Source organism: Microbacterium sp. 4-7 (genome assembly GCF_014332665.1).
Classification (GTDB): Bacteria; Actinomycetota; Actinomycetes; order Actinomycetales; family Microbacteriaceae; genus Microbacterium.
Map to the genome: position 1 here is coordinate 625,009 of NZ_MCRH01000001.1, position 54,608 is coordinate 679,616.

General features: G+C 68.1%; 60 protein-coding genes (2 of these 60 only partly in view). 26 read left to right on the forward strand and 34 right to left on the reverse strand.

Annotated elements, in window-relative coordinates; genetic code table 11:
• Positions 1 to 266 carry the 3' portion of a collagen binding domain-containing protein gene (locus BEP68_RS02935; RefSeq protein WP_187249168.1) on the forward strand. The gene continues 1,684 nt to the left of window position 1, outside the view, so 266 of the gene's 1,950 nt are visible here — the last part of the coding sequence; the start codon falls outside the window, past its left edge; its stop codon occupies positions 264 to 266.
• Between the two features lie 34 nt (positions 267 to 300).
• Here the strand turns inward: BEP68_RS02935 and BEP68_RS02940 are convergent, their stop codons facing one another.
• A complete protein-coding gene (locus BEP68_RS02940; RefSeq protein WP_187249169.1) occupies positions 301 to 2,061 on the reverse strand; it encodes an alkaline phosphatase family protein in 1,761 nt (586 codons plus the stop codon).
• Between the two features lie 80 nt (positions 2,062 to 2,141).
• Here BEP68_RS02940 and BEP68_RS02945 point away from each other — a divergent pair, with 80 nt between their 5' ends.
• The 6 genes from BEP68_RS02945 to BEP68_RS02970 all read left to right on the forward strand — a co-directional run bounded on the left by BEP68_RS02945 (position 2,142) and on the right by BEP68_RS02970 (position 8,446).
• Positions 2,142 to 2,435 carry a hypothetical protein gene (locus tag BEP68_RS02945; protein WP_053098222.1) on the forward strand — a complete coding sequence of 98 codons (294 nt, stop codon included), beginning with the start codon at positions 2,142 to 2,144 and terminating at the stop codon, positions 2,433 to 2,435.
• 61 nt (positions 2,436 to 2,496) lie between these two features.
• Complete coding sequence (locus BEP68_RS02950) at positions 2,497 to 3,924, forward strand: CCA tRNA nucleotidyltransferase (RefSeq protein ID WP_072592148.1); 1,428 nt, start codon at positions 2,497 to 2,499, stop codon at positions 3,922 to 3,924.
• A gap of 216 nt (positions 3,925 to 4,140) precedes the next feature.
• Positions 4,141 to 5,466: a transcriptional regulator gene (locus BEP68_RS02955; RefSeq protein WP_053098220.1), complete on the forward strand. Its 1,326-nt coding sequence runs from the start codon at positions 4,141 to 4,143 to the stop codon at positions 5,464 to 5,466.
• Positions 5,467 to 5,603: 137 nt separating this feature from the next.
• Positions 5,604 to 7,154 (forward strand): aldehyde dehydrogenase family protein, encoded by a 1,551-nt coding sequence (locus BEP68_RS02960; protein WP_053098219.1) that lies wholly within the window; start codon positions 5,604 to 5,606, stop codon positions 7,152 to 7,154.
• Positions 7,155 to 7,222: 68 nt separating this feature from the next.
• The gene (locus BEP68_RS02965; protein WP_187249170.1) at positions 7,223 to 7,624 is read left to right on the forward strand and encodes a DUF779 domain-containing protein; all 402 of its coding nucleotides are present in this window, start codon (positions 7,223 to 7,225) and stop codon (positions 7,622 to 7,624) included.
• A 324-nt stretch (positions 7,625 to 7,948) separates the two neighbouring features.
• On the forward strand, positions 7,949 to 8,446 hold the full coding sequence (locus BEP68_RS02970) for an HIT family protein (RefSeq protein WP_187249171.1): 498 nt from the start codon (positions 7,949 to 7,951) through the stop codon (positions 8,444 to 8,446).
• A 118-nt stretch (positions 8,447 to 8,564) separates the two neighbouring features.
• Here BEP68_RS02970 and BEP68_RS02975 read toward each other — a convergent pair whose 3' ends face one another.
• From BEP68_RS02975 to BEP68_RS03010, 8 genes are all read right to left on the reverse strand, one after another.
• Entirely contained in the window at positions 8,565 to 9,320 is a 756-nt protein-coding gene (locus BEP68_RS02975; protein WP_187249172.1) for an ABC transporter ATP-binding protein, read from the reverse strand.
• Positions 9,317 to 10,114, reverse strand: a complete 798-nt coding sequence (locus BEP68_RS02980; RefSeq protein WP_187249173.1) for an ABC transporter ATP-binding protein — start codon at positions 10,112 to 10,114, stop codon at positions 9,317 to 9,319. The genes BEP68_RS02975 and BEP68_RS02980 overlap by 4 nt, the downstream gene beginning before the upstream one ends.
• Complete coding sequence (locus BEP68_RS02985; RefSeq protein WP_053098214.1) at positions 10,111 to 10,971, reverse strand: ABC transporter permease; 861 nt, start codon at positions 10,969 to 10,971, stop codon at positions 10,111 to 10,113. The genes BEP68_RS02980 and BEP68_RS02985 overlap by 4 nt, the downstream gene beginning before the upstream one ends.
• Complete coding sequence (locus tag BEP68_RS02990; protein WP_187249174.1) at positions 10,968 to 11,930, reverse strand: ABC transporter permease; 963 nt, start codon at positions 11,928 to 11,930, stop codon at positions 10,968 to 10,970. Before BEP68_RS02990 ends, BEP68_RS02985 begins: the two co-directional genes overlap by 4 nt.
• Positions 11,931 to 11,983: 53 nt before the next feature.
• Positions 11,984 to 13,477, reverse strand: coding sequence for an ABC transporter substrate-binding protein (locus BEP68_RS02995; RefSeq protein ID WP_187249175.1), 1,494 nt, complete (start codon positions 13,475 to 13,477; stop codon positions 11,984 to 11,986).
• 28 nt (positions 13,478 to 13,505) lie between these two features.
• Positions 13,506 to 14,201 (reverse strand): DUF1684 domain-containing protein, encoded by a 696-nt coding sequence (locus tag BEP68_RS03000; protein ID WP_187249176.1) that lies wholly within the window; start codon positions 14,199 to 14,201, stop codon positions 13,506 to 13,508.
• A gap of 372 nt (positions 14,202 to 14,573) precedes the next feature.
• Positions 14,574 to 15,689, reverse strand: a complete 1,116-nt coding sequence (locus BEP68_RS03005) for a hypothetical protein (RefSeq protein WP_187249177.1) — start codon at positions 15,687 to 15,689, stop codon at positions 14,574 to 14,576.
• On the reverse strand, positions 15,686 to 16,648 hold the full coding sequence (locus tag BEP68_RS03010) for a hypothetical protein (RefSeq protein ID WP_261987669.1): 963 nt from the start codon (positions 16,646 to 16,648) through the stop codon (positions 15,686 to 15,688). Before BEP68_RS03010 ends, BEP68_RS03005 begins: the two co-directional genes overlap by 4 nt.
• Before the next feature lie 216 nt (positions 16,649 to 16,864).
• Here BEP68_RS03010 and BEP68_RS03015 point away from each other — a divergent pair, with 216 nt between their 5' ends.
• On the forward strand, positions 16,865 to 17,224 hold the full coding sequence (locus tag BEP68_RS03015; RefSeq protein WP_230101268.1) for a hypothetical protein: 360 nt from the start codon (positions 16,865 to 16,867) through the stop codon (positions 17,222 to 17,224).
• Between the two features lie 19 nt (positions 17,225 to 17,243).
• Here BEP68_RS03015 and BEP68_RS03020 read toward each other — a convergent pair whose 3' ends face one another.
• Positions 17,244 to 17,831 carry an Lrp/AsnC family transcriptional regulator gene (locus tag BEP68_RS03020; RefSeq protein WP_230101269.1) on the reverse strand — a complete coding sequence of 196 codons (588 nt, stop codon included), beginning with the start codon at positions 17,829 to 17,831 and terminating at the stop codon, positions 17,244 to 17,246.
• Between the two features lie 149 nt (positions 17,832 to 17,980).
• On the opposite strand from BEP68_RS03020, the gene BEP68_RS03025 reads away from it, so the two are divergent.
• From BEP68_RS03025 to BEP68_RS03045, 5 genes are read left to right on the forward strand one after another with little or no spacing between them, the layout of a single operon-like run.
• On the forward strand, positions 17,981 to 19,567 hold the full coding sequence (locus BEP68_RS03025; RefSeq protein WP_187249179.1) for an ABC transporter substrate-binding protein: 1,587 nt from the start codon (positions 17,981 to 17,983) through the stop codon (positions 19,565 to 19,567).
• 13 nt (positions 19,568 to 19,580) lie between these two features.
• Positions 19,581 to 20,642, forward strand: coding sequence for an ABC transporter permease (locus BEP68_RS03030; protein WP_053098208.1), 1,062 nt, complete (start codon positions 19,581 to 19,583; stop codon positions 20,640 to 20,642).
• Positions 20,639 to 21,550, forward strand: a complete 912-nt coding sequence (locus tag BEP68_RS03035; RefSeq protein ID WP_053098207.1) for an ABC transporter permease — start codon at positions 20,639 to 20,641, stop codon at positions 21,548 to 21,550. The genes BEP68_RS03030 and BEP68_RS03035 overlap by 4 nt, the downstream gene beginning before the upstream one ends.
• Complete coding sequence (locus BEP68_RS03040) at positions 21,547 to 22,422, forward strand: ABC transporter ATP-binding protein (RefSeq protein WP_083569412.1); 876 nt, start codon at positions 21,547 to 21,549, stop codon at positions 22,420 to 22,422. The genes BEP68_RS03035 and BEP68_RS03040 overlap by 4 nt, the downstream gene beginning before the upstream one ends.
• Positions 22,415 to 23,254 (forward strand): ABC transporter ATP-binding protein, encoded by an 840-nt coding sequence (locus BEP68_RS03045; RefSeq protein WP_187249180.1) that lies wholly within the window; start codon positions 22,415 to 22,417, stop codon positions 23,252 to 23,254. Before BEP68_RS03040 ends, BEP68_RS03045 begins: the two co-directional genes overlap by 8 nt.
• A gap of 201 nt (positions 23,255 to 23,455) precedes the next feature.
• Here the strand turns inward: BEP68_RS03045 and BEP68_RS03050 are convergent, their stop codons facing one another.
• Positions 23,456 to 24,169: a hypothetical protein gene (locus BEP68_RS03050; RefSeq protein WP_230101270.1), complete on the reverse strand. Its 714-nt coding sequence runs from the start codon at positions 24,167 to 24,169 to the stop codon at positions 23,456 to 23,458.
• A 226-nt stretch (positions 24,170 to 24,395) separates the two neighbouring features.
• On the opposite strand from BEP68_RS03050, the gene rpsF reads away from it, so the two are divergent.
• Genes rpsF through rplI form a run of 4 tightly spaced genes read left to right on the forward strand, consistent with a single transcriptional unit; the run spans position 24,396 to position 26,048 of the window.
• A complete protein-coding gene (gene rpsF, locus BEP68_RS03055) occupies positions 24,396 to 24,764 on the forward strand; it encodes a 30S ribosomal protein S6 (RefSeq protein ID WP_029264265.1) in 369 nt (122 codons plus the stop codon).
• Between the two features lie 5 nt (positions 24,765 to 24,769).
• Positions 24,770 to 25,279 (forward strand): single-stranded DNA-binding protein, encoded by a 510-nt coding sequence (locus BEP68_RS03060; RefSeq protein ID WP_053098204.1) that lies wholly within the window; start codon positions 24,770 to 24,772, stop codon positions 25,277 to 25,279.
• A 50-nt stretch (positions 25,280 to 25,329) separates the two neighbouring features.
• Entirely contained in the window at positions 25,330 to 25,584 is a 255-nt protein-coding gene (rpsR, locus tag BEP68_RS03065; protein WP_042541518.1) for a 30S ribosomal protein S18, read from the forward strand.
• Between the two features lie 11 nt (positions 25,585 to 25,595).
• A complete protein-coding gene (gene rplI / locus BEP68_RS03070; RefSeq protein WP_053098203.1) occupies positions 25,596 to 26,048 on the forward strand; it encodes a 50S ribosomal protein L9 in 453 nt (150 codons plus the stop codon).
• A gap of 256 nt (positions 26,049 to 26,304) precedes the next feature.
• Here the strand turns inward: rplI and BEP68_RS03075 are convergent, their stop codons facing one another.
• Entirely contained in the window at positions 26,305 to 27,756 is a 1,452-nt protein-coding gene (locus tag BEP68_RS03075; protein WP_187249181.1) for a chaplin family protein, read from the reverse strand.
• Between the two features lie 109 nt (positions 27,757 to 27,865).
• On the reverse strand, positions 27,866 to 28,951 hold the full coding sequence (locus BEP68_RS03080; protein ID WP_187249182.1) for a hypothetical protein: 1,086 nt from the start codon (positions 28,949 to 28,951) through the stop codon (positions 27,866 to 27,868).
• Positions 28,952 to 29,506: 555 nt separating this feature from the next.
• On the opposite strand from BEP68_RS03080, the gene dnaB reads away from it, so the two are divergent.
• Positions 29,507 to 30,880 carry a replicative DNA helicase gene (gene dnaB / locus BEP68_RS03085; protein ID WP_053098201.1) on the forward strand — a complete coding sequence of 458 codons (1,374 nt, stop codon included), beginning with the start codon at positions 29,507 to 29,509 and terminating at the stop codon, positions 30,878 to 30,880.
• Positions 30,881 to 31,073: 193 nt separating this feature from the next.
• Here the strand turns inward: dnaB and BEP68_RS03090 are convergent, their stop codons facing one another.
• Both BEP68_RS03090 and BEP68_RS03095 read right to left on the reverse strand, forming a co-directional pair.
• Positions 31,074 to 31,829 carry an SDR family oxidoreductase gene (locus tag BEP68_RS03090; protein WP_053098200.1) on the reverse strand — a complete coding sequence of 252 codons (756 nt, stop codon included), beginning with the start codon at positions 31,827 to 31,829 and terminating at the stop codon, positions 31,074 to 31,076.
• Between the two features lie 86 nt (positions 31,830 to 31,915).
• Positions 31,916 to 32,677, reverse strand: coding sequence for an SDR family oxidoreductase (locus BEP68_RS03095; RefSeq protein WP_187249183.1), 762 nt, complete (start codon positions 32,675 to 32,677; stop codon positions 31,916 to 31,918).
• A gap of 191 nt (positions 32,678 to 32,868) precedes the next feature.
• On the opposite strand from BEP68_RS03095, the gene BEP68_RS03100 reads away from it, so the two are divergent.
• Both BEP68_RS03100 and BEP68_RS03105 read left to right on the forward strand, forming a co-directional pair.
• On the forward strand, positions 32,869 to 33,777 hold the full coding sequence (locus BEP68_RS03100) for an RNA polymerase sigma-70 factor (protein WP_315985263.1): 909 nt from the start codon (positions 32,869 to 32,871) through the stop codon (positions 33,775 to 33,777).
• A 62-nt stretch (positions 33,778 to 33,839) separates the two neighbouring features.
• Positions 33,840 to 34,184, forward strand: a complete 345-nt coding sequence (locus BEP68_RS03105; protein ID WP_187249185.1) for a hypothetical protein — start codon at positions 33,840 to 33,842, stop codon at positions 34,182 to 34,184.
• On the opposite strand, the gene BEP68_RS03110 is transcribed toward BEP68_RS03105, so the two are convergent.
• Both BEP68_RS03110 and BEP68_RS03115 read right to left on the reverse strand, forming a co-directional pair.
• Complete coding sequence (locus BEP68_RS03110) at positions 34,181 to 34,966, reverse strand: DNA/RNA non-specific endonuclease (protein WP_187249186.1); 786 nt, start codon at positions 34,964 to 34,966, stop codon at positions 34,181 to 34,183. The two genes, BEP68_RS03105 and BEP68_RS03110, sit on opposite strands and share 4 nt — an antisense overlap.
• Positions 34,967 to 35,068: 102 nt before the next feature.
• Positions 35,069 to 35,965: an SDR family oxidoreductase gene (locus BEP68_RS03115; RefSeq protein ID WP_053098197.1), complete on the reverse strand. Its 897-nt coding sequence runs from the start codon at positions 35,963 to 35,965 to the stop codon at positions 35,069 to 35,071.
• A 153-nt stretch (positions 35,966 to 36,118) separates the two neighbouring features.
• Between BEP68_RS03115 and BEP68_RS03120 the strand changes: the two genes are divergently transcribed.
• Positions 36,119 to 36,676 carry a dihydrofolate reductase family protein gene (locus BEP68_RS03120; protein ID WP_187249187.1) on the forward strand — a complete coding sequence of 186 codons (558 nt, stop codon included), beginning with the start codon at positions 36,119 to 36,121 and terminating at the stop codon, positions 36,674 to 36,676.
• Between the two features lie 19 nt (positions 36,677 to 36,695).
• On the opposite strand, the gene BEP68_RS03125 is transcribed toward BEP68_RS03120, so the two are convergent.
• The 5 genes from BEP68_RS03125 to BEP68_RS03145 form a co-directional block, all read right to left on the reverse strand.
• Positions 36,696 to 36,923: an RNA-binding S4 domain-containing protein gene (locus tag BEP68_RS03125; RefSeq protein WP_053098195.1), complete on the reverse strand. Its 228-nt coding sequence runs from the start codon at positions 36,921 to 36,923 to the stop codon at positions 36,696 to 36,698.
• Between the two features lie 69 nt (positions 36,924 to 36,992).
• Positions 36,993 to 37,310 carry a hypothetical protein gene (locus BEP68_RS03130; RefSeq protein WP_053098188.1) on the reverse strand — a complete coding sequence of 106 codons (318 nt, stop codon included), beginning with the start codon at positions 37,308 to 37,310 and terminating at the stop codon, positions 36,993 to 36,995.
• A 196-nt stretch (positions 37,311 to 37,506) separates the two neighbouring features.
• On the reverse strand, positions 37,507 to 38,349 hold the full coding sequence (locus tag BEP68_RS03135) for a PepSY domain-containing protein (protein ID WP_233277262.1): 843 nt from the start codon (positions 38,347 to 38,349) through the stop codon (positions 37,507 to 37,509).
• A 290-nt stretch (positions 38,350 to 38,639) separates the two neighbouring features.
• Positions 38,640 to 39,971 (reverse strand): HAMP domain-containing sensor histidine kinase, encoded by a 1,332-nt coding sequence (locus BEP68_RS03140; protein WP_315985264.1) that lies wholly within the window; start codon positions 39,969 to 39,971, stop codon positions 38,640 to 38,642.
• Entirely contained in the window at positions 39,964 to 40,641 is a 678-nt protein-coding gene (locus BEP68_RS03145; protein WP_187249188.1) for a response regulator transcription factor, read from the reverse strand. Before BEP68_RS03145 ends, BEP68_RS03140 begins: the two co-directional genes overlap by 8 nt.
• A gap of 158 nt (positions 40,642 to 40,799) precedes the next feature.
• Between BEP68_RS03145 and BEP68_RS03150 the strand changes: the two genes are divergently transcribed.
• Complete coding sequence (locus BEP68_RS03150) at positions 40,800 to 41,336, forward strand: hypothetical protein (RefSeq protein ID WP_187249189.1); 537 nt, start codon at positions 40,800 to 40,802, stop codon at positions 41,334 to 41,336.
• 14 nt (positions 41,337 to 41,350) lie between these two features.
• On the opposite strand, the gene BEP68_RS03155 is transcribed toward BEP68_RS03150, so the two are convergent.
• Together BEP68_RS03155 and BEP68_RS03160 are read right to left on the reverse strand one after the other, a co-directional pair.
• A complete protein-coding gene (locus BEP68_RS03155; RefSeq protein ID WP_053098184.1) occupies positions 41,351 to 41,557 on the reverse strand; it encodes a CDGSH iron-sulfur domain-containing protein in 207 nt (68 codons plus the stop codon).
• Entirely contained in the window at positions 41,554 to 42,594 is a 1,041-nt protein-coding gene (locus BEP68_RS03160; RefSeq protein WP_072592124.1) for an iron-containing redox enzyme family protein, read from the reverse strand. Before BEP68_RS03160 ends, BEP68_RS03155 begins: the two co-directional genes overlap by 4 nt.
• Before the next feature lie 147 nt (positions 42,595 to 42,741).
• Here BEP68_RS03160 and BEP68_RS03165 point away from each other — a divergent pair, with 147 nt between their 5' ends.
• Positions 42,742 to 42,921 (forward strand): hypothetical protein, encoded by a 180-nt coding sequence (locus tag BEP68_RS03165; protein WP_053098182.1) that lies wholly within the window; start codon positions 42,742 to 42,744, stop codon positions 42,919 to 42,921.
• A 26-nt stretch (positions 42,922 to 42,947) separates the two neighbouring features.
• On the opposite strand, the gene BEP68_RS03170 is transcribed toward BEP68_RS03165, so the two are convergent.
• The 4 genes from BEP68_RS03170 to BEP68_RS03185 all read right to left on the reverse strand — a co-directional run bounded on the left by BEP68_RS03170 (position 42,948) and on the right by BEP68_RS03185 (position 46,851).
• Positions 42,948 to 44,333 (reverse strand): LLM class flavin-dependent oxidoreductase, encoded by a 1,386-nt coding sequence (locus tag BEP68_RS03170; RefSeq protein ID WP_053098181.1) that lies wholly within the window; start codon positions 44,331 to 44,333, stop codon positions 42,948 to 42,950.
• A gap of 81 nt (positions 44,334 to 44,414) precedes the next feature.
• Positions 44,415 to 45,146 carry a nicotinamide riboside transporter PnuC gene (gene pnuC / locus BEP68_RS03175; RefSeq protein ID WP_187249190.1) on the reverse strand — a complete coding sequence of 244 codons (732 nt, stop codon included), beginning with the start codon at positions 45,144 to 45,146 and terminating at the stop codon, positions 44,415 to 44,417.
• Complete coding sequence (locus tag BEP68_RS03180) at positions 45,143 to 45,670, reverse strand: GNAT family N-acetyltransferase (protein WP_187249191.1); 528 nt, start codon at positions 45,668 to 45,670, stop codon at positions 45,143 to 45,145. The genes pnuC and BEP68_RS03180 overlap by 4 nt, the downstream gene beginning before the upstream one ends.
• A 263-nt stretch (positions 45,671 to 45,933) precedes the next feature.
• Complete coding sequence (locus BEP68_RS03185; RefSeq protein WP_053098178.1) at positions 45,934 to 46,851, reverse strand: DUF808 domain-containing protein; 918 nt, start codon at positions 46,849 to 46,851, stop codon at positions 45,934 to 45,936.
• A gap of 151 nt (positions 46,852 to 47,002) precedes the next feature.
• On the opposite strand from BEP68_RS03185, the gene msrB reads away from it, so the two are divergent.
• Positions 47,003 to 47,470, forward strand: coding sequence for a peptide-methionine (R)-S-oxide reductase MsrB (gene msrB, locus BEP68_RS03190; protein ID WP_053098177.1), 468 nt, complete (start codon positions 47,003 to 47,005; stop codon positions 47,468 to 47,470).
• A complete protein-coding gene (gene msrA / locus BEP68_RS03195) occupies positions 47,467 to 48,012 on the forward strand; it encodes a peptide-methionine (S)-S-oxide reductase MsrA (RefSeq protein ID WP_053098176.1) in 546 nt (181 codons plus the stop codon). Before msrB ends, msrA begins: the two co-directional genes overlap by 4 nt.
• A gap of 191 nt (positions 48,013 to 48,203) precedes the next feature.
• Here msrA and BEP68_RS03200 read toward each other — a convergent pair whose 3' ends face one another.
• The 3 genes from BEP68_RS03200 to BEP68_RS03210 form a co-directional block, all read right to left on the reverse strand.
• Positions 48,204 to 49,013 carry an alpha/beta hydrolase gene (locus BEP68_RS03200; RefSeq protein ID WP_222839074.1) on the reverse strand — a complete coding sequence of 270 codons (810 nt, stop codon included), beginning with the start codon at positions 49,011 to 49,013 and terminating at the stop codon, positions 48,204 to 48,206.
• Positions 49,014 to 49,096: 83 nt separating this feature from the next.
• The gene (locus tag BEP68_RS03205; protein ID WP_053098174.1) at positions 49,097 to 50,548 is read right to left on the reverse strand and encodes a catalase; all 1,452 of its coding nucleotides are present in this window, start codon (positions 50,546 to 50,548) and stop codon (positions 49,097 to 49,099) included.
• 63 nt (positions 50,549 to 50,611) lie between these two features.
• Positions 50,612 to 51,034 carry a Fur family transcriptional regulator gene (locus tag BEP68_RS03210; RefSeq protein ID WP_053098173.1) on the reverse strand — a complete coding sequence of 141 codons (423 nt, stop codon included), beginning with the start codon at positions 51,032 to 51,034 and terminating at the stop codon, positions 50,612 to 50,614.
• A 94-nt stretch (positions 51,035 to 51,128) separates the two neighbouring features.
• Here BEP68_RS03210 and BEP68_RS03215 point away from each other — a divergent pair, with 94 nt between their 5' ends.
• Positions 51,129 to 51,659 carry a hypothetical protein gene (locus BEP68_RS03215; protein ID WP_072592121.1) on the forward strand — a complete coding sequence of 177 codons (531 nt, stop codon included), beginning with the start codon at positions 51,129 to 51,131 and terminating at the stop codon, positions 51,657 to 51,659.
• 30 nt (positions 51,660 to 51,689) lie between these two features.
• On the opposite strand, the gene BEP68_RS03220 is transcribed toward BEP68_RS03215, so the two are convergent.
• The 3 genes in view from BEP68_RS03220 to BEP68_RS03230 are tightly spaced (at most 47 nt apart) and all read right to left on the reverse strand, a layout consistent with a single transcriptional unit that may run on beyond the window.
• Positions 51,690 to 52,355 carry a histidine phosphatase family protein gene (locus BEP68_RS03220; protein WP_315985265.1) on the reverse strand — a complete coding sequence of 222 codons (666 nt, stop codon included), beginning with the start codon at positions 52,353 to 52,355 and terminating at the stop codon, positions 51,690 to 51,692.
• A 47-nt stretch (positions 52,356 to 52,402) separates the two neighbouring features.
• Entirely contained in the window at positions 52,403 to 54,442 is a 2,040-nt protein-coding gene (locus BEP68_RS03225) for a hypothetical protein (protein ID WP_187249193.1), read from the reverse strand.
• Positions 54,443 to 54,446: 4 nt separating this feature from the next.
• Positions 54,447 to 54,608 carry the 3' end of a glycoside hydrolase family 130 protein gene (locus BEP68_RS03230; RefSeq protein WP_072592119.1) on the reverse strand. The gene runs 822 nt beyond the window's last position, so the window shows 162 of its 984 coding nt (coding positions 823-984); its start codon lies off the right edge, out of view; its stop codon occupies positions 54,447 to 54,449.

Genomic DNA, 54,608 nt, shown 5'->3' on the forward strand with positions numbered 1-54,608 from the left:
CGGCCACGGCGACCTTCGTCGTGACGGCTGCGGGAGAGGCGCTCGTCGGCCCGACCTTCACGGTCTCCGCCGCGGTCGTCACGCCGACGGACCCGCCCACGCAGCCACCGACGCAGCCGACGACGCCGCCCGACACCGGGGCGGGCCAGCTGCCTGCGACAGGGCTCGGCTCCGAGACCTTCGTCTGGGCCGCCGCAGGCGCCGCGGTGCTCGTGGTCGGAGTTGTGCTCTTCCTGATCTCTCGTCGCCGCTCGAACCGCGACTGAGCCCCCGGGGCTGGATGGCATCCACGCCCGGGGTTCAGGAGCCCTTCGCGGGCCCGAACAGCTCGTCGCCGTGCTCGTGCAGCAGGCGATAGGCGTCGGCGAACGTCTCGGGCTCCGGCTCACCCGGCTTGCCGTACTTGGCGAGGAGCAGCCCGAGCAGGCCGCGGGCGGGTGGGGTGAGCGGCTTCATCTGGTCGGCCCCACCGGGCTTCGGCTCGCGCTGCTCGGGATTCGGCGGCGTGTAGGCGGGCGTGGTCACGGGCCAGTCGGCCGGATGCCGGGGTGCGTCGAGGTTCACAGCGGTGAACAGTGTGTTCGCCGACTGGTCGCGGTCGTTGAGCGGCTTCAATCCATGCAGCCGCGAGAGGGTGGCCGTGACGGATCCGTGGTGCATCTCGTCGTGGACGATCGTGCCGCGCTTCGTATAGGCCGACACGGCGATGGCGGGCACTCGGCATCCGAGTCGATCGAACGTGAAGCCCATCTCACCCGCCCCGGTGTCTTTCGTGGGCTTCGTCGCCGCGGGCGGAGGCACGTGGTCGTAGCATCCGCCGTGCTCGTCGAACGTGATGAGCAGCAGGGTGTTGACGGCGTTCGACCCCTTCGGCGACGCACTCGTGCGCACCGCCTCGTAGATGTCGTGGATCAGCCGATCGCCGGCCCGGACGTCCGAGATGGCGCTGTCGTAGACCGCTTCGCCGTCGACCTCGCTCTCACGGGGCGACCCGAACGGCGGGTGGAAGTCGTTGTGGTCGTAGACCATGCGCGGCTCGATGAACGCATACGCCGGAAGGGTGCCGTTCTTCGCGTCGGCGTAGAACTCCTCCATCGTGCCGAAGTGCTCGGTGCGCCAGTATTTCTCCAGCACGGCAGCGTGCAGCATCCCGGTGAACGACACCAGCTGGAGCTTGTCGATGTAGATCTTCCAGCTGACCTTCTCGTCTTCCAGACGGTTGAACACCGTCGGGGCCGCGGGCGCATCGAGCCACTTGCGGTACCCGCCGCCGGCCTGGTTCGTGACGAAGCCGTGCGACGTCGACGCGTGGAAGAACGACCGGTTGCAGAACGTCTGCGACGGCACCCCGGCGTACCAGTGGTCGAACACCGCGAACTCCGCTGCGAGGGTCGAGAGCACAGGGAGCATCTCGGGCGAGAAGGACCCCATGATATGCGCGGCCTCGTCGGGGGCCGGCTCGACGCCCTTGCGCAGACGGCGGAAGTTGATGATGTAGTCCTCGAGGAACCCCGACATCGTCGCCTTCTCGCCGTGGGTGGGTGCGTTGAAGGGGGCCGTCATCTGGTCGACGAACAGGTCGGCGTTGTCCTTCGGGTCGACGGTGCCGAAGATCTGCGTGTTGACGTGGGGGTATTCCTCGCCCGGATCGGGATCGGGCAGGCTCATGATCCGGTCGGTGTCGCCGGTGTAGATGTGCGCGTCGACGACCGTGCCGTCGGATGCCGTGTTGCTGTGCGTCCCGAACGCGAGACCCTCGAACTTCTCGCCCGTCGGAAGCGACTCCTTCGAGTAGAGGTACCCGAGCAGGTTGTCGAACGAGCGGTTCTCACCCATCACCACGACCAGATGATCGAATCCGGGTTCGCTGCGGGGAGTCAGTGCGGCGAACGGATCAGGTTCAGTGGCGAAACCCTTGCGCTGGTTCGCGACGTTCGCGCCGATCGCAGCGCCAGCCGCGCCGCCGACCACGACGCCGGCCAGTGCGGCGCCGCCCATCTTGAGGAACCCGCGCCGGGACGTGTCAGGCGCTGAGGGGGACTCGTTCGCTTCTGCGGCCACGTGCCGATCCTAGGACTCGGGCGATGCCGAGCACGAGAGCGGGACTGTGAGGCGAAATGCGACGCCGGTAGCGTGGGGGCATGAGCTACGCAGGTGAGTCGTCGATCGAGGCGCGCGTCCGTGCCGTGAACGCCGATTTCGGCCGCCGTCAGACGCGGCTGTTCGTGACATTCGCGCTGATCGAGGGGCCGGTGCTGCTTCTGCTCGTTGTCGCGATCTACGGCTTCGAGCTGATCGATCCCGAGATCGGGATCTGGTTCATCGTCGCTGTCGCCGTCGTCGGCGGGTTCCTGCTGAGCACGCTCCTCGTGCGGCTCGTGCAGGCGCGAGTTCGCGCCGTCGCGCAGGCCAAGGGTGAGAACCCGCTGTTCTGACGTCCGCTCGACGGGGACTGCGGCCCGCGGGTGCCACCCGTACCCCGGTACGCTGGAACCCATGCTCAACATGGCTGACGGCCTCGCCCGTCTCGGCGCGCTCGCCGAGAATCCGGTCGTCCGCACCCTCGCGGAGGCTTTCGAGAAGGCGGGCTTCGACCTCGCCGTCGTCGGGGGGCCCGTGCGCGATGCGCTGCTCGGCAGGCCGACCCACGACCTCGACTTCACGACGAATGCGATGCCGGACGACATCCTGCGCATCGTCAAGCCGATCTCCACGGCCCAGTGGGACATCGGTCGGGCGTTCGGCACGATCGGCGCGCGTGTGCAGGGTGAGCAGGTCGAGGTCACGACCTATCGCGCAGACAGCTACGACGGTGTGACGCGCAAGCCCACCGTCGAGTTCGGCGACACGATCGACGCGGATCTGCACCGACGCGACTTCACCGTCAACGCCATGGCTCTGCTGGTGCCGGCCATCACGCTCGTCGACCCGACCGGGGGAGTCGAAGACCTCGTCGCCGGGGTACTGCGCACTCCGGCCGACCCTCAGGTCTCGTTCGGCGATGACCCGCTGCGCATGCTCCGCGCCGCGCGCTTCAGCGCCCAGCTCGGCTTCCGGATCGACGATGACACCGCCGACGCGATCACGCAGCTGCGCGCCACCCTCGAGATCGTGAGTCCCGAGCGCATCCAATCGGAGCTCGTGCGGCTGATGCAGACGGATGACCCGGTGCGCGGCATCCGCGTGTTGGTCGACACCGGTCTGATGGAGGAGTTCCTGCCAGAGGTGAGTGCGCTGCGACTCGAAGTCGACGAGCATCATCATCACAAGGACGTCTACGAGCACTCCCTCACGGTCCTCCGCCAGGCGATCTCGCTCGAGCACTCGCGTCACCCCGGTGCCGAGCCCGATGTGGCCCTGCGGATCGCGGCGCTGCTGCACGACATCGGCAAGCCCCGCACCCGCAAGCTGGAGGACGGCGGAGTCGTCACCTTCCACCATCACGACGTCGTCGGGGCGCGCATGGCACGCAAGCGCCTGCAGTCGTTGCGCTTCGACACCGACACGACCGAGTCGGTATCGACGCTGATCGAGCTGCATCTGCGGTTCTTCGGATACGCCGAGGGCGCGTGGACGGATGCCGCGGTGCGGCGCTACGTGCGCGACGCCGGCGACCTGCTCGAGCGGCTGCACATCCTCACCCGCGCCGACGTCACGACGCGCAACAAGCGCAAGGCCGGACGACTGGCGTCTGCCTACGACGACATCGAATCGCGCATCGCGGCGTTGCGCGAGCAGGAGGAGCTCGACTCCATCCGGCCCGAGCTCGACGGCAACCAGATCCAGAAGATCCTCGGCATCACGCCCGGTCGTGAGGTCGGCGAGGCCTACAAGTTCCTGCTCGAGCTGCGCCTCGACGAAGGCGTCATCGGAGCGGATGCCGCCGAGCAGCGGCTCCGTGAATGGTGGGCAGCCCGGGTCTGAGCCGATCGAGCCGCGTCGACAGCGATGCGGCGGTCGGGCGCGGGCATCCCCATGGGGATCCCCCAGGACGACTCGTCACTCCTCCGGTTCGTCGACCTCGGCGGCCTGTGCGAAAGCCTGCACCCGGAACGCGTGACCGGAATATCGCGGGTACCGCCGACGGCATCCGGCTCCTACACTGAGGTAACGCTCCACCATCGACGATCGGAGACGCCCGTGGTCGCGTCGTGGCAGGTGTCACGTGAAGGGCCGCCTGAGGCCTCTCGTCTTCTGATCGAGCGTGCACACGAAGAGCTCATCGCCGGCAATCTCGATGACAAGCGCCTGCAGGAGGTGCGACCTCTCGTCCGCGAATCGTGGGTGCGATCCTGGCGAGGGCGCGTCGGCCCCGAAGGGGCCCCGCAGATCGAACTCGTGAGCGAAGAGCTCGAGGCCTATCGACTCGCGCATCCGCTCGCGTCCGCGATGGACATGATCCGAGCCCTGCTGCTGCCGGGAACCGAGGGGGACTCCGGTGTCGTCGTCGCCGTCGGAGATCAGGCCGGACGGCTGCTGTGGATCGAAGGCGATCGCAAGCTGCAATCGCTCACCGAGGGCATGGGCTTCGTGGCCGGCGCGAACTGGGCCGAGGACGCCGTCGGCACGACAGCTCCCGGCACAGCGCTGGCGCTCGGACAATCGGTGCAGATCCGCGGTGCTGAGCACTACAACAGGCTGGTGCATCCGTGGTCGTGCACGGCGGCTCCGGTGCGAGACCCCGAGACGCGGCGTGTCCTCGGGGTCATCGACATCACCGGAGGAGACGAGGTCGTCTCGATGCAGGCCAGGCTGCTGGTCGATGCGACAGCGCGCGCGGTCGAGTCGGAGTTGCTCGTCTCGAGACTGCGGGCCCGCAGCGAGTCGCATCGTCCGATCACCATCTCCTCGCGAGCCAAGCCCACGACCCGGGCGACGCTGCACGTCCTGGGGCGCGATCGCGCGCGCCTCGAGACCGAGACAGAACTCGAGGAATCCGTGATCGAGCTCAGCGCTCGTCATGCCGCGATCCTCCTGATGCTCGCCGTGCATCGCCAGGGGCTGTCGGCCGAGAGACTCAGCGAACTCGTCTACGGACCGGACGCGTCGGCCGACACGCTGCGGCCGGAGATGGTGCGTCTGCGCAAGGTGCTCGAGAAGCACGCCCCCAGCCTCGTCCCCGAGTCGCGGCCGTATCGACTGCCGGTGGTGCTCGAGACGGACGCGCACGACGTCCTCTCGCTGCTCGACCGAGGTGCCCATCGGGTCGCCCTCACCGCCTACCGAGGTCCGGTCCTTCCCGAATCCACATCGCCGGGAGTCGAGGAGTTCCGCGAGTCCGTCAGAGCGGCGCTGCGCGAGACGATGCTGTCGGAGGCGAGCCTCGACGTCCTCCTGGAGTACGCCGAGATCCCGGAGGGACAGGGCGATGCTGCGGCCCTGCGACTCGCTCTGGAGATGCTTCCGGCGCGCTCGCCGAAGCGCGCCGGGCTCGTCGCCCGCATCGAACGGATAGAGGAGAGCTGAACCGTCCGGTCTGTCTCGGACATCTGCCGACGGCGTGCAACCATCCGCAACGTTGCGCATCGGGGCGCAACCTCTGCCGACCTACCTTCGAGACACAGCCCGCAGCACCGACGCCGCGGCCCGTCGAAGGAGTCCCGATGACCATCGTCGAAGAAGACGTGTCCACCGCCTACGCCGCTCCCGGTCAGCCGGGCGCCCTCGCTACCTACCGTCCGCGGTACGGCCATTACATCGGCGGAGAGTTCGTGGATCCCGTCAAGGGCCAGTTCTTCGACAACGTGAGCCCCGTCAACGGCAAGCCCTTCACCGAGGTGGGCCGCGGCACCGTCGAGGACATCGACCGCGCGGTCGACGTCGCCTGGAAGGCCTTTGCCAGCTGGGGCAAGACCAGCCCCGCGGAGCGCTCCGTGATCCTCAACAGGATCGCCGACCGCATCGAACAGCATCTCGAGGAGATCGCCGTCGCCGAGACCTGGGAGAACGGGAAGCCCGTGCGCGAGACGCTCGCCGCCGACATCCCACTCGCTGTCGATCACTTCCGATATTTCGCCGGAGTGCTCCGGGCGCAGGAAGGCGGCATCAGCCAGCTCGACGAGAACACCGTCGCGTATCACTTCCACGAGCCGCTCGGCGTGGTCGGACAGATCATCCCGTGGAACTTCCCGATCCTCATGGCCGTGTGGAAACTCGCGCCGGCGCTCGCCGCAGGCAACTGCGTCGTCATCAAGCCGGCCGAGCAGACGCCGGCATCCCTGCTGTTCCTCTTCGACATCATCGGCGATCTGCTGCCCGCCGGGGTCGTGAACATCGTGAACGGCTTCGGCATCGAGGCGGGCGCACCGCTCGCGCAGCACAAGCGCATCCGCAAGGTCGCGTTCACGGGCGAGACCACGACGGGGCGTCTGATCATGCAGTACGCGTCGCAGAACCTCATTCCGGTCACCCTGGAGCTGGGAGGCAAGAGCCCGAACGTGTTCTTCGAGGACGTCGCACGCGACACCGCCGACCCTTTCTACGACAAGGCGCTCGAGGGCTTCACGATGTTCGCTCTCAACCAGGGAGAGGTCTGCACCTGCCCCTCGCGGGCGCTCATCCAGCGCTCGATCTACGACGGCTTCCTCGCCGACGGCCTCGAACGCGTCGGCAGGGTCGTGCAGGGAAACCCGCTGGATCCGGCCACGATGATCGGCGCGCAGGCATCGAACGATCAGCTGGAGAAGATCCTCAGCTACATCGACATCGGCAAGCAGGGAGGCGCGCGACTGCTCACGGGTGGCGACCGCGTCGATCTCGGCGGCGACCTCAGCGAAGGCTTCTACGTTGCGCCGACCGTGTTCGAGGGCACGAACGACATGCGCATCTTCCAGGAGGAGATCTTCGGCCCGGTGCTCTCGGTCACCTCGTTCGATGACTTCGACGATGCGATCTCGATCGCGAACGACACCCTCTACGGACTGGGTGCGGGAGTGTGGAGCCGCAGCGGCGACACGGCCTATCGCGCGGGACGGGCGATCGAGGCCGGTCGTGTCTGGACGAACACCTACCACCAGTACCCGGCGCATGCGGCGTTCGGCGGGTACAAGCAGTCGGGCGTCGGTCGCGAGAACCACAAGATGATGCTCGACCACTACCAGCAGACCAAGAACCTCCTGGTCTCGTACGCAGAAGGCCCGATGGGCTTCTTCTGAGCTCGACCTCCGGGCGGGCGCTGCGCCGGCAGCGCCCGCCCGGAACCACCTGCAGGAAGGCTCGGACCATGGTCAGCATCGGCACCTATCAGCGGGTCGACGTGACGGATGCCGCGGCATCCCTCATCCGCGATCTCACCGTGCAGCACGGACCCCTGATGTTCCATCAGTCGGGAGGATGCTGCGACGGCTCGTCACCCATGTGCTACCCGGTCGGCATGTTCATCACCGGGCCGAGCGATGTGCTGCTCGGCGCCCTCGATGTGGGGCTCGACTCCCCGGTCGAGGTCTTCATGTCGGAATCGCAGTTCGAGTACTGGAAGTACACCCACCTCACGATCGACGTCGTGCCGGGCCGCGGTGCCGGCTTCTCGGTCGAGGGTCCCACAGGCATGCGGTTCCTGATCCGCTCGCGGATGCTGAACGACGCGGAGCTGCAGTACTTCGGCCTCGCGCCTTCGGGGAGCTGAGGGAAATGTGGCCAGAAGTATCCCTCTGTTGGCAGCGCATCGGACTAGAAAGGCGAGATGCAGCGCGTACACAGGAGTGAGTTGAAGGACTGCGTATCGCCTCTCGTCGACTTTTGGTTGTCGCAGCCAGGCATCGGTCAGGATATTGAAGACGCACGAAGGCAGTCAGCGGCCGGTGAGTTGCGCACGACTGAGGAGACGATGAAGCGATACGGATTTCAGCCCCGGTGAGTGGAGTCGATTTCGCGGATCCATCCGGGCGAAACCGCGACAGGCTGCGGGAGCAACCAGCCAAAGCATGGCCGGGATGCCGTGAGTTCTACCGTGGCCGCCCTCGCGCCTGGTTACCATGGGCCGATGTGGTGGACGGATGAGGAGTGGGCCGAACTCGTGGACCCGGAGGTCTGCGGTATGTGTGCCGACGCACATCTGCCGGAGAACGAGCACAGCATCCTGGTGGCCTCGACCGAGATGACTCACGTCCGATTGGTACGAAACCAGGCGCATCCCGGCTACACCGTCGTGATCCTCCGTGAGCATCTCACTGACCTCGGTCAGCTGGATGCCGGCCAGCTCAGCGCGTTCTGGCGCGACGTCCAACGAGCGGGCCGATCCATCGACAGGGCATTCGACCCGCGGAAGATCAACTACCTGGTGATGGGGCATCGGGCCCCGCATCTCCATTGCCATGTGTTCCCGCAACATCTGGCGGATGACCCGCTTCAGAACGTGGACATCTCCGATGGCCCTGTGCATCTCCCTGACTCGGACATGACCCATTCTGTGATCGCACTCCGAGAGGCCTGGCACGCGTCAGCCTGACACCACGGAGTCGTCTGCGGCCACCCTGCTGGACGCTGTCGGCTGGCTGAAGACACCCCGACTGTCGGGCAGCCATCCGTGAAACGGCCAGCGATCCATGACGAGCGACTGCCGCGACTCAGCGGGGGAGTCGCGGAACCGCGTCGACCAGCGCCCGGGTGTATGGGTCCTGTGGTGCGTGCAGCACGGATGCGGTGGCGCCCTGTTCGACGACGCGGCCGTTCTGCAGCACCACGGTGCGGTCGCAGGCTGACGCGATCGCGGTGAGATCGTGCGACACCATCACGAGCGACAGGCCGTTCTCTCGACGCAGGCGGTCGAGCAGCTCGAGCACCTGCACGCGCGTCGTCACGTCGAGGGCGCTCACCGGCTCATCGGCGAGCAGCACGCGCGGGCGCGAGACCACGGCTCGGGCGATCGCGATGCGCTGACGCTGGCCGCCCGAGAACTCGTGCGGGTATCGGCGGGCGGTGTCGGCGGGAAGCCCGACCGACTCGAGGGCCTCGGCGATGCGGCGCTGCGCGTCGGCGCCGGAGGCGAGGCCGAGTGAACGCAGGGGCTCGCCGATGATGCGGTCGATGCGCTGACGGGGGTCGAGCGACGAGTACGGATCCTGGAACACCGGCTGCACGCTCGCGCGGAAGCGGCGCATCTGCGCACGGTCGCGCAGCGACAGGGGAGCACCGTCGAAGAGCACCTGTCCATCGCGTGGTGCCGAGAGCCCGAGCATCAGCCGCAGGATCGTCGACTTGCCCGCACCCGACTCGCCCACGAGGCCGAGCGAGTCTCCCTCGTCGAGGCTCAGTGAGATGTCGTCGAGCACCCGGCGCGATCCGTAGGCGAAGCCGGCACCGCGGAGTTCGAGGAGGCTCATGCGTCAGCCTCCTTCGCATCGAGGAACGCATCGAGCGCGCGAGCGCTGTCGACCAGCATCCGCGTGTACGGCTCCGCGGGGCGCCGCAGCACCTCGGCGACCGCCCCCTCCTCGACCACCAGACCGTCGCGCAGCACGACGATGCGGTCGACCATGCGAGACACGACGGCGAGGTCGTGGCTGATGAACAGCAACGCCATGCCGCGTTCGGCGACGAGTCGCTCGAGCAGTGTGAGCACGGCATCCTGCACGGTCACGTCGAGCGCGGTGGTGGGTTCGTCTGCGATGAGCAGCTGTGGCCGGGCGGCCAAGGCGATGGCGATCGCCACACGCTGGCGCTGACCGCCCGACAGCTCGTGCGGGTAGGCGCGCGCGAATCGCGGCTCCGACAGCGACACCTCATCGAGCGCCGCCGTGACGGCCGACCGCAGTTCCGCGCCGCGCAGGCCGAGATGACGACGCAGCGGCTCGGCGATCTGGCGACCGACCCTCATCAGAGGGTCGAGCGCCGTGAGCGGCTCCTGGAACACGATCTGGGCGACCGGTCCGCGCAACGGCCTCAGGTCGGCATCCCGCGCACCGACGACCTGGTGCCCGTCGAGCAGCACCGACCCGGACGAGACGAGAGAATCCGGCAGCAGGCCGGTGACCGCGAGCGAGGTGAGCGACTTGCCCGACCCGGACTCGCCGATCAGCCCCAGGCGTTCGCCGGGCTGCAGCGAGAACGAGACATCGCGCACGAGAGCCCCGGATCCGGAGCGAACGGTGAGCCCTGCGACCTCGAGAATGCTCATCGGCTCCTCCTGCGGGTCGGGTCGGCGAGATCGCGCAGGCCGTCGGCGAGGAAGTTGACCCCGAGCACGAGGGCGATGATCGCGATGCCGGGGGCGATCGCGCCGACGGGAGCAGTGAGCACGGTGCCCTGCGCCTCCTGCAGCATCCGACCCCACGAGGCGTTGGGCGGCGGGGCACCGAGCCCGAGGTACGACAGGCTCGCCTCCGCGAGCACCGCGGCACCGAACTGCAGCGCCAGACTGACCGCGAGGGTCGGTGCGATGTTGGGGAGCACGTGCTGGAACACGATGCCGAGCACACCCGTGCCGCTGGTGCGTGCGGCGGTGATGTACTGCTCCTGCAGCACGCGGCGCGAGAGGATGCGGGTGAGACGCGCGACGACCGCCGACATCGCCAGTCCGATCGCGAGCACCGCCGACCACAGCGACGCTCCCTGCACCGCGACGACGAGCATTGCGAGCAGCAGCACCGGGAAGGCGATCACGACGTCCAGTCCGGCGGAGAGCGTGTCGTCGACCCATGGCCGTGAGAAGGCGGCGATCAGTCCGACGATCACGCCGAGAACGGCGGCGATCGCGACCGAGCAGACGCCCACGATCAAGGCGATCCTCGCACCCCACATGAGCTGCGAGAGCAGGTCGCGGCCGAGCCGATCGGTGCCGAGCAGGTGCATGGCGCTCGGCCCCTCGAGACGACTTCCACTCGTGTCGGCGAGCGGATAGGGGAGCCAGAACAGCGACACCAGCGCGATGAGCACGATGATGCCGGTGAGCACGAGCCCGATCAGCAGGGTCGCCTTCGGCCGCCTCCGCACGGGGACGGATCCGGTGATCAGCTGCTCGGCGACGCGGCTCATCGGTTGCCCGAGACGCTCGTGCGCAGTCGCGGATCGATCAGGCGCTGCACGATGTCGGCGGCGAACCCGACGAGCAGCACGAAGAGCGTGCTGACGACGAGGACGCCCTGGATGACCTGGAAATCATGCTGTTCGATAGCCGACAGCAGCAGACTGCCGAGACCGGGAAGAGTGAAGACGCTCTCGACGACGACCGCGCCGAGCAGCGTGGTGGATAGCTCGATGCCGAGGACCGCGACGACCGGCACCGAGCCGTTGCGCACTCCGTGACGCAGCAGCGCCTCGGACATGCCCGACCCGCCGGCGCGCGCGGTGCGGAGGTAATCGCTGCCGATCACGTCGAGGGTGGCGGAGCGCACGTAGCGGCTGAGGGATGCACTCATCACGATCACGATCGTCGTCACCGGCAGGGCGAGAGACCGCAGCGCGTCGGCCGGATCCTCCCAGCCGTCGCGCGGGAATCCGCCGGACGGCAGCAGGCCGAGGCCGAGTGCGAAGACCCAGACGAGCACGACGCCCACCCAGAACACCGGCACGGCAACACCCAGCTGCGCGAATCCCGAGAGCGCGATGCCGTACCAGCGGTCGGACTTCACGGCAGCGGTGATGCCGATCACCAGGGAGACGAGAAGGGCGGCGGTGAACGCGATGAGTGTGAGCGGGAGGGTCACGGCGAGGCGATCGGCGATGTCGGGGCCGACCGGACGCGAGCTCAGGAACGACTCACCGAGGTCGAAGCGCAGGAGCTGACCGGCCCAGGTAGTGAACTGCTGCAGGAGGGGCTGATCCGAGCCGACCTGTGCGCGGGCGGCGGCGATCTGCTCGGGTGTCGCATTCACCGAGAGCAGGGCGTTCGCCGGGTCGCCGGGGAGCAGCCGCAGCAGCACGAAGATCGCGATCATCGCGACGACGAGCGAGACCACGAGGAACGCGAGGCGGCGCAGCAGGTAGGCGAGCATGGCTTCTCAGGATGAAAGAGGGGGATGCCGACACGCGGCATCCCCCTCGCGCGTCAGGACTTGACGATGTCGTAGGCGAAGAACTGCGAGTTCAGGCCGTTGACCGGGTAACCGCTGAGGTCGCTCGAGGCGACCACGATCTGCGGGTACAGGTACAACCATACGCTCGCGGCATCCTCGGCGATCTTCTCGTTGACCTGCTTCAGCAGAGCTGTCTGCTCGTCGGTCGTGGCGGCCTGTTCGGCCTCGGCGACCCACTGCTGCACCTGGGCGTCGTCGTAGCCCCAGTAGAAGTCGGGGTTGCCATACCAGACCACGTCGCGGTCGTTCACGTGCTCCTGCAGGGTGGCCTCGAAGTCCTGCTCCTTGAAGACCTTGGTGTACCACTCGTCGGCGCTGATCGTGTTGATCTCGACCGTGATGCCGACCTCGGCGAGCTGCGACTGCAGGAACTCCGCGACGGCAGGGTGCGGGTCGTAGCTCGGGGTGTCGAGCGTGAAGGTGAAGCCGTCGGCGTAGCCGGCCTGCGCGAGCAGATCCTTCGAGAGGTCGACGTCGTACGGGTTCACCTGGGTGAGGTCCTCGTACCAGGGGTCGGTGGGCGGCACCATCGATCCGATGAGCGTGCCGTAGTCGCCCCAGATCGACTCGAGCAGCTTCTGGGTGTCGATGGCCGAGTAGATCGCCTTGCGCACGAGGGCGTTGTCGAACGGGGCGACCCGGTCGTTGAAGGCGAGCAGCTCCTTGGTCGTCGAGGTGCCCTCGCTGATGACGTAGTCGTCGCTGTCGAACTGCGCGAGCGAGTCCGGGCTCTGCACGCTGGTGATCACGTCGATCTCGCCGGTGGCCAGAGCGTTGTTCTCAGCGGTCGCGTCGGTGAAGTACGTGTAGACGACCTCGCCGTTCTTGGCGGGCTCGCCCCAGTAGTCGTCCCAGCGCTCGAGGGTCAGGGTCGAGCCCTTCTTCCACTCGTCGAGCGTGTAGGGGCCGGTGCCGTCTTCCGTGCCGGTGATGTCACCGGCCTCGTCGTTGACGATCCAGACGTAGCTGAGGTTGTAGAGGAACGAGATCGACCGCTGCGACAGCGTGAAGACGACGGTCTGGTCATCGGGCGTCGCGATGTCGGCGATGGTCGTGAAGCTCGACTTGCGCGCCGACACGGAGTCCTCGGCGGTGACGGCCTCGATGCTCGACTTCACGTCGGCGGACGTGAGCGGGTCACCCGAGTGGAACGTCACATCGTCGCGCAGAGTGATCGTGTAGGTCAGGCCGTCATCCGACACCTGGGCGTCTTCGGCGAGAAGCGGCTCGACCTCTCCGTCGTCGGTCAGGCGATAGAGGCCCTCGTAGACGTTGCCGGTCAGTGCCTCGGTCACACCCTGGCCGCCGCCCTGCGTGTTGCTCAGGTTGGTGGGCTCGTACAGCGACCCGATGAAGATGGTGGCGTCTTCGCTCGCGGCGTCGTCGGTGGCGCCCGACGCGCAGCCGGCCACGAGGGCGAGCGTGGCGACGGCGCCGAGCGCGCCGAGGATGCGGGTTCTTCTCATGAGTGCTCCAGGGTGAGGGTGCGCGGCGTCACGCCGCGTAGATGTCGAAGCCGTCGCGGAAGACGACGTTCTTCTCGCCTGCTCGGATAGGCAGGGGGAAGCGGTTGGATGCCGGCGGCAGCGGGCAGTTGTACTGGGCGCTGAATCCGCACGGCGGCACGAAGGCGCGGTTGAAGTCGAGCACCACGGTGCCCTCGTCGTCACGGAGCTCTACGAAGAGGAAGCGGCCGGATCCGTAGGTCTCGGAACCGTTCGTCTCGTCGCCGAAGACGAGCAGCAGCGTGCCGCCGTCGTCGAAGGCCGCAAGGTCGTACGCGCGGCCGTCGAGCACGAAGTGGATGTCGCCGGGGACGACGAGCTCACGCGTGCCGCCGTTGTCGCGGATGTGCTCGAACGACACCCGACGATCGCCGGAGACCGGCGTGAAGTGTCCCTCGAGAACCCATGCCGGGTCGTACTCGTATGTGTCGATGCGGTCGAAGGCGCGGATGGCGGGGGACTCGGCATCCCACACGCGCAGCCCGTGCTCGGCCTCCCCGGTCTCGATGTTCGTGCGCTGGATCGGCGTCACGGTCACCGTGTCGGATGCGGCATGCCGCTCGGCATCCAGATCGGGAGCCTCGCCCGTCCAGCGGGTCTCGATCAGCGTGAGGTTGCCGGTCGCAGAGGTGACGGAGGCGCGGCGATCGGCCTGCCACTGGGTGTGATCTTCGAGTTCAGACATCACCTTCCATTCTCTTGCATGCAGACGGGGGTGGGGCCGGACGCGTCACTCTGGGTAACGGAGATCACGGTGCCAGGAGGGCATGCACGAATGCGGTGTCGGAAAGGCGCCCCGGACCCTCATTTCGCACGTTTCTGGACCGGATGCAACGTGTTCGGTCGAGTCTCTCGGACGCAATGGAATGCAACGTATACCGGTATACCATTACTGATATACGCGCAGAGTCGTCAGTCCCCAGCTGACCCGCGCGTGGACGGTTCGACCGTCCTGCGGAGGGAGAGTCAGATCTTCTTCTGATCCCGAGGGGGGATGGGGTGGGAGCGCTGATCCCCAGTCAGCACCCACCCCCACAACCCACCCTCGGGGGTTCCCTCAGAACGACCTGAACCAGAACCAGATCAGTGCGAAGCCGACGAGGAACACGATCGGCACCCACTGGAAGCTGCGCTTCAGCCGGCGTCCCTCACGCGCGACTCCTGGCGGGGGAGCGAGAAGACCGGCCGGCGGAGCGAAGGGCAGACTCGCGGACGCGCCCACCGGTGCGAGGGCGGGCGACGGAGACGCCGGAGCCGCACTCTCGAGCCGCAGACGCTCATCGCGCCAGCGCTCCCACTGATCGAGCTTCGTCATCAAGGCGCCGACGGCTCCGAACAGCCACGCCCAGGTCGCAGGGTCGAGGGTCGACGCCTTGCGCTGTGTATAGAGGAACATCCAGTCGTCGACGATCTCGACATCGAGCTCGGCGGCATTGTCGATGAACCTGGCCATGATGTCGGGCGTGAACAGATACAGCGCGTCACGCTCGTACCCCTCGGGGCAGTACAGCGTGAAGTACTGATCGAAGTCGCCCTCCAGCGAGAGGCGCTGCTCGCGCTGGAACGACGCGGGCAGATTCGACCCGAAGCCGTTGTTGCCCTTGGCGTCGAGCACGATGTTCGGCAGGGGCACATCGAGCTTGACGGCGACGTAGCCCCAGCGGTGGGTGGTCGAGTTCTTCCCCGACCCGGTCGTGTATCGGTAGTTGCCGAACTCGACGAAGCGAGGCCTCGCGCCTCGCACGAGATCGGTGGCTTCTCGGGAGCGTCCGAGGCCGAACAGCATGCCCGGAAGGGCAGGATCGGCGACCCTGGCCTCGTACGTCATGCCGTTCGCCCGGGCGAATGCGTCGAGGCGGTACCGCGCGATGCGGGATCGGCGCCAGCCGACGGTGGCGATCGTGATCCCGACGACCGCGGCGACGAGGATCCCGATGCCGGCGAACGACGACGACCCTGCGTCGGTGAGCAGCGAGACCATCGTCGCGCCGACGACCGTCATGGCCGCGAGGAACGCGATGCCGAAGATCACGAGGGCCACGATCGTCGTGGCCGAGCCGCCCATCTTGCCCCGCGAGCGCAGCTCGGCGTTGAAGGTGCTGACGGCCCGGGCGTCGACGGGATCGGTGAGCGGGCGGGCGTCGAACGATGCGGCCGGCTGCGGTGCCGTCATCGGTTCACCTCGTCGGAGTCCCACGTGAGTTCGGCGTTCTCGGGGATGGCGAAGACCTCGAGGAGGTCGTCGGCGATGAGCTCGGCGATCAGCTCGGCGGACCCCGCGATGATCGTCGAGTCGTAGTCGACCTCGGTGACGAGCACCCAGGCGTGATCGTCGGGCCACAGGATGCTGGGGCTCTGCGCGGCCGGCGCGAACCCGTGCTCCTCGGACTCGCGATCCCGCCACGGCACGTCGAGCACCCAGTCCCGACGCGCGAACGTGCTCGGCGCACCACGGAACAGCACGTGATCGCGGTCCCGCAGCTGCAGCCGCGGACCCTCCGAGACCTCGCGCGACAGGATGCCCTCCTGCCACGTCGGCTTGCGGAACGCGTTGTTGAGCGGATCGCGGATGCTGCGGTCGAGCATCGCCCGGTGGTTCGGGTCGTCGTCGAACGTGAGGAAGGTGCGCGAGGGGCCGTGTCCGAGGTGACCCAGCAGCCCGCCCGTGCCCTCCCAGAGCGCGGCGAATCCGGCATCCGGCGTCGCGGTATGCGCGACGAGATGACCCACGACGGTCGCGAGCACCTCAGGCGAGACGACGCCGTCCATCGGCGCGGTGAACTCGCGCCCGTCGGGGGAGATCCGCGCATTCCAGTCGGTCTCCGGCGGAGTGCGCACGATCCGCTGCCATTGAGCGAGAGGATGCAGCGTCGTGCCGAAGGCGGCGGCCGTCTGCGCCCATGTCGCCGGTTCATCGATGAACCGATCGAGGAGCGACTGTCGCTCGGCCTCCGGCATCCGGTCGTAGTCGTCGTAGGTCGGCACCGGTCGGTCGGGGAGCGATCGCACGATCGCAGGGTGCAGGATGCGCGCATACGCGGGGAAGCCGTGCGGCACCACGGCGTGCATCGTCGAGTTCCAGGGGTCGTCGAGACGCTCGCGCAGCCAGTCTCCGGCAGAGGTGTCAGGCATCCAGTGCATGCGACCCACGGTACCCGGGGGCCTTCCCGACTCCCGAGGTCTCGACGGCGATGCGGCACCTCGACCCCGATCGTGTGGTCAGACGAAAGGGCGCGCCGGGGAGCCTCTCTGGGGAATTCGTCTCGCTCCGCGCGCCCGTCCGGCGGCCGACCCAGACGGTTCACGAGGCGAGATGAGAGTCGCCGCCACCCCCTCCATAATCGGAGGGTGAGCACGACTGCAACCATCCCCTCCCTCGACGGCCGCCGGTTCCTGATGGTCTCGTCGACCACCTCGGCCGTGGATCCCGAATCGCCCAGCGAGTTCGTGTACTGGGAGAAGGACGGGGCGATCTGGGGCGACTACTCCGGTGACACCGTCACCTTCGGGCGCTTCGTCGGCACCCGCACCGGCGACACCATCTGGGTCTCGTTCGTGCACGTGCTCGTCTCCGACGGCACCGTCGTGACCGGAGACGGGGAGAGCCGGCTCGAGCTCACGGATGACGGTCGCATCCGCCTCGTCGAGCACTACGAGATGCACGGACTGCCGCAGCTCAGCGTCTGCGAAGAGCCCGCAGCCGCCTGACGGCTCGTTCCGCCGCGGGTCAGCGTGGCGGGAGCATGTCTCGGCCCGGCGTCGCCGGCGTCCACCGCGTCATGCCCAGCGGTGTGGCCAGGTCGCGCTCGGGCAGGTCGCTCGGCAGCAGGAACGACCGGCGGATGACCTCGTCGAGCACGACCACGCTGACGACCGTGCGCACCTCGGGCAGCTGCGCGATGACACCCGTCGTGAACTCGTGCACGCCGCTCACGTCGACCGCACGGATCAGCAGCATGGCGTCGTGCTCGCCGGTGGTGATGGCGCACCACTCGACATCGGGCATCTCGAGCACGCTCTCGCGGAACGACGCCCAGGCCTGCGGGTGCACGGTGACGAAGACCAGCGCACCGATCGACAGCCCGGCCTTCGACTGGTCGACGCGGGCGCTGAATCCCGTGATCACTCCGTCCTGCATCAGCGTCTCGACGCGGGTATAGGCGTTGGCCCGCGAGATCCCGACGGTCTCGGCCAGTGCGGCGATCGAGATACGACCGTTATCACGCAGTGTCTCGAGGATTCTGTATCCGATGTCGTCCAGTGGGGCGGCACTTCGTCCAGATTGCCTCGTGGCTTCGTCGCTCTTGGTGGACACAATGCTCCTCACGGGCGGGGTCTTGGACAGACTGTGATGACGTCTGCATTCTTGCTGGACACATAGTCCCATACAATGCGAATCTGATCACCGGTCGTCCACCCGGCGTCGACCGAACCCGATGAAACTCCTCGCCCCTGGAGGCCCATATGTCGTCACGTCGCAGCACGTCCGTCATCGCGATCGGAGCCGTCGCTCTCTTCGCCCTCGCTGGTTGCTCCGGTGGCAACTCGGCGAACAACGGCGGAGAATCCTCCGGTTCCGACTCGCTCGTCATCGACACCGCGTTCTCGATCGAGACCGCCGACCCGGGTCACACCTACGACCCGACCGGCAACATGATCGCCAAGGCGCTCTACGAGACGCTCGTCGACTTCGAGGGCTCCGACGTCTCGACCCCCGTCCCCGGCCTCGCATCGTGGGAGCAGAACGACGAGGCGACCGAGTTCACGTTCATGCTCGAGGGGGACCGCGTCTTCTCCGACGGCTCGCCGATCGAGGCGAAGGACGTCGTCTTCACCCTGCAGCGCATCCAGGGCATGACCGATGCCAAGCCGAACTTCCTCCTGGGCGGTCTGACCATCACCGAGGTCGACGAGAAGACGATCTCGATCACCTCCGAGACGCCGCTGCTGCAGCTGCCCGCGATCCTCGCGAACCCGGCGCTCGGCATCGTCAACTCCGACGTCGTGATCGAGAACGGCGGAACCACCGACGGCACCGACAGCGCACAGGAGTTCCTCGACGGAACCTCCGCCGGCTCTGGACCGTTCGTGCTCGACACCCTCGACCTCTCGTCGCAGGTCGTGCTGACCAAGAGCGACGAGTACAACGGCGACGAAGAGTCTGAATACGCCCGTGTCGTCGTGCGCAACGTCTCGGAGAGCGCGACGCAGCTCGCGAACCTCAAGGGCGGCGACTCGATGGTCGCGATGGACCTCAACGGCGACCAGGTCTCGGGCCTCGGCGACGGACTGAACGTCGAGTCGGTGCCGTCGGGCCAGACGATCTTCCTGCTGCTCAACCAGTCCGAGGCCGTCGCGGGCGAGCTCGCGAACGTCAAGATCGCCGAGGCGATCCGCTACGCGCTCGACTACGACGCGCTGCTCGAGCTCGCGGGTGCCGGCGCCGTGCAGGCGACCGGAGTGATCCCGCCCGGATTCGAGGGCGCCCTCGACAGCGGTGTGGAGCAGGACCTCGACAAGTCGAAGGCTGCTCTGGCCGAGGCCGGCTACACGGGTCAGACCCTGAAGCTGCAGTTCCCGAACGACTACCCGGTCGGCGGTGTGGAGTTCACCCCGCTCGCCGAGCGCGTCCAGGCTCAGCTCGAGGATGCCGGCATCGCCGTCGAACTCGCGCCTGCCCCGTTCGCCACCGAGCTCGACGCGTACGTCAACGGCACCGAGGGCTTCGGCCTGTGGTTCTGGGGCCCCGACTACGCCGACTCGGCGAACTTCCTTCCGTTCGCTCCCGGTCTGAAGGTCGGCCTGCGTGCCGGCTGGGCGGCTGAGGCGAACCCCGAGATCGCAGGCATCGCAGCCGGTGCTGCCGCCGCTACCGATGAGGCCCAGCGCAGCGAGGCCTTCACCTCGTTCGCCGAGGCGATGCAGACCGAGGGTCCCTTCGTTCCGCTGATCGTCCCCGGTCGCAACATCGCCACGGCGGATGCCGTCACCGGCGCCGTGTACAACTCGGTGTGGGAGATGGACATCGCCGAGATCACGCCTGCCGGCTGATCGGAGCTGACTCATGACGACGGTGGCCGTGCGACGGCAAGCACAGCGTCGCAGGTCGCCGCTCGTCGGATACCTGCTTCGCCGGATCGGCACTTCGCTGCTCCTTCTCGTGGGGGTCACGATCGTGACCTTCGCACTGACGAACCTCGTGCCCGGCGACCCCGTGTCGGCGGCACTGGGTGAGGGAGCATCGCAGAATCCCGAGACGCGCGAGGCGTTCATCAAGGCCCAGGGCCTCGATCAGCCGCTGTTCGTGCAGTACTTCATCTACATGGGGAATCTCCTTCGCGGAGACCTCGGCACATCGCTGGTGACCGGGCGACCGGTCACCAGCGACCTGGCCACCGCGGTGCCGGCGACGATCGAGATCGCGATCGGCGCCATCATCCTCAGCCTCGCGGTCAGCGTCGTGCTCGGCACCCTCGCCGCCTACCGGCGCGGACTCGTCACCGATCAGGTGATCCGCATCGTGACGCTGATCGGTCTGAGCGTGCCGACGTTCTGGCTCGCGCTGGTCAGCTTCTACGTGTTCTTCCTCGAGCTGCGCATCGCCCCCGGCTCGGGTCGCATCTCGCCGTCGATCACGCCGCCGCCCCGCATCACCGGGCTCTACACGGTCGACTACCTCCTCAACGGAGACGGTGTCGGATTCGCCGACGCGCTCGCCCACCTGGCGCTGCCGGTGATGGTGCTGTCGCTCGTGACGATCGGCCTGCTCACCCGCTTCATCCGCACCTCCGTGCTCGAGGTGCTGGGCAGCGACTACGTGCGTGCTGCCCGGGCCAAGGGCCTTCCGGCGATGCGCGTGATCCTCGACTACGTCCTGCGCGGGGCATCCCTCCCGATCCTCACGGTCGTCGGCGTCGCCTTCGGATCCCTGCTCTCGGGCACCGTACTCGTCGAGTCGGTGTTCGCCTGGCCCGGCCTGGGCACCTACGCCTACAACTCGGCAGCCAACCTCGACCTGCCCGGCATCATGGGCGTCGGCCTGGTCGTCGGGTTCATCTACCTCCTCATCAACTTCGTCGTCGACCTGCTCTACGGCGTCCTCGACCCGAGAGTGAGGATCGCATGAGCCGCATCGACTCGGCATCCGGCCCCTGGCGGTTCCGCTTCCGCTGGCCGCGCGCCTGGCGCACGCCCCTCGGCGTGATCGGCACCGTGATCGCGGGCGCCTGGATCATCGTCGCCTTCACCGCGCAGTGGTGGGTGCCGTACGGCCCCAACGCTCAGGTGCTGCCACGACTGCAGGCGCCGGGCATCGACACTCTGCTCGGCACCGACGGCAACGGCCGCGACATCTTCTCGCGTCTGATGACGGGTGCGACGGTGAGCCTGCCGCTCGCGCTCATGCTCGTGATCGCCGCGATGATCATCGGCACCGTGGTCGGCGCCGTCGCCGGGTACTTCGGCGGCTGGGTCGACGAGACGCTGATGCGCATCACCGACCTGTTCATGGCGTTCCCGACCGTCATCCTCGCGATGGTGGTGGCGGCATCCCTCGGCCCGTCGCTGTTCAACGCGGTGATCGCGGCGATCGTCGTCTCGTGGCCGCAGTACTCGCGAGTCACCCGCAGCATCGTGCTGGGCCTCCGCGGCCAGAACTACGTGATCGCAGGCCGCCTGCTCGGCCACTCGCCGCTGCGGACGCTGTTCATCGACATCCTCCCGAACATCGCCGGCCCCGTGCTGGTGCTCGCGACGCTCGACATCGGCGCCGCGATCCTGCTGCTGTCCGGACTCTCGTTCCTCGGTCTCGGCGCGCAGCCGCCGACCGCCGAATGGGGCTCCATGATCTCGGCGGCCATGCAGAACTTCGACGCGTGGTGGCTCGGAGTCTTCCCGGGACTCGCGATCCTCACGGTGGTGCTGGCATTCAACTTCCTGGGGGATGCGATGCGCGACATCCTCGACCCGACGGCCGAGGTCACCCACGAGAAGCAAGCCGAGCATGTGGCCTCCGCGAAGGGAGCGGCAGCATGAGCGCTTCGGCCCCCACGAGTGCTCTGAGCATCCGCGACCTGACGATCGACATCGGTCGTCCTCTCGTGCACGGCATCTCTCTCGACCTCGAGGCCGGACGCATCCACGGTCTCGCCGGCGAGTCAGGATCGGGCAAGACGCTCACCTCGTTGGCCGTCCTCGGACTCCTGCCCCGGCAGGCACGCACGGGCGGATCGATCACGCTCGCGGGGGAGGAGCTGGTGGGCATGCGCCGGCGGGCGCTCAACCGCATCCGCGGCAGGCGCATCGCGATGATCTTCCAGGACCCCTCGGCGTCGCTGCACCCGCAGCTGCCGATCGGCCGCCAGCTCACGGATCACATGCGCGTGCACCTCGGACTGCGAGGCGAGGCGGCGAAGGCTCGGGCCATCGAACTGCTCGAGACCGTGCAGGTGCCGAACCCGGATGCTGCGCTGAAGCGCTATCCGCACCAGTTCTCCGGCGGACAGCGCCAGCGCATCGCGATCGCGTGCGCCCTCGCGTGCGACCCCGAGGTGCTGCTGGCCGATGAGCCGACCACCGCACTCGACGTCACGGTGCAGGCCGGCATCCTGCGGCTGCTGCGCGACCTCGCGACCGAGCGCAACCTCGCTGTGCTGCTCGTCACCCACGACCTGGGCGTCATGAGCGCGATCGCCGACGAGGTCGCCGTGATGAAGAACGGGCAGATCGTCGAGCGGGCCGACCGCGAGACGCTGTTCCGCGACCCGCAGCACGAATACACTCGCACGCTGCTCGCGGCGCTGCCGGGGTCGAAGATCGCGACCGCCGACGCGGATCCCGCGCTGCTCGATCCGGTGCTGCCGGAGTCGGCAGTGCAGGATGCCGAAGAGGAGGCCCGAGATGAGTGAAGTCGCCGTCCTCGACGCGCAGGGCGTCGTCGTGCGCTACCCCGGGAGTCCTCCGGTGGTCGCCGTCGACGGCGTCTCGCTGACCGTCGCCCCCGGAGAGACCGTCGCGCTCGTGGGCGAATCCGGCAGCGGCAAGTCGAGCCTCGCCCGCGCGGTCGTCGGCATCGAGAAGCTCGCCGGGGGAGAGGTGCGCTTCCGTGACGCTCCCGTGAAGCCGCTCGGCATCCGTCGACGCGACCTGGCGCTCACCGGCATCCAGATGGTGTTCCAGGATCCGTCGACCTCGCTGAACCCTCGTCGCCGCGTGGGCGATCAGATCGCCGACGGCATCGCTACGGCTCGGGCTCGGGGTGCCGAAGGGTCGACGGTCGCCGAGTGGCTCGACCGCGTCGGCCTGTCGACCGAAGTCGCGACGCGATTCCCGCACCAGTTCTCGGGCGGGCAGAAGCAGCGACTCGCGATCGCACGAGCGCTCGCCGCGCGGCCGTCGCTGCTCGTCGCCGACGAGCCGATCTCGGCCCTGGACGCATCGACCCAGACCAGCGTCGCGGGGCTCATGCGAGACCTCGTCGCGGAATCCGGCGCGGGGATGCTGTTCATCTCGCACGACCTCGCCGTGGTCCGCCGCATCGCGGACCGCACCTTCGTGATGTTCGCCGGGCGGGTGCTCGAAGCCGGGGCCACCGACCGTGTGTGGTCTGCGCCGCAGCATCCGTACACCCAGGCCCTGCTCGCTGCGATCCCCGAGCCCGACGGTGCGGGCCGCATCCCGGTCGCCCCCTCGACGAACGAGCGGACCGTCTGGTCGGAGATCGCCCCCGTCCTCGACTGAGCCGCGCTGTCGGCTCAGTCGTTCGGGAGGAGATCCGCGGACGGGAGGATGCTCCGAGCCGGATGCTCCTCCCGATCGCAGATCTCCTCCGAATCGCCGACCCCATCGCCGGCCCCATCGCCGATCCATGCCGACAGGAGTCGACCCGGAACGCACTGCGGGCCGAGGCGTCAGCCCCGGCCCGCAGCATCCGCTCGTGGTTCAGAGCGGGGCGACGATGTCCTGCTCGACGTCCCACTCGGTGATCTCGAGAGAGGTCTCGATCATCTGGCCCGCGGCCTCGGTGCTGCCGCTCGTGGCCAGCACGACGTAGTCCTCGGTGACCTCGAAGACGACGTCGACGGCGACGCCCTGCGCCTCGGACGTGCCGCTCACGAGGTACACGTCCTGACCCAGGCGCGTGCCGGTCCCGGTGACGGTGAACTCGCCGGTGAGGGCGCCGGCGGCGGTGGCCGGGTCGGTGCCCGCGGCCGTGGCGGCACCGCTGCTGAGAGCAGCGACGATCGGGTCGCTCGAGTTCGGGTCGGCGACCTGCCACTCGGTCGTCGGCGTCTTCACCCATGCGTCGTCGCCGATCAGGATGAGCGAGCCCATGGGCGTGATCGTCTCGACGGCATCCGTCTCGGGGTTGAACCGGGCGGTGGTGTCCATGCCCAGGATCGACGTCTTGGCGGCATAGCCGGCGGTGTCGGTCATCGCCTCGGTGATGCAGGCGCCGAGCTCGGCTCCGTCGACCGTCGCACCCTCCGACAGCTCGGGGCAGTCGGAATCGGATGCGGCACCGTCGGTCGCAGGCGTCTCCTCGGCGGCCGACGTCGGCTCCGAATCGGCGGGCTCTTCGGCACCCGCGGTGCACCCGGTGAGCAGTACGGTGGCGGCCAGGACGATGCCGACCCCCCACTTGTTGACGCGCATGGCGTTCCCCCTTCGGTCGTGTGCGCACTGAGAGTCAGCACGCACGCATTCCAGCATGCCAAGTGCGAGGTGATGCGCGTGGGGGCACTCCGAAGGTTTCTCCGCTACACTGTCAAGGTTGTCTGCCATCAGGCACCCACTCGGGTGGCTCGGCGGATGACGTGCACACACCCTCCTGCTTCCGGGAAAGTCCCGGAAGCCGTTCTAGTCCGAAGGAGGTGGGTAAGTGACGCACCAGTACGAACTCATGGTCATTCTGACCCCCGAGATCGACGAGCGCCAGGTCGCCCCTACGCTCGACAAGTTCCTGAAGGTCATCACCAACGATGGTGGCTCGATTGACAAGGTCGACATCTGGGGCAAGCGCCGTCTGGCTTACGAGATCCAGAAGAAGAACGAGGGCATCTACGCCGTCGTCAACTTCACCGCCACCAGCGAGGCCACGCAGGAGCTCGACCGTCAGCTGAAGCTGAACGAGCAGATCATGCGCACGAAGGTCCTTCGCTCTGAGGAAGCTCAGGCGATGGTCGCTTCGGAGGCCAAGCGCTCTGAAGAGAAGGCTGCCCGCAAGGCCGCCAAGGCTGCGAAGGCCTGAGTCCGATGGCCGGCGAAACAGTCATCACCGTGGTGGGCAACCTCACGGCCGACCCCGAGCTGCGCTACACGCAGAACGGACTGCCGGTGGCGAACTTCACCATCGCTTCGACGCCTCGGAACTTCGACCGCGCCGCCAACGAGTGGAAGGACGGCGAAGCGCTGTTCCTCCGCGCGTCGGTCTGGCGCGAGTTCGCCGAGCACGTGGCGGGTTCGCTGACCAAGGGCATGCGCGTCATGGCGCAGGGCCGTCTGCGTCAGCGCTCCTACCAGGACCGCGAGGGCAACCAGCGCACCGCGATCGAGCTGGAGGTCGACGAGATCGGCCCCTCGCTTCGGTACGCGACCGCGCAGGTCACCCGTGCGGCGTCGACCGGTGGCGGTGGCGGTGGCGGACAGTCCCGTCCCGCACAGCAGCAGCAGGTGTCGGAAGAGCCGTGGTCTACGCCCGGCTCGTCGACCAGCGCAGATGCCTGGAGCACTCCGGGCAGCTTCGGTGACGACACCCCCTTCTGAAACAGGATCTCCGGATGCTTCGGCATCCGACTCATAATTAAGGAAAAACAATGGCTGGAAAGTCGAGCGGCGACCGCCGCAAGCCGCGGAAGGGTGGCAAGCCCACCGCTCCCGCGAAGTCGATCCGGGTCGGAGTCATCGATTACAAGGATGTCTCCACCCTCCGTAAGTTCGTCTCGGAGCGCGGCAAGATCCGTGCCCGTCGTATCACCGGTGTTTCGGTGCAGGAGCAGCGTCTGATCGCCACCGCGATCAAGAACGCACGCGAAATGGCACTCCTGCCCTACGCTGGCGCCGGCCGGTAAGGGGTAACGAGATGGCAAAGCTGATTCTCACGAACGAGGTCGCCGGGCTTGGTAGCGCCGGTGACGTGGTCGAGGTCAAGAACGGGTTCGCCCGCAACTACCTCATCCCCCAGGGCTTCGCTACGGCGTGGACCCGCGGTGGCGAAAAGCAGGTCGCTTCGATCCAGGCTGCTCGTCAGGCTCGCGCGATCCACGACCGCGACGAGGCCGTGGCACTGAAGAACTCCCTCGAGAACACCAAGGTGCGTCTGGCCGTCAAGGCCGGCAACGAGGGTCGTCTCTTCGGTTCGGTCAAGACCGATCACATCGCGGATGCTGTCGCAGCCGCGGGTCTCGGCTCGATCGACAAGCGCAAGGTGCACATCCCGTCGGCGATCAAGACGACCGGTGAGCACGAGGCCACGGTTCGTCTGCACGACGACGTGACCGCAGTCATCACGCTGCAGGTCGTCGCCGCCAAGTAAGGCGCGACGCTCTCGAACGCCCCCTGTCCTTCGGGACAGGGGGCGTTCTGCGTGTGCGGGGTTGTCGGGGCGCACTCGCTCGGGGGAGTGGCGGGGCACGACGGATGCCCCGCGCTGGGGACGCGGGGCATCCGTGAACTGTGCGGCATCGCCGACGCGGGCAGGTCTGGGAACCTGCGCGGGGCGTCGCGGGACCCGCACACCGACGGTGTCGCATCTCCTCCCCCGAGGACGTCGACACCGCCGGGGTCTGCGGCTACGCCGTCACACGGCGGCGGCGCAGCATCCCCGCTCCGAGGAGGAGCAGGAGAGCGGCGAGCGACACGAAGGCGATCGAGGACGAACCACCTGTGGCGGCCAGTCCCTCGATGGGCTCGGATGCCGTCGCAGCTGTGCCGCTCGCGGCAGCGGCTGCTGTGGCGCCCGTGCCGACGGCTGTCACCGTTCCGGGATTCATGCCGATTCCGGGGGTGGTTCCGGGGTCGACTCCGGGGTTCGTTCCGGGGTCGGTGCCGGGGTTCGTTCCGGGGTCGGTTCCCGGGTCGGTGCCGGGGTCGGTGCCCGGGTCCGTGCCGGGGTCGGTGCCCGGGTCCGTTCCGGGGTCGGTGCCCGGGTCCGTTCCGGGATCAGTTCCCGGGTCCGTCGTCGGCGGCGTCACCGTGCTCTCGCCGACCACGGAGATGGAGTTGCCACCGACCGTGATCGGGAGAGTGACAGGTGCGGTGACCTGGGTGCCGCCGAGGATTCCGTCGTCTCCGGTGGTGGTGCTGCCGGTGGTCGGGGTTCCTGCGGTGCCGGTGCCGGTGCTGGTGTCGCCGGTGGATTCGCTGTCTCCGAGGATGGAGATGGCGTTGCCGGTGACGTCGATCGGTGCGGTGATGGGTGCGACGACCTGGCTGCCGCTCGCGATTCCGTCGTCTCCGGACGTCTCCGCTCCGGTGCTGCTGCCTCCGGACGGGGTGCCGATGGTGCCGGTGCCGCCGGTGGATTCGCTGTCTCCGAGGATGGAGATGGCGTTGCCGGTGGCGTCGATCGGTGCGGTGACGGGTGCGACGACCTGGGTGCCGCCTGCGACCCCGCCGTCGCCCGAAGTGGTCGGCTCAGTCGATCCCGCGCCGCCGCCGTCCGAGGATGCCGGTGCTGCAGCATCCTGGCCCGTTGCCTCGCTGTCGCCGAGCACGGTGATCGCGTTGCCTGAGACGGTGACCGGAACGTCGACGTCCAGCAGGGCCTGGGTACCCGAGAGGACGCCGTCGGCGCCGTTCGTCGTGATCGCGGGAGCGGGAGCGGGAGCGGGAGCCGGAGCTGGGGCCTGGGGAGCCTCAGCCGGAGCGGCCGCCGTGTCGCTCGACGAGTCTCCGAGCACGGTGATCGCGTTGTCGGTCACCGTGACAGGCACGACGACGTCCACGACGGCCTGAGTGCCCGATGCGGTGCCGGAATCGCCACTCGTGGTGGCGGCCGGTGCGGGAGCGGGAGCCGGAGACGAAGCGGGCGCCGAGGTCTGCTGGGCGGAGGTGTCTCCGAGCAGTGAGACCGCGTTGCCGACGACCGTCACGGGCACCGAGATCGGCGCATCCGCTTGGGTGCCCGAGAGCAGCCCGTCTTCTCCTGAGGTGTCTGCCGCGTTGGCGGCTGTTGCGCCGAGCAGGGTGATCCCGCCGGCGAGAAGCGTGCCCCACAGGGCCCGCTTGATGTATGTACGCATGATGACCTTCTCCTGACTGGAAGTGGGTGTGTCTGGATGGGTGCACGCGAAGAGCATGTGCGCGCGCAGCACGGCATCTGTCGTTCACGAGGAACGACCGGACAACCCGTCAGTCAGGAGAGACGTCGGTGTCGGCGACCAGAGACGTCGGAAGGACGTCGTCGGATGCACCGGAAGTGCGCTCCACAGTGCGGAACGCAGAAACTCCCGCACCGCTGAGGCGCGCGGGGGTGAATGAGGATGCTCCGCTCGAACCGGCGGAGGAAGTAGGCGCGGAGGGGGCTCCGGCGGGCGGTGCAGAGGGGGACTCCTCGACGTCGGCTGCCGGCTCGTTCACCTCGGATGCCGCGACGGACACCGTAGGCGGGAGGTCGGACCCGGCCGACGGAATCACGGGCTGGCGCGACGCGGACGTGGAGAAGTGACCGCGTGTCGGCTCGTCGGCCAGGGGGGAAACCGTTCCGAGCGGCGCTGTCTCGAGCGGACCGGGGTCGGGGTCCGATCCGGAGGATCCGGGGCGTGCGGGGGTGATGGCCTCGAGTACCGGCGGGAGCGTGTTCTCGACGACCGTGCCGACAGACGGGGTGGTCGCGTCGATGACGCCGACGACATCGTCGATCACCGGCGGCACTCCGAGATCGTCGACCAGTTCTCCGACGATCGGCAACTCGGCGATCAGATCCTGCACAGGGGCCACGATCTCGGCTACCGGGGATCCGTCGAGCAGATCGGTCACGGGAGTGATGACGGCCCCGGCGGTGTCGGTGGCGGCGTCGACGATCGGCGACGTCGCAGGGCCCACGACGGGCACCTGAGCGATCGTCTCGGCGACGTGCTCGACGACCGGAGGTGCCACCTGCTGCACGGGTTCGACGACGTGAGTGACGACGGGCTCGACGACCTCGGTCACGACCGGCTCGACGACCTGGGTGACCACAGGCTGGACGACCTCGGTCACGACGGGCTCGACCGGCGCGACGATCGGCGAGGTCACCGACGTCACGGTGTCTTCGACCGATGAGACGGTCTCGCTCACGATCGAGGAGACGCCGTCGAGCAGCGAGTCGTTCGATCCGTCGTCCGCGCTCGCGGACGAACCGCCCGTGAGGATCGTGATCGTGGCCCACGCGATCGCGCCCACGCCACCCCAGAGAGCGACGGCAGGTAGGCCGCGGCGGGTTGCCTGAGCGTTCACGTCGACTTCCCTCCCCCGAGAGCGATCGTTCGTCCTCGACGCACAGTACGTCGATAGCGGGTGACGATACTCCCGGTATATCGCCGTGTCTAGAGGGTTCCGCTCGGAAACGATGACATATCGCGCACATTTCGGAGGGTTGCGCACTGTGACGCGCCCGGTGGAATCTCGGCTTGACTTTCCCCAGGTTCTACACATCCCATCCCGGATTCGATGAACCTTCAATGCCCGGTTGAACCACGATCTCATCCACAGGGTGGGGAAACTCTAAATACCAGATCAGGTGCAAAAAGAAACTTGTGTTTCGAGGTACTCCACCGACTTATCCACATGCGTTCTGCACAGACTCTCCGGACTTGTTCGCACGCTTTCCACATAGTTATCCACAGGCCGTGTTGCGACCGAAAACCCCCGCTCGTAGCGTGGTCCAGCGACCCGATGTCGGAAGTGCCTGGTTTGCTGTGCGGACGGCCCTTCTCGAGCTGATTCGCATCGCGTGACCGACGCAGTCGGCACCGAGCACACCGGAAGAACCGTCGCATCGAAGGGAGCAGCGTGTCGATCGCCGACATCTCAGAGGAGCGCCTCGGAGGCAAGCGTCCACAGGAGCGAACGCCTCCCCACGACACTCTCGCCGAACAGAGCGCCCTGGGTGGAATGCTCCTCTCGAAGGATGCTGTCGCCGACGTCATCGAGACGCTCAAGGGTGCCGACTTCTACATCCCCAAGCACGAGCTGATCTTCGAGGCGATCCTGTCGCTCTACTCGCACGGCGAGCCGACCGACGTCGTCGCCGTCACGGACGAGCTCATCAAGACGGGAGAGCTGAGCCGGGCCGGCGGTGCCGACTATCTGCACACGCTCACCTCGATCGTCCCCACCGCCGCCAACGCCGGCTACTACGCGGGCATCGTGTCGGAGCGGGCGATCCTGCGTCGTCTGGTCGATGCGGGAACGCGTATCGTGCAGCTCGGCTACGACGGACAGGGCGACGCGACCGACCTCGTCAACAACGCCCAGGCTGAGATCTACTCGATCACCGGCTCCGAGACCGCAGAGGACTACGTGCCGCTGCAGATCGCGGTCGACGCCGCGCTCGAGGAGATCGAGGCCGCCAGCGGTCGCGACGGGTCGATGACGGGTGTCCCGACCGGCTTCAAGGAGCTCGACGAGCTCACTAACGGCCTGCACGGCGGGCAGATGATCGTCGTCGCCGCTCGTCCCGCCATGGGTAAGTCGACGCTCGCGCTCGACTTCGCCCGCGCTGCCTCCATCGGCCACAACCTCCCCTCGGTCTTCTTCTCGCTCGAGATGGGCAAGAGCGAGATCGCCATGCGTCTGCTCAGTGCCGAGGGGCAGATCCCTCTGCAGAACATGCGAAAGGGAAACCTCGACCCGCGGGACTGGACCACGGTCGCCGCGACCCGCGGACGCATCAACGACGCTCCGCTCTACATCGACGACAGCCCGAACATGACGCTGGTCGAGATCCGGGCGAAGTGCCGTCGACTCAAGCAGCGTGAGGGTCTGCGGATGGTCATCATCGACTACCTGCAGCTGATGACGTCAGGAAAGCGCGTCGAGTCGCGTCAGCAGGAGGTCTCGGAGTTCTCGCGAAGCCTCAAGCTCATCGCCAAGGAGCTGCAGGTTCCGGTCATCGCTCTGTCGCAACTGAACCGTGGTCCCGAGCAGCGCACCGACAAGAAGCCCGCGATCAGCGACCTGCGTGAGTCCGGCTCGATCGAGCAGGACGCCGACATGGTGATCCTGCTGCATCGCGACTCGGTCTACGACAAGGACGTGCGTCCGGGCGAGGCCGACCTGATCGTCGCCAAGCACCGTAACGGCCCGACCGCGACGATCACCGTGGCCTTCCAGGGCCACTACTCGCGCTTCCACGACATGGCACCGGGCGGCGACTTCAACTGAGTCGCGCTCGCTCGCCAGGTCGGGGGAGGACGGGACGCCCCCACCACGGGGGAGGTAGCAGAAAGGGCGCCCCATCCGATGCCGCCGATGAGCGGCACCCCAGCTGTCGCGTTACAGCGCGACAGAGCTGTGACGCAAGCGTGACACCGGCCGACGCGCCGCGCAAGACCTATTGTCGACCGGTATGCCGCCGCTACTCGCGAGGCGGGTTCAGCGGCAGCCACTCTTCGAGAGTCGTCTCGAAGATGTGCGCCCCGTCGACCGGGATGAGGGTGCGCTCCTCGATCTGCGCACCGTAGTACGGCGCAGCGTCATCACGCACGACCGTGCGAGGATCGCCACGGAAGGCCAGGGCGCGGCGCGCGAACTCGTCCATGCCGAAGGCCTCCGGGCCTGCGATCTCGATGTCGCCGGTCGGCTCACCGGCCGCAGCACGGGCCACTGCCGTGGCGACATCCTCGGCGGCGATCGGCTGGATCAGCGCCCCGGGCAGCGTCACGGTGTCGCCGTCGGTCGAGATGTCGGCGATGCTTCCCACGAACTCGAAGAACTGCGTGGCGTGCACGAGGGAGTATCGGATCCCGGAGTCACGGATCAGCGTCTCCTGTGCGACCTTCGCCGCGAAGTAGGGGATGTTCTGCGGGCGGTTCGTGCCGACGATCGTGAGAGCGACGTGGTGGGTGACACCGGCCGCGGCCTCAGCGGCGAGCAGGTTGCGAGTCGACGTGGTGAAGAACTCCAGCACATCGTCGGGGGCGAACGAGGGGGAGTTCGACACGTCGACCACGGTGTGGGCTCCGACGAGAACCTCCGCGAGGCCCTCGCCGGTGAGCGAGTTCACGCCGGTGTTCGGCGATGCGGCGACGGCGTCGTGGCCGTGCTCCGTCAGCTTCGCGACGACCTTCGAGCCGATGAGGCCGGTGCCTCCGATGACGACGATCTCTGCCATGTCCAAACCTTTCTTCGGTGACGACGCCCGGGTGGCGTCTGCCAGGTATGACCGCTGAGTGCCCGAAGATGTGACGCCTCGGGTTCTCAGATGCTGGCGGGCGTCTTCACCCTCCAGTCGTGATACCTCGTCGGAGCGATCGTCGCGGTCATCTCCGGCAGCAGGTCGCGGGCGGCGAGATGCGCGCCGAAGTACGTTCCGAGCGGATCCGGGACGACCTCCCGATCGTCCTGTCTCGTCCGCAGGTCGAGTGCCGCGAGTTCCGTCAGGCTGAACACCTCGGGGCCGCCGAACTCGATCATCCCGACACGGGGTTCTCCGAGCGCTGCCGTTGCGACCGCGTTCGCGACGTCGTCGGCCGCCATCGGCTGCACGAGCACATCGGCGATGTGTGCGGCTCCCTCGCGCAGGGCGTGGTCGGTGATGCTGCGGATGAACTCGAAGAACTGCGTCGCATGCACGAGGGTGTACGGGCGACCGGATGCCGCGATGAGGCGTTCCTGCTGATGCTTGGCGATGAAGTATCCGCCCTGCGCGCGTGCGAGGCGGTCGGTGCCCACGACCGACAGGGCGACGTGATGGGAGACGCCCGCGGCTTCGCCGTAGGCGAGCAGGTTCATCGTCGAGGTGGAGAAGAACTCCTGCGCACCGGCCTCGTCGGTGTACGACGAGTTCGACACATCGACCACCGCGGATGCGCCGGCGAGAGCGTCGTCGAGCCCCTCGCCGGTGAATGAGTTCACCCCCGTGGCGCGGGACGCGACGACGACGTCGTGTCCCGCGCCCTTCAGGATGCGCGTGACGCGGGTGCCGATCAACCCCGTGCCGCCGATGACTGTGATCCTCATGTCGCTCCTCCGATCGAGTGATGCGGACGAGCCCGCATGTACCTGGTTGACCGGCCGGCGGACCCGGCTGTGACGGAATCGCCAGGATTCGTCACAGATCGCGTCGCTCTCCGGTCACAGCTGTGAGTGGGAGCGCCGACGGCGCGGAAAGGGGAGTGCGCATGCGGCGACCTCTGGTGCAGAGTGAAGACGTGACCGCGACACGTGACGAGCACAGCGGGTCGATCCGAGACCTCTGCACCGCAGTCTCGGTGTTCGCCGCCCAGCGTCGCCGACTGTTCGGCATCGCCTACCGGATGCTGGGCACCGTGGCCGACGCCGAGGACATCGTGCAGGAGACTTGGATCCGCTGGCAGAACACCGACCGGACCCAGGTGCAGGAACCCGCCGCTTTCCTCACGACCATCACGACGCGTCTGTCGATCAACGTTCTCCAGTCGGCTCGCGTGAAGCGGGAGACCTACATCGGGCCGTGGCTGCCTGAACCGGTCAACACCGACGACGATCCCTCGCTCGGCGCCGAGCGCGCCGAGGCGCTGCAGTTCGCGATCCTGCTGACGCTCGAGAAGCTCACCCCGACCGAGCGTGCGGCGTACATCCTCCGCGAGGCGTTCGACTATCCGTATCCCCGCATCGCCGAGATCATCTCGTCGAGTGCGGTGAGCGCTCGACAGCTGGTGAGCAGGGCTCGCGCGCACCTGGCCTCGGCGAAGCAGATCACCGTCGAGCCCTCGCATCAACGTCACCTGCTCGAGGCCTTCCTCGCCGCCGCGCGGAAGGGCGATGCCCGGGAGCTCGAGAAGCTCTTCGCCGCCGACGTGGTCAGCTACACCGACGGCAACGGGGTGAAGTTGGCGGCGCGGATCCCGGTGATCGGTCGTGGCCGCGTGGCCCAGTTCGTGGCTGCCTTCGCACACCACTTCTGGACGGGCAAGTCGATCGGGTGGGTGGAGGTCAACGGTCAGCCCGCCGCGACGCTCGTCGAGAACGGTGAAGTCACCACGATGGTCACCGTCACGGCGTCCGACGAAGGGATCGAGCAGTTGCTCTGGGTGATGAGTCCCCAGAAGCTCGGACACATCACCGCGGTCGCGACATGACTCGCGGGCGGCGTCCGGCTCGTCTGGGCCGGCGACCTCGGGATGCCTCCGAACCGATCGCTGTGGAAGAACTCCGGCTGGCGCTCGCCGCGGGCGACCGCGCCGGCATCCGCTCGATGCTGCACCCTGACGTGGTGATGATCATCGACAGCGGAGGTCGCATGCTGCAGTCGTCGATCGCCGTCGACGGGACCCACACGGCATCCGCGGAGCTGGCGGCACTGGTGGCGACCGGCCCCACGGTCTCGATCGCGTCGATCAACGGCTCCGCTGGACTCGTGCTGGAACGAGACGGCGCAGTCGTCGCGGCGGTGTCGGTCGAGAGCAGATCAGGGCTGCTGTCGCGCATCTGGGTCGTCTGCAACCCTGACAAGCTCACCCACTGGAATCGACGCCGCGACGGCTAGAGCGAGATGTCGGATGCCGAGGCGAGCGCCCGCCACTCGGTCGATCGGGCGCTGAGCCGGTCGAGCACATCGGCATCGAGCAGCGGGCCGACATCCAGCCCCGTCACCCGGACGATCTCGGTGATCGGAACCTGGAAGGTGCGGAAGGCGCCGAGCGGCGGAACCGCGAAGAGACCGTCCGGTGACTCGACGAGCTCTGACTGATCGAGCACGAACCCGGCCGCTGACAGACCGTCGGGGCCCTGCCACGCCGCGATCTTCCAGAACAGAAGAGGGATGCGGATGCCGCGGTACGGCGGATCGTCGTCTCCCAGCACAGGGGCCGTGAACACCGAGATCCGCTGATCCGTCGTCTCGGCATACTCGAGCACGTGGTCTTCCAGACCGAGCCAGAGCTCTGCGGACTGATTGAAACCGGCGGCCTGCGGGGCGGCGTTCGGATAGAAGAACGTCGCCTCGGTCGCCGCCCGAGCGTCGTCGACATCACCCCAGCCGGGGTCGCGTCGGCGCACGAGGTGGCCGCGATCGAGGTCGTTGCGCGCATACACCTCGGGGCCGGTCTGCAGTGCTGCATCGACTCGGGGGTCGAGCTGCCAGTCCCCGGTGCGGGGCAGCTCGCGCAGCAGCGCCCCGTCGATGTTCACGCCCGTCGCGGCGGCCAGGCGGCGCTCGCGGTCGAGCAGCACGCTGAAGTGGGGGTAGGTCAGCTCCGTCGCATCGCGGGCCGGCCCGGGCAGGGGCACTCGCGTCGGAAGGAAGTCGAGGTCGTATCCGTCTGCCATACCGACATACTGCCTGGTTCCACCGACATCGCCGCGGCCTCGCCGCACACGCGAACGCCCCCTCCGAAGCGAGCTCGGGAGGGGGCGTCCGCGGTCAGCGACTCACGGCGTGGGCATGCCGCCGTTGACGTTGAGCGTCTCCCCGGCGACGTAGCTCGACTCCGCGGAGGCGAGGAAGACGTAGGCGGGGGCGAGTTCTGCGGGCTGGCCCATGCGGCCGAGCGGGGTGTCCTCCCCGAACTCCGGGAGCTTCTCCTGCGGCTGTCCGTCGCTCGGCTGCAGCGGCGTCCAGATCGGTCCTGGTGCCACGGCGTTCACACGGATGCCCTTCGGCGCGAGCTGCTCGGCGAGGCCCTTCGTGAACGCGTTGATCGTGGCCTTGGTCGATGCGTAGTCGACGAGGATTCCCGACGGCGAGTAGGCCTGGATCGACGTGGTGTTGATGATGGTCGAGCCTGCCGGGAGGTGCGGCAGCGCGGCCTTCGTGATCCAGAACATCGCGTAGACGTTGGTCTTGAAGGTGTCGTCGAACTGTTCGTCGGTGATGTCGGTCAGCGACTCCTTGTAGATCTGCTTGCCGCCGTTGTTGACGAGGATGTCGAGGCCGCCGAGCGCACCGACCGCCTCCGAGACGAGCGTGCGGCAGTACTCGGGGTCACGGAGATCACCGGGGATCTGCGCCACGGTCGCGCCGGCGTCGCGGAGGATGCCGGCGATGCGTGCCGCATCCTCTTCCTCTTCGGGCAGGTACGAGAGCGCGACGTCCGCGCCCTCGCGCGCGAAGGCGATCGCAGTCGCCGCGCCGATGCCGGAGTCGCCGCCGGTGATGAGCGCCTTGCGTCCGGTCAGTCGGCCGGTGCCGCGGTAGCTCTCCTCACCGAGGTCGGCTTTCGGACCGAGGTCGGCATCGAGGCCGGGCTCCGGCATGTGCTGCTTCTCGGGTTCGATGTCGGAGTAGAGCTCGGCCGGGTTGGTGAAGGTGTACTGGTCGCGAGACATGGGGGTTCCTCTCGATCGCTGGTCTGGGGGTATGGCTCCAGCGTGCGCCGACGTCGGAATGTCGGCCAGCACCTTGCGTCTCACGCCGAGGGTCGCTAGAGAGGACGCCGAGAAGGGGTCGACCCGTGCGGACGCCGGGAGTAGCCTCGCCGCATGGCCCGACTCATCTACTCCATGATCACGTCGCTCGACGGATACGTCAGTGGGCCGGACGGCGGGTTCGACTGGGCGCTCGACGACGACCTGCACGACTTCATCAACAAGCAGTTCGCAGACGTCGGCACCTACCTCTACGGGCGGCGCATGTACGAGACCATGGTTTATTGGGAGACCGCTCATCTCGAACCCGATCAGCCGCAGGTCGGCATCGACTACGCGCGGGTGTGGCAGGCCGCGCAGAAGGTCGTCTTCTCGAAGACCCTCGCCGAGGTGTCGAGCGAGCGCACCCGGCTCGAGCGCACGTTCGATCCGGAGGTGATCGCGCGGTGGAAGGCTGAGTCCGACAGCGACTTCTCCGTCGACGGCCCCACTCTCGCCGCCGAGGCGATCCGCGCGGGACTGGTCGACGAGTTCGGTCTCTTCATCGGACCGGCGATCGTCGGTGGTGGCAAGCCGTTCTTCCCCGACGGGGTGCACGTCGACCTGGAGCTCGCCGAGGATCGGCGCTTCGACAGCGGCGTGATGTTCCTCCGCTACACGACGCGGGGGTGACCGGAAGCGGCCCGCGTGATCAGGGGCGCACGCGAACGGTGCGGCCCTCGAAGGTGACCAGGTCGCCGTCATGCAGCTGGCGTCCGCGCCGTCGATCGACCTCGCCGTTGACCTTCACGAATCCGTCGATCACGACCTCCTTGGCGTCACCACCCGAGTCGAGCAGTCCCGAGTACTTCAGGAACTGGCCGAGGCGGATCATCTCGCCGCCGATGGAGACATCGTCGATCGGACCGGAATTCGTCATGACTCCGATGGTATCCGGCGGTGCTCAGCTGCGAGCGAGCGCCGCGTTGAGGATACGTCTGGCTCGCGGTCAGCCCAGCGCCTTCTGAATCCGCACGCTGAGGCGGTCGGCGGCCCTGGTGGTCAGCGACCGGCGGCTCGCCGTCCGCCGGGTCGTCGTCTGCAGCGCGATCCTCACATCCGATCCGCCGGTCGTCAGGGGAGTCGTCACGATCGTCACGTCGGCCGGTGCCTCGAACAGCGACCCGCGAGTGCTGAACGCGACCGAACGGCTGTCGAAGTATCGCCGCTCGACGTGCTTCAGGTCGGTAACGAGGTGCTGCAGTGCCTGCACGACGGAGTCCGCTCGAGCGGGTGTGTAGAAGTAGGTGTGCGCCGTGACTGGCATGGATCCCCCCGGTGTCCGCATCGTCGGCGCGCGATGGCGACCGAACTCACTGAGAGAGACCCGACGAGTGACGGATCATGACGCTACGCGGGGGAATCGCCTGCGGGAGCCGGGTTCCGCTGCCGGGACGTCTGGCTGAAACCGCGTCGAGCCGCCGACCCCATAGGGCCGGCGGCTCGAAGAACGACGAGGGCGATCAGTCGTCGATGTCGGTGCCGACGACCGCGTAGTCGGCGCTGAAGTCGATGTCGATCGAGCGGCGGTCGCTGGTGAGCACCGACGCGTCGTAGGGGCTGACCTCGTCGTTGTCGGCGTCGAGGTCGGTGATCATCCCGTCGGCCTCGGCCAGTGCGGCATCCACGAGGGCACGGATCGCGGCCTCGTCGAGGGTGTGGGTCGGAGCCGTGTCGTCGTCCTCCTGCTCGGTCGAGATCACGGTGGCGGCGAGGTCGGCATCCACTCGCACCTCGGTCTCGCTGCCGTTCGCGGCGGTCAGCTGGACCTCCCAGGTGCCGTCGCGCTTCGCGTCGATCGAGGTGACGTCGCCTTCGGCGGCTCCGCGGGCGGCATCCGCGATGTCCACGAGCTCGTCGGCCGAGTCCGTGCCGATCCCGGTCACGGGGCCGCCGCCCTGCGGAGCGCCCTGATCGTCGCTGTCGCTGTCGTCACGGTTATCGCCGGGCTGTCCACCGCGGTCTCCGTCGTCGTCGCGGGGTCCGTCCGAGACCGAGGGGCGGTCGTCGTCGTCGCCGATGTCGTCTCCGATGGCTGCTCCGACGGCCACGCCTCCACCGGCGAGGATCAGGGCAGCGGCGACTCCGCCGCCGATCAGCAGAGCGCGCTTGCGACCGCGCTTCGCGGGAGCTGCGGACGCGGATGCCGGGGCGGCGTTCTCAGCCGCGAGCGGCGCGACGGGAACGGTCTCACCATCGTGGGACGGCGTCGCGGTGGGCGCGGGGGGTGCGGGCGGCGCTGGGGGAGTCGCGTTCGTCGGGAGGTTCTCGGGCGTCTGGTCGGGGGTCGGGTTCTTGTCGTTCATGTCTCGATGCTCTCGCGGCAGTGCTGAAGCCACCCTGAAGCGTCCTGAAGGCGTCTTCAGGAAGCAGGGGCGTCTCGGCCGCAGTGACACGTACCACCTGCAGGATCAGGGCACGGATGCAGGACGAGACATGGATCCTGTTCCCGCATCCGTGCTCGGGTCCTGCAGACGGCCCGGATGCTGAGGTGCCAGGTCCTGCAGACGGCCCGGATGCTGAGGTGCCAGGTCCTGGAGACGGCCCGGATGCTGAGGCGTCAGGTCCTGCGGACGGCCCGGACGCCGAGAGAGTGTCAGTCCGAGAGGGGCAGGGCCACGACGAAGCGCGCGCCGTCCCAACGGGAGGCGTCGACCGAGACGGTGCCGCCGCCGGCCACGGCGATGCCCTGCACGATCGCGAGGCCGAGACCGCTGCCTCCGGCATCCCGGCTGCGCGCCTCGTCGAGCCGCACGAACCGTTCGAAGATGCGCTCGCGCTCGTCGGGCGGCACGCCGGAGCCGTCGTCCTCGACGGTCACGAACACCCACGAATCCTGCGGGATCACGCTGATGGCCACGCGAGCCGCACTGTGCCGGACGGCGTTGTCGGCGAGGTTGCGCAGCAGCTGACCGAGCAGGCGGGGGTCTCCGGTGACACGGGCCGCACGGATGCCGGAGCCGTCGACCTCGACGCCCCGAGACCTCAGCCGCCTCACCTCAGCGAGCGCGAGGTCGTCGAGATCGATCGCCTCGTCGTGCGTGCCGCCGCCCTCGTCGAGCCGGGCGAGCAGCAGCAGCGATTCGACGATGCCCTGGAGCCGGAGTCCTTCATCGGACACGACGTCCGCGAGCTCGCCGATGCTCGTGGTGGCCGGGTGGGCCTGCGCGAGCTCGGCGTGCTGTCGGATCGTCGCGAGCGGAGAGCGCAGCTCGTGCGACGCATCGGAGACGAAACGGCGCTGCGCCGTCGCCGAGGCGTCGAGGCGATCCAGCATCCGGTTCATGGTGGTCGCGAGTGCCGCGATCTCGTCCGATGACGGCGGCACCTCGACGCGCCGATGCAGGTGCTCGGCGGTGATCCCGTCGACCTCTTCGCGGATGCGCGTGACCGGTCGGAGGGCCCGTCCGACGACCAGCCACGTGGTCACGGCGACGAGCAGCAGCAGCAGCGGCACGGCCACCGCGAGCAGCAGCGCGACCGTCGACAGCGTCTCGACCCCGTCTTCGATCGACACCGCCAGCACGAGGGTGTCGTCGTCCTCGATGCCGTCGGAGACCACGAGCATGGGCTCGCCGCCGATCGTCAGGGTCTGCGCGCCGTCGGAGACCGGCAGAGCGGTCGACCCCAGTTCGTCGCGCGCATCCTCACTGGCGGCGCGCACCGATCCGTCGCCGCCGATGATCTGCACGATCTCGTCGTCGAGGGTGTCGATGCCGCGTTCGCCGCCCGGTCCGCCGCCGGGGCCGTCGAAGCGATCGGCGAGTTCGTCGAGGCGCTGCTCGGCGGCACGCTCCGCGCTCGCGTGGATGCTGGAGCTCAGGATGCCGTAGAACGAGAACGCCCCGATGAGCAGGGCGACGGCCACGACGAGCGTCGCGCCGAGGGTCGTCCGGGCGCGCACCGATCGGAATGAGCGCCTAGCCACCGTCGGCCGCCAATCGGTAGCCGGCACCGCGGATCGTCTCTATCGCCTCGCGTCCGAAGGGCTTGTCGAGCTTGCGGCGCAGGTGTCCGACGTAGACCTCGACGATGTTGGGGTCGCCGTCGAAGTCGTCGTCCCATACACCGTCGATCAGCTCGCGCTTCGAGAGCACCTGACCTCGATGACGCATCAGGTGCTCGAGCACGGCGAATTCGCGGGCGGTCAGCGTGACCGGGGTCTCTCCCCGCCAGACATGGTGCGACGAGGGGTCGAGCTTCAGGTCTCCGGCTTCGAGGACGGCCGGTCGGGCCACGGCCCCCCGGCGCACGAGGGCGCGGATGCGGGCGACGAGGATCGCGAAGGAGAACGGCTTCGTCACATAGTCGTCGGCGCCGGTCTCGAGGGCCTCCACCTGATCCCACTCGCCGTCCTTGGCGGTGAGCATCAGCACGGGCGTCCAGTTCTCTTCGGCGCGCAGGGCCGCGCACACCTTCCAGCCGCTCATGCCGGGCATCATGAGGTCGAGCACGATCGCGTCGTATCGGGTCTCGCGCGCACGCCAGAGCCCGTCGACGCCGTTGTTCGCCACGTCGACCGCGAAGCCCTCGGCCTCGAGTCCCCGGCGGACGGCGTCGGCCAACCGCACCTCGTCGTCAACCACCAGGATCCGCATTCCTCCAGTGTGGCGGGCGCACGCTGAATCCGGGCTGAAGCGGGGTCGTCGCGCCTCATCGCCGCATCCGGCCGGCACCCGGGGGCGTTGTCGCGGTGAGCGGAGGCGCACACGGAATGACCATTGGCCACTGAGCTCCCGTGTGGTTGCATGAGGGAATGACCGGACTCCGGGGGGACAGGTCGAGAGGTGCGCGGCTGCTTCTCGTCGTTGCGACGACCATGATGCTCGCAGGGTGCGCGACGGCCACCGCCGGCCCGCCTGGCGCATCGCCATCTGCATCTCCGAGTCCCACTCCCACGGCAGCGTGCCCGCAGATCGAAGGGGTCGATCTGCCTCCGGACTGCGCGCCCTACGACCCCGACGACGCGATGGCGCAGAACGAGCGCTACCGCGATCGCGTCGACCTCTCGGAGGAGAGCCGAGCCGCCGCCGAGAAACCGGCGAATGACATCCGCGCCGGCCTCGAGTCGCTCCGCACTTCCGGCGGCCTGTCGGTCGCCGCTGTGGAGGAGGTCTTCGCCGACGCCGGCATCACCTACGTCCAGACGCTGGGCGACGAGCGGGCCGTGGCCTTCGGTGCAGCTGCTCCCGAAGGCGGATGCATCTTCGGCGAGGTCTCGGCCGACGTGCTCACGGTCGAGATCGGCGGCGTCATCATGGACGGCGGATGCCTGCCGGCAGTCGGGCACTGACCGGCTCGCCGAGATCAGGCGTCGGTGCGGAACCCCGCGGCCTTATGGGTGCCGTCGCAGAACGGCTTGATCGTCGAGAGGCCGCAACGGCAGAGCGCCACCGTGCGGCGCGTGACCTCGATCGGCTCGCCGTCGGATGACTCCAGCACCGCCGCGCCCCGCACGAGCAGCGGTCCGTCGGGGTAGGCGGTGATGGTGACGGCATCCTCGCGCGCGCTCATCGTGCGTCCCTCGGCCGCAGCGAGGATTCTCCGCGCGTCCACGAGTCGAGCATGTGGCCCGCTGCCCAGCCGTCCACGGTCAGGCAGGCGGCCGCGCCGAACATGATGTCGGGCAGCAGCTCGGGGTGATCCTCCGCCAACCCGCCGGCGAGGTCACGCGCCGCGATCTGCTCATGCACGGCATCCGCTTCGACGTGCTCATCGAAGTAGTCGGTCACGTCCTCACCGAACCCGAGGCGCCGCAGGCCGTCGGCGTACAGGCGGTTGGGGATCGACGAGGTCATCTCGAACGCGGCGAGGTGTCCGACGATGGCGCCGAGGAGGCGCCGGTTGACGCCGAACATCGACATCGAGTTCAGCGAGGCGAGCGTGATGGCCGGCACGTCGTCGACGTATCCGCCGTAGGTGTCGTCGAGTCCGGCGCCGCGCATCGCGCGAGCGAAGATCGTCGCGTGCACGCGGTCGGGCCGCCCGCCGCCGTACTCGTCGGACTGGATCTCGACGAGCGCCGCCTTCGCACGCCCGTGCAGGCGCGGGATCGCCCACGAGTGCGGGTCGGCCTCGCGCAGCGTGTAGATCGAGCGCTGCATGAAGAACTCGTGCATCTGCTCTTCCGTCGCCTTCTTCGCGACGTAGCGCGACAGGCTGGGACCCGTGTCGGCCTCGGCGAGGGCGAAGAGGGCCCGCCCGACGGCATCGACGGTCGGCTCGGGGAGTTCGGGCATCGGGACAGTCGCCCGCAGTGCCCGCTCGAACGCGTGCTCGAGGATTCCCCGTGTCGCGATCAACGCCGGATCCCACTCGAGGGCGGGGTCGAGCTCGGGAAGCGACCCGTACGACGAGGCGTAGAGCACGAAGAGCGCGAGCTGGATGTCGTCGTCGCGCACGACGTCATCGGTCGAAGCGAGCGCAGCCTCGGCCCTGGCACCGAGATCGTCGGCGTCTTCGCCGGTCAGTCGGCGGATGACGGCGTCACTGAGGGGACCTCTCGCGGTGATGCCGTGAACGGCGGACGAAGTGAGTGCTGGCGCAGACATGGAGATGCTCCCAAGAGTCGGATGCTTGCAGTCTCACCCCGGTGATCAGCGCACGGGAAGGGGATTGACGGCGACGCATCGGATGCGGAAGGGCGGACGCCGCAGCGTTCGGATCTGTGACGTCGCCGCGCCGCCTAGGCTGGAACCATGAACAAGAACTCGCTCTGGACCATCGTCGGCGTCGTCCTCGCCGTGGTGATCGCCTGGTGGATCGTCAGCGCGCTGTTCTCGATCCTGTGGTTCATCGCCAAGCTCGCGATCGTGCTCGTCGTCGCGGTCGTGGTGTTCCTCGTGCTGCGCGGGCTCTTCACCTCGAAGGCCGACTGACCGGCTCCACGGAAGATCGCTGAGGGTCAGGCGACCGGGACGTTCGCCCCGATCCGATACCTCGCGGCGCGGTGCGTGTCCTGCACGCGGTCGCCCTTGCCCTGCAGCTTGTTGCGGAGGGTGCCCGGCGTGTACTCCTCGGGGTAGACGCCGCGTTCGCGCAGCACCGGGATGACGTGCTCGATGACGTCCTGCCAGGTGCCGGGAGTGACCGCGTAGGCGAGGTTGAAGCCATCGATGTCGGTCTCCTCCACCCACGACTGCAGCTCGTCGGCGATCTCGACGCCCGAGCCGACGATGGTCGGGCCGAGGCCGCCGATCGCGTTGTGGCGTCCGAAGTCGCCGACGGTCCACTCGCGTCCGAGGTCGGCCTCCTCCTTGAGGTGCTGCAGCACCGACTGGATGGCGTTCGACTCGACGTTGCCGACGGGCTCGTCCTCGGCGTACTGCGAGAGGTCGACGCCCATCCAGCCCGACATGAACGTCAGCGCGCCCTCGGGGCTCGCATACGAGAGGTACTCGGCGTGCTTCGCCGCGGCATCCTCGCTCGTCGCCCCGGTGATGACCGTGAGCAGCGTGTAGATCTTCGCGTCGTATCGGTCGCGGCCCGCCTCTTCGAGTGCGTCGCGGATGCGCTTCACGGTGCCGGCGAGCACCTCCTTCGACGGGGCGGCGACGAAGATCGCCTCGGCGTTCTCCGACGCGAAGCGCACGCCGCGGGGGCTCGCTCCGGCCTGGTAGATGACCGGCGTGCGCTGCGGTGACGGCTCGGAGATGTGGATGCCGGGAACGCTGAAGTGCTTGCCCTCGTGGCCGATGGGGTGCACCTTCGACGGGTCGGTGAAGATGCCGCGCTCACGGTCCTCGACGACCGCGTCGTCTTCCCACGACCCCTCCCAGAGCTTGTAGAGCACCTCGACGTATTCATCGGCATGGTCGTAGCGGTCGTCGTGCGCGAGCTGGTCCTCCTGGCCCATGTTGCGCGCGGCGCTGGGCAGGTAGCCGGTGACGACGTTCCAGCCGACGCGTCCGTTGGTCAGGTGGTCGAGGGTGCTCAGACGGCGTGCGAACGGGTACGGGTGCTCGAAGGCGGTGCCGGCGGTGATGCCGAATCCGAGGTGCTCGGTGACGGCGGCCATCGCGCTGACGAGCAGGATCGGATCGTTGACCGGAACCTGGGCGCCGTTGCGGATCGCCGCCTCGTTCGTCCCGCCGTAGACGTCGTAGGTGCCGAGGACGTCGGCGATGAAGATGCCGTCGAACGTCGCACTCTCGAGCAGCTTCGCGAGGTCGGTCCAGTACGAGATGGTGTTGTACTGGCGCGATCGATCGTCAGGATGCCGCCACAGGCCGGACGACTGGTGGGCGACGCAGTTCATGTCGAAGGCGTTGAAACGGATCTGACGGGTCATGGGGACCAGCAAACCCGTCGATCGACCTCCCGGCCACCCCGGTGACATGCGCCGACACATTCGCCGAGTGGTCGGGGCGGGTCAGTCGCGGTCGCGGTCGACGGTCTTCATGGTGGAGGTGATGGGGCGGGGATCCGGCATGATCGTGTCGACCTGCGGTTTGGCATTCGCCTGCGCGCGGCACCACACGACGAATCCGACCGCGGTGAAGACGCCGTAGAACACGTACATCAGGCCCGTGGCGTAGAAGCCGGAGCTGAACAGCAGCGGCACGCCCACGATGTCGACGGCTATCCAGATGAGCCAGAACTCGGTCCAGCCCTTGGCCATGCCGTAGGTGGCGAGCAGCGAGCCGACGAAGGTCCAGGCATCCGCCCACACGGGCTCCCACGAGCCGAGCGCGCGGAACAGCGGAGTGAGGGCGATCGTGCCGATCACCATCACGAGCACCAGGCCGATACGGGCGCTGTTGGGCGCCCATCGCGGGGTCACGCGCCCACCGTTCGAGGCGGCCTGGCGCCAGCGCACCCAGCCGTAGATCGCGACGATGATGAACATGATCTGACGCCCGGCCTGGCCGAGCAGATGCGGCAGCTCGTGGTCGGGATTCAGGATCGACCCGAGGAAGACCGTGAGCAGCAGCAGATTGCCGACGATGCCGACCGGCCACGCCCAGATCTTGCGCTGCATGCCGCCGAGGGCGCTCGCCAGGCCGAACGCGTTGCCGACCACTTCGCGGATCAGCAGCACCTGACCGCCGGGGAGCACCCACTGCGAGTTGAAGGCGTCAGCGAGCCAGAGCAGCGGGTTCACGGGCGCTCATTCGGGAACGGGCGCTCATCGAGCACCAGCTGCAGGAAGGTGAGATCGAGCCAGCGATCGAACTTGGCGCCGACCTGCGGCATCCGTCCGACCTGCATGAAGTCGAGGCGCTTGTGCATGATGATCGACCCCGTGTTGCTGCTCTCGATCGCTGCGACCATGACGTGCTTGCCGAGGCGTCGCGCGCGGTCGATGAGCTCGATCATGAGCGCCTTGCCGATGCCGCGCCCGCGCTGCCCCTCGCGCACATAGACGGAGTGCTCGACCGTGTGGCGGTAGCCGCTGTGCGGGCGCCAGTCGCCGAACGTCGCATAGCCGAGGACGCCGGTGTCGTCGACTGCGACGATCACGGGGTAGCCGCGCTCGGTGCGCTCGGCGAGCCAGGCGGTGCGGTCGTCGACCGTGACGGCCTCTTCGTTCCAGATGGCGGTCGTGGTCAGCACCGCGTCGTTGTAGATGGCGGTGATCGCCTCGACGTCGGCGGTCTCGGCATCCCGGATCTGGTGGTCGCTCATCGGGTCTCCTGCATCTGCGCTCGGGTGCGCACGGGACGACGGTAGCAGGATGCCGGGGTGGGGTCGGTCTCCGAGGGCTCGCCGCGGCTTCCCTCCTGTGCCGCGTGCAGGACCGGGGCACGTCTGCAGGGCGAGATCCCTCAGATCCTCCTGCATCCATGCGGCGGCCCTGCAGACGGTCCGGGTTCACGGAGTCTCGGAGGGCTCACCACGTCGGTTCAGGTGTGAAGTTACCGACTGAGATTCGAACAGCGGCGTCGGTGTCAGACGTGCACGTCGGCGGGCGATTCCTCACCCTCGTGGAAGCTCGGCTTCTTGCCGATCAGGCGACCGATCCCGAGGATGATCCCCACGATGATCAGACCCGCGATCAGACCCGCGATGGCCGAGAACAGCGTGTCGCCGATCCAGACGATGACACCGCCGGCCGGCTCGAGGAAGTGCTCGATGCCGTGCAGGATGTCGGCGCCGAAGTGCACGCCGACCTCGCCGAGGTTCACGAGCAGCAGGTGTCCACCGACCCACAGCATCGCGACGGTGCCGAGGATGCTGATGAAGCGGAAGACCGCCGGCATCGAGCGCACGATGCGCGTGCCCGTGTGGCGAACTCGCTGGGACGGGTTCTTCGCCATCTTCAGACCGATGTCGTCGATCTTCACGAGCAGGGCGACTGCACCGTAGACGACGCCGGTCATGAGCAGCGCGATCACGGCGAGGATCGCGAGGGTCGTCCAAATGTCGAGGCCGGCCTCGAGGTTGGCGAGCGAGATCAGCATGATCTCCGTCGACAGGATCAGGTCGGTGCGCACCGCGCCCCACACGAGCTTGTTCTCGTTGCGGGCGCTCTCATCGGCATGGCCGTGCTGCACGCCGAACCATTCGAGCACCTTCTCGGCCCCCTCGAAGCAGAGGTAGGCGCCACCGAGGATCAGCAGATACGGCAGCACCCACGGCGCGAAGGCGGTGAGCAGCAACGCGATGGGGATGATGATGACGAACTTGTTCGCGAGAGATCCGAGGGCGATCTTCGCCACGACCGGCAGCTCGCGCGCGGGCGTGATGCCCTGCACGTACTGCGGGGTCACGGCGGCGTCATCGATCACGACGCCGGCGGCCTTGGCCGAAGCCTTCATCGCCGCGCTGAGAATGTCATCGACGACGGCGAGCAGTCCAACCGACATGTGTATCTCCCTGGTGTGTATGTAGCGGAGCAACTCTATCGACTGCGCACAAACTCACAGCGCGCTCACAGTCCCGCGGGACCAAAACCGGCATCCTCCTGGTTCTCTTCTATGACGCTGCAGCCAGCCGCGTCGGACAAGGAGACAGACCATGTCGAACGAGTACAGCAAGACCCCCGAGGCCGTCAGCGACCTCACGCACCTGCAGTACGAGGTCACGCAGGAGGATGCGACCGAGCCGCCCTTCCGCAACGCGTACTGGAACACTCACGACGACGGCATCTACGTCGACGTCGTCTCGGGTCAGCCGCTCTTCGCGTCGACCGACAAGTTCGACAGCGGCACCGGATGGCCGAGCTTCACCAAGCCCATCGAGGCCGACGCCGTGACCACGCGCACCGACCGCACGCTGTGGATGAAGCGCACCGAGGCGCGTTCCAGCGGCGCGGACAGCCATCTCGGGCACGTCTTCGACGATGGACCCCGAGACGCAGGAGGACTCCGGTACTGCATGAACTCCGCCGCCCTGCGCTTCATCCCGGCTGACAGCCTGGAAGATGAGGGGTACGGTCGCTACCGTCACCTCTTCCCCACCCCGAACTCCGAGGAGAACTCATGACCGACACCGGAACAATCACCCGCACCCCCGGGACCGAGACCGCCGTGCTCGCCGGCGGCTGCTTCTGGGGCATGGAAGACCTCATCCGCCGCCAGCCCGGCGTGCTCGACACCCGTGTCGGCTACACCGGCGGCAGCAACGACCACGCGACCTACCGCAACCACCCGGGTCATGCCGAGGCTGTGGAGATCGTCTTCGATCCCACGAAGACGACGTACCGCGACATCCTCGCTTTCTTCTTCCAGATCCACGACCCGTCGACCAAGGATCGCCAGGGCAACGACATCGGCTCGAGCTACCGCTCGGCGATCTTCCCGCTCAGCCCCGAGCAGGAGGCCGTCGCGCGCGACACCATCGCCGACGTCGACGCCTCGGGTCTGTGGCCGGGCAAGGCCGTGACCACGATCGAGCCCGTCGGCCCGTTCTGGCAGGCCGAAGAGGAGCACCAGGACTACCTGATCAAGTACCCCAACGGCTACACCTGCCACTTCCCGCGTGCGGGATGGGTGCTGCCGAAGCGCGAAGAGAACGCGACGGTCTGACCGTCACCCCGAGAGCCCTTCGTCTCCCCGAGACGGAGGGCTCTTCTCGTGCCCGCGGTCAGTGCTCGGGCAGACGGCTGCCGCTCCGGCAATGAAGGAGATCTCGCGGATCGAAGGAGCGGATGCTGAGAAGCATCCTTCGTTGCCTGAGATGTCCTCCGCTACGAGTGGGCAGGCGTGGCCGCCCGCGGTCAGGTCTCCGACAGGAAAGCGAGCGCGGCTTCCTTGAAAGCGCGCGATCCCGGTGCGTTGAAGTGGTTGCGATCGGGGATCTCGAAGAACTGTCCCTGCGGGGCAGCTGACGCCAGGGCGCGAGAGCCCTCGATGATGGCATCCTTCGACCCCGTCGCGAACAGGATCGGGCTCGCCGGCGCGTTCGACGGGTCGGGATCGATCGTCCGAGACGACCGCATCCCCTCGGCCAGCGCCACGAGTGCGCCGAGGTCGTTGCCGGGCACGCGCTCGGTCAGCGCGATGTAGTTCTGCGTCGTCGGATCCGCGACGGGCGTCCCGTCGGCGAGATACGCGCGCACCTGGTCGAGATCGAGCCGCGCGAGAGGGATGCCGTCCGGCACCCCTCCGAGCACGGCGCGGCCGATCCGGTGGGGCAGATCGCGCACGACCTCCCAGCCGACCCGGGCCCCGAGCGAGTATCCGACGTAGACGGCCTCGTCGACGAGATACATGTCCATGACCGTCTCGACGTCGGTCGCGAGAGTGCGGATGCCGTAGGCGTCGGCCTGGTGCGGCTTCTCGCTGAGCCCATGGCCCCGCTGATCGAGCGCGAGCACCCGATACCCCGCCTTCGTGAGCTCGCGCACCCACCCCGTGAGCACCCAGGTGTCGCGGGCGCTCGACGCGAACCCGTGCACGATCACCGCCACGGGAGCATCCACATCACCCCAGGTGTAGGTCGCGAGGCGAGTGCCATCGGCGGCGTGCACCTGCTGGGGTTCGGGCATCTGGGTCAGGTCGGAGAGAGGAACAGCCACGGCATCCATTGTGCTCCCCCTGCGATGCCCGGAGACGCCGAGACCCACCGGCCCCGAAGGGACGGTGGGTCTCGGTCCTCAGCGGAGGCGGCTCAGAAGCGAGCGCGCAGAGCGTCGCCCAGCGAGGCGTCGACGTTCGTCCAGTACTGGAAGAACCGCTCGCGGATCGCGTCGATCGTGATGCCCTGTCCCTGGCCGGTCAGCGTGTCGAGGAAGCGCGCGCGCTGCTCGTCGTCGAAGACCGTGCGGTAGAGCGTGCCCGCCTGACCGAAGTCGTCGTCGTCGAGGTGCAGGGTCGCGGCGGCGCGGATCAGCTCGCCGTCCGACTCCCAGCTCGCCTCGACACCGGCAGCGGGGTCAGCCGTGGGTCCGCCGGCGGGGCCGTAGGAGTTCGGCGTGTAGACGCGGTGCTCGGCCGGGTTGAACTTGTACTGCATCTGGCCTTCGTGCATGTAGTTGCGCACCTCGGCCGCGTGCGGCTGGTTGACCGGCAGCTGGTTGTAGTTCGCACCGATGCGGTAGCGCTGAGCATCCGAGTATGCGAACACGCGAGCCATGAGCATCTTGTCGGGCGAGATGCCCGTGCCGGGAACCTGGTTGCCGGGCGAGAAGGCGGCCTGCTCGATCTCGGCGAAGAAGTTCTGCGGGTTGCGGTCGAGCGTGAACGTGCCGACCTTGATGCGCGGGTAGTCCTTCTTCGACCAGGTCTTCGTCAGGTCGAACGGGTTGAAGCGGTAGGTCTTGCCCTCTTCGTAGGGCATGACCTGCACGTAGACGTCCCACGAGGGGGCGTCGCCGCGAGCGATCGCGTCGAACAGGTCGCGACGGTAGTAGTCGGCATCCGATCCGGCGAGCTTCTCGGCCTCTTCGGCGCTCATCGCCTCGACGCCCTGCTTCGACAGGAAGTGGTACTGCACCCAGAAGCGCTCGCCGGCGGCGTTGACCCACTGGTAGGTGTGCGATCCGTAGCCGTTCATGTGGCGCCAGCTGCGCGGCAGGCCGCGGTCACCCATGAGGTAGGTGACCTGGTGGGCGGACTCGGGGGAGAGGGTCCAGAAGTCCCACTGCATGTCGGCGTCGCGCAGACCCGAGTCGCCGAGACGCTTCTGCGAGTGGATGAAGTCGGGGAACTTCATGGCGTCGCGCAGGAAGAAGGTCGGGGTGTTGTTGCCGACGATGTCGAGGTTGCCCTCGGGCGTGTAGAAACGCAGCGCGAAACCGCGCACGTCGCGCCAGGTGTCGGGCGAACCCTGCTCGCCGGCGACCGACGAGAAACGCAGCAGCGTCTCGCTCTGAGCGCCCGGCTGGAAGGCCGCGGCACGGGTGTAGGCCGACACGTCCTCGGTGACGGTGAACGTTCCGAAGGCTCCGCCGCCCTTGGCGTGGGGGTTGCGCTCCGGCACGCGCTCGCGGTTGAACGACGCGAGCTTCTCGACGAGGTAGCGATCGTGCAGAACGGTGGGGCCGTCAGCTCCGACGGTGAGCGAGTGCGCGTCGCTCGCGACGGGTGTGCCCGTCTGGGTGGTGGTCGATGGGTCGGTCATGTTCTTCTCCTTCTGCACGCAGACACGACGATCATCCCGGGTGCCCGGGAACGGCGTCGGATGCTACTGCGCGGCGTTCTGGCAACTGGGGCACAGGCCCCAGAAGGTCACTTCGGCTGTCTGGACGGTGAATCCCCCCGCCGAAGACGGGGTGAGGCACGGCGCTTCGCCGACGACGCAGTCCACATCGCCGATCGCACCGCACTGGGTGCACACGATGTGGTGATGGTTGTCGTCGATGCGCCGCTCGTAGAGCGCCGCGGAGCCTGCCGGTTCGATCCGGCGGATGAGGCCCGCCGTCGTCAGGTCCGCGAGGATGTTGTGCACCGACTGGATCGACGTCGTCGGAAGCACGTCGGACACGGTGCGGAAGATCCGCTCCGCATCCGTGTGGGCCATGGATTCCAGTGCCTCGAGCACGGCGACGCGGCCCGCGGTCGCACGCAGCCCGGCACCGCGAAGTGCCGAGTCGAGTTCTGTCTCCATGGCCCCGACTCTACCGTTTATTTTGAGTAACTCAAAAGAATGGCGTGTCGGGCGCGGCGGTTGCATCATCCTGGCTCATCCGTAGCGTGGAGGGATGTTCAGGAAAAGAGCGGCGACGATCGGACTGGTCCTGATGGCGGGCATCGCGCTCGCCGGATGCACGGGAGAGCCGTCGGGGTCGGCGACCGGATCGACGTCTCCCTCGCCATCTCCGAGCGGCTCCGCGTCGACGGCGACTCCGGATGCCGACTCCGACGAGGCGCAGCTTCCGCTGCCCGTGGACGAGATCGCCGAATGGGCGCAGACGGCGGTACCCGGGTCGGACTCGCCCGGATACGTCTTCGGCTTCTCCGGATGGATGAGCGAGAACAGCTCGGCCAACGACGTCACCAGCTTCACATCGCTCGAACCGGGGACCTATCAGGCGCAGTTCGCATGCCGAGGCGAGGGGACGATCGTGCTCACCGTCAGTGAACTCGATGAGGGATCGCCGTCGGAGCCGATCGCGTGCACGAACGAGACGATCGCGTTCGACGTCACGAATGCCCGGACCGGGGTGAGGTTCGAGCTCGCTCTCGACGGCGCTCCCACGATCAATGCGATCTCGCTCGTCACCGTGCCGTGAGTGTCCAGTGCTCTCGTTCCGCTGCGGGGGTCAGGACTCCGACGGTGCGAGGGGCAACTCGAGGCCGTAGTTCCACGTCAGGATCGCCGGCTGCTCGCGATAGAAGCTCAGCACCGACACCGATCCGGCATCCAGCGTGATCTGCGCGCCGAAGCGCGGAGCGAGGCGCAGGTAGACGGCGGTGAGGATGCGGAGGAAGTGGCCGTGCGCGACGAGTGCCACATCGCCCTCGGTCAGCGCCGGCAGCACCCGTGTGAGCACGCGGGACGCGCGGGCGGCGACCTCCTCCACGGTCTCGCCCGGCGTCGTGCCCCGGATCACACCGTGGGTGAAGGCGCTCCAGTCGTAGCCGAGCTCCTCGCGGATGTCCTTCGTCGTGCGACCCTCGTATCCGCCGTAGTCCCACTCGACGAGCAGCGGATCGACCTCGGCGTGAAGCCCCGCGAGCTCGGCCGTGCGCCGAGAGCGCTCGAGGGGTGACGACAGGACGAGCGAGAAGTCGTAGTCGGCGACCAGCCTCCCGGCAGCGCGAGCGAGGTCTTCACCCCGCGCCGTGAGCGGGATGTCGGTGAGGCCGGTGTGGCGGCCGGCCCTCGACCACTCCGTCTCGCCGTGGCGCAGGAGGACGAGCTTTCCCGAGGGATTGTCGGGGGCGGGGCGATCGGGCAGCGGGTCGTACTCGGGAAGCGCAGGCACACCGCAACCGTAGTCCGCACGCGTGCCGACGGCACAGCCCCGCACCCTCACCGCGTGATGGTGAAACCTCCGCCGCGCACGCGAACCCTGCCGCCCTGCACAGCCTGGCCACGCTGCGACCCGTCGGCCTCGTAGGCTCGGCCCGATCCCGCAGCGAGGGGCGAGACTCGCTGATCGCGCCGAGCGCCGTTCGCGTACAGCACCGCGGAACCGGATGCCATGGCATACACGGCCGTGGACACCGCCGGCTGGATGACGAGAGCGTCGAGCCGCAGATCGCCGGTGCTCGTGCACCGGACGGTCACCGCATCGGCGGGAAGATCGCCACCGAGCAGCTGGGGAACGAGCATCCCGTCGGCCTCCGTCAGGCCGCGATCGCCCGTTCCTCCGGCAGGGGTTCGCGTGCTCCAGAGCCGCCTGCCACCGCGGAACACCTCCCACACCGCCTCTCCGGCATCCGCCTTCTGTCTCCAGACGAGACCGTGCAGGATGCCGCCGGCCTCTGTCACATCGAACTCGACCGACTCGCCCGCGGGAACCCGCACATACGCGGCTCCCGAGAGGTTGCCCTCGCCGATCCACGCGCCGCCCTCTGGCCGCACGACCTCGCAGCCCGCCGAGAGCCGAGCGCCCTCGGCATCGATCACCCGAAGTCCCGAGAACGAGGACAGGCCGGTGATCGATGTCGCGATGCGTGCGATGTCGCGGTTCGCGTCGAGCAGCAGCATCGTGAGCAGCCCGTGGATCGTGGACTCAGCCCCCGAGTTGCGATTCACGCGCCCGTCGGTCTCCACGCCGTCGAACGTCACGCCGGTGGCCGGGTCGTATACCGGGACGCCTGCGGTGTTCGCCCCGAAGAACCAGCTGGCACTCAGCCCGGCGAGCACGCGCAGACCTTCTCCGCCGACCGACGCCGCCTGCACGGCGCCCGCGACGCGGCCGTGTGCGCCGTACGCGATCTGCGCCTCCGCGGGCAGTGGCGCCCAGGCGTTGTGCGGTCCGCCCGAGGCGAGCACCTGCGGGGTGAACGTCCCCGCGTCCGCCAGGGCCGCGGCGGTCCACTCTCGGCGGCGCAGCAGCGCACCCGCGCGAGCCAGCGCCTCCGGTGCGGCAGCGCCCCAGGCATGCCAGAAACCGAGAGACCCGGTCCACGGCAGAACGGCGCCGAACGGCCATCCCTTCGCCGGGTCGGTGGCCATCGCGGCCACCCCTTCTCCGTAGGTCTGCAGAGCCTGACGGCTGCGCGCATCTCCGGCCTCGGTCGCCGCAGCGAGCCCGAGCATGGCCTCGGCCGTCGCATCCGCGCCGCCGGCGATCAGCCAGGCGGGCAGATCCCGTCCGTCGCTGCGCACCCAGTGACCGGCACGCGACAGAGACTCGCGACCGAGCGCGTCGAGAGCGAGATGCAGCCGTGCGAGCAGGAATGCCGCGAACTCGGAATCCTCCCGCCGGAACGCCGCATAGCCTTCGCCGAATGCCCAGACCGAACGAGCGAGCCAGTAGGACTCGGCGGAGTCCGACGGGTCGGGCAGTTCGACGGGGATCGCGCTGGGGTTCAGGGTGCCGTCCTCCTGCTGCCACAGCACCACCCGGCCGGCATTCGGCCCGCTCGTCGTCTGCAGGAACGCCAGCGACCTCAGCACATCGCGTGCCTCGTCGCGGGCCTGCGCGTCGCCGGTCGCCTTCCACGCGCGCAGGAACACGATCGCCGCTCGCGCGATGTCATCCGCGTTGTAGGCGCCCTGCGTCCAGTACCCGGTCACGGCGTCGCGAGTGCCGCCACCAACCGGACGGAATCCGCCCGCACCGTCGGTGTCGGCATAGGTCCACGGTGCGAGGACGCGGGGTGAGGCGTCGATGCCGAACGTGGTGTGCGTGGTACTCGCCACCACGGGAACCTCGGCGAGCAGGAAGCGCAGGTGTGCGAGGTTCGTGAGCCGCGCGCCTCCACCCGCGCCGATCGGTCGAGATCCGAGCGGCGGTGCGGCGGGCGCCGAGGCGTGCGCTCCGGCAGGGTCGAGCGGAAGCAGCGCGAGTGCAGAGGTCGCGGCTGCGGCGGTCAGGAACGTGCGTCGGGAGATGGACATGCTCTCATTCCTCGTTCGCGTCTCTCAGTGCCCGGCCCCACGGCTGCGCGGGATCGTGGATGGCGACGGCCAGCGTCGTGTCGGACTGCCCGTAGTAGGCGAACCACTTGCCTCGGAACTTCACGAGTCCTTCGACGAACGTGACGTTCGACACCAGGCCGTTCAT

Coding starts and splice junctions, on each gene's coding strand:
- BEP68_RS03000 (WP_187249176.1), bottom strand. CDS start 14,201: ATGTCTGAACTCGAAGATCACACCCAGTGGCAGGCCGATCGCCGCGCC.
- BEP68_RS03155 (WP_053098184.1), bottom strand. CDS start 41,557: ATGAGCGCGCGCGAGGATGCCGTCACCATCACCGCCTACCCCGACGGA.
- BEP68_RS03060 (WP_053098204.1), top strand. CDS start 24,770: ATGGCCGGCGAAACAGTCATCACCGTGGTGGGCAACCTCACGGCCGAC.
- BEP68_RS03200 (WP_222839074.1), bottom strand. CDS start 49,013: ATGGATGCCGTGGCTGTTCCTCTCTCCGACCTGACCCAGATGCCCGAA.
- BEP68_RS02945 (WP_053098222.1), top strand. CDS start 2,142: ATGAGCTACGCAGGTGAGTCGTCGATCGAGGCGCGCGTCCGTGCCGTG.
- BEP68_RS03125 (WP_053098195.1), bottom strand. CDS start 36,923: ATGACGAATTCCGGTCCGATCGACGATGTCTCCATCGGCGGCGAGATG.
- msrB (WP_053098177.1), top strand. CDS start 47,003: ATGTCGAACGAGTACAGCAAGACCCCCGAGGCCGTCAGCGACCTCACG.
- BEP68_RS03150 (WP_187249189.1), top strand. CDS start 40,800: ATGACCGGACTCCGGGGGGACAGGTCGAGAGGTGCGCGGCTGCTTCTC.
- BEP68_RS03075 (WP_187249181.1), bottom strand. CDS start 27,756: ATGCGTACATACATCAAGCGGGCCCTGTGGGGCACGCTTCTCGCCGGC.
- BEP68_RS03145 (WP_187249188.1), bottom strand. CDS start 40,641: ATGCGGATCCTGGTGGTTGACGACGAGGTGCGGTTGGCCGACGCCGTC.
- BEP68_RS03050 (WP_230101270.1), bottom strand. CDS start 24,169: ATGCGCGTCAACAAGTGGGGGGTCGGCATCGTCCTGGCCGCCACCGTA.
- BEP68_RS03185 (WP_053098178.1), bottom strand. CDS start 46,851: ATGTCGGTTGGACTGCTCGCCGTCGTCGATGACATTCTCAGCGCGGCG.
- BEP68_RS03165 (WP_053098182.1), top strand. CDS start 42,742: ATGAACAAGAACTCGCTCTGGACCATCGTCGGCGTCGTCCTCGCCGTG.
- BEP68_RS02975 (WP_187249172.1), bottom strand. CDS start 9,320: ATGAGCCTCCTCGAACTCCGCGGTGCCGGCTTCGCCTACGGATCGCGC.
- BEP68_RS03160 (WP_072592124.1), bottom strand. CDS start 42,594: ATGTCTGCGCCAGCACTCACTTCGTCCGCCGTTCACGGCATCACCGCG.
- BEP68_RS02960 (WP_053098219.1), top strand. CDS start 5,604: ATGACCATCGTCGAAGAAGACGTGTCCACCGCCTACGCCGCTCCCGGT.
- BEP68_RS02990 (WP_187249174.1), bottom strand. CDS start 11,930: ATGCTCGCCTACCTGCTGCGCCGCCTCGCGTTCCTCGTGGTCTCGCTC.
- BEP68_RS03210 (WP_053098173.1), bottom strand. CDS start 51,034: ATGGAGACAGAACTCGACTCGGCACTTCGCGGTGCCGGGCTGCGTGCG.
- BEP68_RS03120 (WP_187249187.1), top strand. CDS start 36,119: ATGGCCCGACTCATCTACTCCATGATCACGTCGCTCGACGGATACGTC.
- BEP68_RS03030 (WP_053098208.1), top strand. CDS start 19,581: ATGACGACGGTGGCCGTGCGACGGCAAGCACAGCGTCGCAGGTCGCCG.
- BEP68_RS03130 (WP_053098188.1), bottom strand. CDS start 37,310: ATGCCAGTCACGGCGCACACCTACTTCTACACACCCGCTCGAGCGGAC.
- BEP68_RS03045 (WP_187249180.1), top strand. CDS start 22,415: ATGAGTGAAGTCGCCGTCCTCGACGCGCAGGGCGTCGTCGTGCGCTAC.
- BEP68_RS03090 (WP_053098200.1), bottom strand. CDS start 31,829: ATGGCAGAGATCGTCGTCATCGGAGGCACCGGCCTCATCGGCTCGAAG.
- BEP68_RS03025 (WP_187249179.1), top strand. CDS start 17,981: ATGTCGTCACGTCGCAGCACGTCCGTCATCGCGATCGGAGCCGTCGCT.
- BEP68_RS03215 (WP_072592121.1), top strand. CDS start 51,129: ATGTTCAGGAAAAGAGCGGCGACGATCGGACTGGTCCTGATGGCGGGC.
- BEP68_RS02965 (WP_187249170.1), top strand. CDS start 7,223: ATGGTCAGCATCGGCACCTATCAGCGGGTCGACGTGACGGATGCCGCG.
- BEP68_RS03035 (WP_053098207.1), top strand. CDS start 20,639: ATGAGCCGCATCGACTCGGCATCCGGCCCCTGGCGGTTCCGCTTCCGC.
- BEP68_RS03095 (WP_187249183.1), bottom strand. CDS start 32,677: ATGAGGATCACAGTCATCGGCGGCACGGGGTTGATCGGCACCCGCGTC.
- BEP68_RS03205 (WP_053098174.1), bottom strand. CDS start 50,548: ATGACCGACCCATCGACCACCACCCAGACGGGCACACCCGTCGCGAGC.
- BEP68_RS03110 (WP_187249186.1), bottom strand. CDS start 34,966: ATGGCAGACGGATACGACCTCGACTTCCTTCCGACGCGAGTGCCCCTG.
- BEP68_RS03040 (WP_083569412.1), top strand. CDS start 21,547: ATGAGCGCTTCGGCCCCCACGAGTGCTCTGAGCATCCGCGACCTGACG.
- rplI (WP_053098203.1), top strand. CDS start 25,596: ATGGCAAAGCTGATTCTCACGAACGAGGTCGCCGGGCTTGGTAGCGCC.
- BEP68_RS03225 (WP_187249193.1), bottom strand. CDS start 54,442: ATGTCCATCTCCCGACGCACGTTCCTGACCGCCGCAGCCGCGACCTCT.
- BEP68_RS03010 (WP_261987669.1), bottom strand. CDS start 16,648: ATGCCTGACACCTCTGCCGGAGACTGGCTGCGCGAGCGTCTCGACGAC.
- BEP68_RS02950 (WP_072592148.1), top strand. CDS start 2,497: ATGCTCAACATGGCTGACGGCCTCGCCCGTCTCGGCGCGCTCGCCGAG.
- BEP68_RS02980 (WP_187249173.1), bottom strand. CDS start 10,114: ATGAGCATTCTCGAGGTCGCAGGGCTCACCGTTCGCTCCGGATCCGGG.
- BEP68_RS03005 (WP_187249177.1), bottom strand. CDS start 15,689: ATGACGGCACCGCAGCCGGCCGCATCGTTCGACGCCCGCCCGCTCACC.
- BEP68_RS02995 (WP_187249175.1), bottom strand. CDS start 13,477: ATGAGAAGAACCCGCATCCTCGGCGCGCTCGGCGCCGTCGCCACGCTC.
- BEP68_RS03180 (WP_187249191.1), bottom strand. CDS start 45,670: ATGAGCGACCACCAGATCCGGGATGCCGAGACCGCCGACGTCGAGGCG.
- BEP68_RS02985 (WP_053098214.1), bottom strand. CDS start 10,971: ATGAGCCGCGTCGCCGAGCAGCTGATCACCGGATCCGTCCCCGTGCGG.
- rpsR (WP_042541518.1), top strand. CDS start 25,330: ATGGCTGGAAAGTCGAGCGGCGACCGCCGCAAGCCGCGGAAGGGTGGC.
- BEP68_RS03115 (WP_053098197.1), bottom strand. CDS start 35,965: ATGTCTCGCGACCAGTACACCTTCACCAACCCGGCCGAGCTCTACTCC.
- BEP68_RS03170 (WP_053098181.1), bottom strand. CDS start 44,333: ATGACCCGTCAGATCCGTTTCAACGCCTTCGACATGAACTGCGTCGCC.
- msrA (WP_053098176.1), top strand. CDS start 47,467: ATGACCGACACCGGAACAATCACCCGCACCCCCGGGACCGAGACCGCC.
- BEP68_RS03135 (WP_233277262.1), bottom strand. CDS start 38,349: ATGAACGACAAGAACCCGACCCCCGACCAGACGCCCGAGAACCTCCCG.